We start from the raw sequence: 50,046 nt of genomic DNA, 5'->3' as shown, positions 1-50,046 counted from the left end.
TAATCAAGCGAGTCAGCTACGGATTCGGTTGTTTTAGTAGCTTTAGATTAAGGATTCATCTAGTATTCGGAATTAAAAAGGCTGCCTAATCATAATACGATTAGGCAACCTCAGACAGCCGATTACCAACAACAGTTGACAAAGAGCCATAAATTTACACAGATAATTAGTAATCCCATTAGTAAGGTGAACGACCCAACCGGCGAGAAAAGGTGACAAAATCAAGTTGGATTTCGTTAGTAAGAGTAGCGGGGGGGATGTTAGTTAATGGCTCAAACTAAGAACTTGGGCGACGGGATGAAGATGTGGCTGGCTGAACAATGGTAAATTAGTTGTATAAGGTTGGTCTTGAACGACAGTGTACTGTCCACTAAAATTTGTGAGACCAGGAGCCTGCGTCAGCCAGGGTTCCGCCCACCGCGTTCCAACCCATAGTTGGCGGACGGTAGGCGGCCAGTTCTAACTAGGATGCTGTCAACAACTAATGTTTACGCCATGAGTCGCGTGGTGGCAACGTTTCTAGCCGATTTTCATCTCTCAACCCTGAGTCACTAACAAAAAAGTTGCGACCCATCAGTGATGGCCCGCAACGTCGTTTAAATTTGTTAGTAGAGGTGAAGCCTAGTCGGTTGCCTCACGGTTGTCCATGATAAGGTATAGAATCCAGTAACAGAAGAGCTGAATCAAAGTCATCAGTCCCACGAAGACCCACATGTTAGTGGTCCACATGTCCATCAACGGGCGAATGAATTGCTCGGGGTTGAGGAAGAGGTAGACGGTGTGAATACGTAGGAAGCGACCGATGTACAGCCCCACTGATGTCAGGAAGGTCAGCACCAACACGACGAACAGGCGAGCAATGCCGTTATCTTTGGCCAGTCGGTGGGTGATGGCCTGACTCACGTGATTGAGGCTCCAGAAGCCCAAAAATGAGCAGCTGACGGCGCTGATGATCATGTAAGTAAAGTAGATCCACAAGTGCGGCGTGACCCGCAGCAGGCCGCTCACGGCGTATGGTTGCAAGAGCGACAAATGGAACAGGTCGGTCAACAGGTAGGGCGCATTGGGATAAAAGAGCAACCACAACACGACTAGCGGCCAAAATAGCCAGCCACGCGGGCGTTTATTGCCCAGGTGAAAGCTCAGTTCAATGGGAATGGCGCCCAAGAAGGTATTGAGGACTAAGAAGGAAAAAGGGTCCTTGGCGCGGAAAAAGAGAAAAATAAGCCACGCCACGAAGAAAACGCGGATTTCCCACCGTGCTCGCCGTTTCATTGCCATCACCAATCCTTTCACAAACTACTACCTTTATTCTACAGCGTCATCGCCATAAACGAACGGAATATGACTTCTATCTTAGCAGATTATTAGCAGATAAATAATGCTCAGCGTTGACTTTAAGGAATCCGTAAGTTTTGCAACTGGCAAGGGATGTTTACAGGAATCAAGCGGAATCGGGGCGAAATGTCAGCGGTGCCGTGCTATAATGAAATTTGAATTCAATTTGGAGGGAAAGTCATGAACCTGGATTGGGGAAATCTCCTAACTATCGGCAATCTGGTCAACCTTCTCGACATTCTTGTGGTGTGGTTCGTCATCTACGAATTAATCGTGATGCTACGTGGAACAAAAGCGATTCAGCTGTTCCGGGGCGTCATTTTAATTCTGATTGTCCGCTTTGTCAGTGCCTACATGGGGCTGAACACGGTGTCGTGGCTGGTCGACCAGGTGATCAACTGGGGCGTTATTGCCATCATTATTGTTTTTCAACCAGAAATTCGGCGGGGGTTGGAGCACCTCGGCCGGGGGTCCCTGTTCGTCCGTGTCCGTCATGAAAATGAGGCGGCCAACAAGATGATCGAGGGCCTCGATAAGGCGATTCAGTACATGTCCAAACGGCGAATCGGGGCGTTGATGACGATTCAACGAGATACCGGGCTGGAGGACTACATTGAAACGGGCATTGATTTGGATGCCGAGTTGACCGGTGAATTACTGATCAACATCTTCATCCCCAATACCCCGCTACACGATGGGGCCGTTATCATTCGCAATAACCGCATTGCCGTGGCCGCGGCTTACCTGCCGTTGTCTGAAAGCAATCTGATCCCCAAGGAATTGGGAACGCGGCACCGGGCGGCCGTCGGTATTTCCGAAGTCACCGATGCGTTGACCATCGTCATTTCCGAAGAGACCGGGGAAGTCTCCATCACGAAGAACAACGAGCTGTTGCGCGGGTTGACCCAGACGGATTACCTGAAGTTCTTGCGTAATGAACTGGTCAACGACGAAGCCACGGAGAACAACAACGTGTTCTTAAAGGCGTTGGATTGGTTCGATCAACGGTTTAGAGGGGGGCGGCGTTAATGAAAAATGAACGTTACACCACGTGGTTGTACCGCATCCTCGCCCTCATCTTAGCGATTCTGTTGTTCTTCTACGTCAACAGCACCAAGTCATCGAATAGTGGGTCGTCCACGAGTACCACCAGTAACAACACGTCACTGACGGCGACCAAGACGATGACGGTGTCAGTCCCTTTACAATTAAACGTGAATAGTAATAAATATTTTGTGACCGGCTACCCTTCTAAAGTGAAAGTAAAGCTGAAGGGGCCGCTCGCCCTGGTGACCACGACGGCCAACACCCAAAATTTTAAGGTGTACGCCGCCTTGAGTGACCTGGGGGTGGGGAAGCATACCGTCACGCTACACCAAGAAGGGTTGAACCACGAGATTGCCTCCACGATTTCGCCGGCAAAAATCTCAGTAGACATCGAACCACGACGAACGGTTTCATTCCCGGTCAAGGTTCGGTATAATAGTCAAAACATTGCTGCTGGGTATAGTGCTGGCAAGGCGACCTCGGATACCACCACGGTCAAGGCGACCGGGGCGGCTAACGAGATCGCCAGAGTCAAGCAGGTGGTCGCCCAGTTGACGGTGCCGGCCAACACGAAGAAGACGGTCAAGAGTCAAGCCGTGATTGAAGCGCTGGACAGTAGTGGCAAGACGGTCAACGTCATTTTGACGCCGTCGACCACGACGGTGAACCTGCCCGTGACCTCGGATGGGGAGGGCAAGAAGGTCAGCGTCGATGTTTCCGGCAAGAATGGCAGCAGTGATTCGTCCTATTCGATTACGGCCAACCCCAAGAAGGTCATGGCTTATGGTAGTGAGAGTCAACTGAACAAATTAGGGAGTAGTGTGGCCGCGTCGGTGGATCTGAGCGATATCACCAGCAAGACTACCAAAACGATCACCCTAGATGCAGATGAAAATAATGTGACGGCCATTGACCCCACCACGATTCAAGTGACGGTCAATGTGTCGAGCAAATAAACCAACAAACAGATTGAGAAATGAGGAATTTTGACATGAAGTATTTTGGAACTGATGGTGTGCGGGGCGTTGCGAACCAAGATTTGTCACCCGAATTGGCGTTTAAAGTTGGCCGGTTTGGCGGTTACGTGTTGACCCAACACGCTGATAGCGACAACGCCCATCCCCAAGTATTGGTTGCGCGCGACACCCGAATCTCTGGTCAATTGCTGGAAAACGCCTTGGTCGCTGGTTTATTGTCCGTCGGCATCGAAGTGCTCCGGTTAGGCGTCATCACGACGCCAGCCGTCGCCTACTTGGTCCGGACGCAAGGCGCCGCTGCCGGGGTCATGATCACGGCCTCCCACAACCCAGTGGAATACAACGGTATCAAGTATTTCGGTAATGACGGCTACAAGTTGTCTGACGAAATGGAAGAAGAAATCGAAGCCTTACTGGACGCCAAGAGCGACGACTTACCACGGCCCACCACTGATGGCTTGGGGACCGTCGAAGATTATTCCGAAGGTAGCCAAAAGTACATCCAATTCTTGGAACAAACGATTGCGGACGACTTAGACGGGTTACATATCGCCGTTGACTCCGCTAACGGGGCTACCAGTGGACTGGTCTCACGGCTGTATGCTGACTTGAACCTGGACTTCGATACGATTGCGACGACGCCCAACGGCTTGAACATCAACGATCAAGTGGGGTCAACGCATCCGGAACAATTACAGAAGTTCGTCGTAGAAAAGGGCGCCGAGATTGGTCTGGCCTTTGATGGTGACGGAGACCGGTGCATCGCAGTCGACGAGAACGGCAACATTGTCGATGGTGACAAGATCATGTACATTTGCGGGAAATATATGGCAGAACATGGTCGCTTGAAGAAGGATACCATCGTGACGACTGTTATGAGTAACCTGGGCATGTATAAGGCTATGGCGGCCCACGAATTGAAGTCGGTCAAGACCAAGGTCGGGGACCGTTACGTGGTTGAAGAAATGCGGAAGTCTGGCTATAACCTGGGTGGCGAACAGTCCGGACACATCGTCTTCTTGGACTTCAACACCACGGGGGATGGCCTGTTGACCAGCTTACAATTGCTGCACATTTTGAAAGTGACTGGCAAGAAGCTGTCTGAACTGGCCGCAGATGTTAAGACGTATCCACAAAAGTTGGTCAATGTGAAGGTCGCTGACAAGCAAGCCGCCTTGGAGAATCCCCAAGTCCAAGCCATGATTGCGACCGTCGAAAAGGAAATGAACGGCGATGGCCGCGTGCTGGTTCGGCCTTCCGGGACAGAACCACTGCTGCGGGTCATGGCTGAAGCCCCAACTGAAGAAACGGTGGCGGGCTACGTCGACCGGATCGCCGATGTTGTGCGGGCTGAAGTCGGCGTTGAATAAAGTCTGAAGAAAAAGCGGAACCGGACGCGATCGCCTTTTGGCGCACGTTTCGGCCATTTAAAGTGACGTATAAGGGTCTGGGATATTTTGTCCCAGACCTTTTTGTCGGAAATGAACTGGACTTGAAGCTCCTGGGCGAGACGGTCACTTGCCAGCCAACCCTCAGTTTGAGTGGGCCATTTGCCCTGTTTTCAGGGGAATTTAGCGGTCAGAATTTACGCAAAATTTATTATTAAAAATTTGATAGACCGGTTTTGGCTTTTCTGATTGACAACCTTGGCTAAAGGCTGTAAAGTATAGTCATTCAGAGATGATTTTCATAATATTTCAGTCTATACCAATTTCTGAGAAAAGGGATTCATTTTACTAATCAAACTATCCGACCCGGCCGGTTTACCGGAATTGGTGTCGAGCAAAGGAAGATATGACTATGTGTGGAATTGTTGGTGTTACGGGGAACGACAATGCCGTTAAGATTTTAGTTGACGGTTTACAAAAATTGGAATACCGGGGTTACGATTCAGCCGGTATCTATGTTAATGATCAAAAGGGTCAGGACTACTTGGTTAAGACCAAGGGCCGGATCTCACAATTACGGGCGAAGATTACACCTGACGTTCACGGTTCCACGGGGATTGGGCACACGCGTTGGGCAACCCATGGGGTCGTTAGCGTGGACAATGCGCACCCACATTTCTCAAACGACAACCGGTTCTACTTGGTCCACAACGGTGTGATTGACAACTTCCAAGAACTGAAGGCGCAATACCTGAGTGATGTGCCATTCAGAAGCCAAACGGATACGGAAGTCGTCGTCCAATTGATCGACAAGTTCGCCGTAGAAGACAACTTGGATGCCAAGCAAGCCTTCTTAAAGACGTTGAGCCTGTTGAAGGGGTCTTCATACGCCTTCTTAATGATGGACCGCGAACAACCAGATACGCTGTTCGTTGCCAAGAACAAGAGCCCACTGTTGATTGGGGTCGGCGACGGCTTTAACGTGGTCTGCTCCGATGCCTTAGCCATGTTGCGGCAGACCCATGACTTCTTAGAATTGATGGACGGCGAAGTGGTCACGATTACGCCAGACAAGGTTGCGATTCAAGACGCCAACGGTCAACCCGTTGAACGCAAGACCTTCCACGTCGACATGAACCCGGACGAAGCTGACAAGGGGACTTACCCATTCTACATGCTGAAGGAAGTCGACGAACAACCTAACGTGATGCGGAAATTAGCCCAAACTTACCTGTCAGAACACGGCGAACCAGAAATCGACGATAAGTTGTTGAAGGCGATGCAAGCTGCTGACCGGCTCTACATCGTGGGTGCTGGGACCAGCTACCACGCCGGTTTGATTGGGAAGCGTCTGTTTGAAAACTTGGCGCACATCCCAACGGAAGTCCACGTGTCCTCCGAATTTGCCTACGAACAACCAATGTTGTCAGACAAGCCATTCTTCATTTTCCTGACGCAATCCGGGGAAACGGCTGACAGTCGTGAAGTCTTGGTCAACGTCAACGACGCGGGTTACCCCAGTCTGACCATCACCAACGTGCAAAACTCCACGTTATCACGGGAAGCCACTTACACGCTGTTGTTGCACGCCGGTCCAGAAATCGCCGTGGCCTCAACCAAGGCGTACACTGCCCAAATCGCGTTGGAAGCTATTTTAGCCAAGGCGCTGGGCGAAGTGACCGGACAAATCATTGCCCAAAACTTTAATGTTCGTCAACAATTAGGTTTGGTGGCAACGGGGATGCAAGCCATCGTCGACGAAAAGGATAAGCTGGAAAAGATTTCCAACGACTACCTGATGAAGACTAACCGGGCCTTCTACATTGGCCGGGGAATCGACCATGCCGTTTCCTTGGAAGCCGCTTTGAAGCTGAAGGAAATCTCTTACATTCAATGTGAAGGATTTGCTTCCGGTGAATTGAAGCACGGGACGATTGCCTTGATCGAAAAGGGCACGCCAGTCATCGGCTTCATCACCCAGGCGAAGACGGCCGGTTTGACGCGGAGCAACCTGCAAGAAACCATGGCTCGCGGCGCCAAGACCTTGACCATCGTGCGTGAAGGCTTAGCCGTAGACGGCGACGACTTGATTCTGCCAGACGTTGACGAAATGTTGATGCCATTGCTGAGTGTCGTTCCTGCCCAATTGTTGGCTTACTACACCAGCCTGAACAAGGGCTTGGACGTTGACAAGCCGCGGAACTTGGCGAAGAGTGTAACAGTTGAATAGGATTTAATTTAAAAATAATTTGGTGGTCACCTCGCAGTTCATCCTGCGGCGTGACCACTTTTTTGTTCTGAACATGACAGGGGGTGCTTGCCGCCTACCGTTGCGCGAAAATAGGCTGGAACGCGGTGGGCGGTCCAGACGAGCCAAGGGGCGGTCTCGTCTTCGCTTTGAGCCGAGGACCGCGTTTCAAAGACGCCAGTTGTCTAAGCGCCAAAGCCCGCCGCTAAGCAAACTCCCACGGCTGAGCCTATTTTCGCTCCACTCTTGGCTACGATTGGGGTTGTCCAGAACACTTGTGGTTTCCATTAGAAATGGGTTGGAATCAACATCACCTTTGTTAGCGAACGGCGAGGCGGTCAGCATGAAACCACGGTTGCCAACTAACTTTGTTCGCCACAGATCAAGTGTTTTCCTTGCCTAAACTTAAGTTTAGTTGTATAGTATTCCCAAATCACTCATAAGAGGAACGGAGGTGCAGACCATGAAATATACGAAACGAGTCGATAGTCACAAGAACCAAAAACAGCGGGATGCGACCTTTGAAAAATTCCGCAAGCAACAAAATGAGTTAAGTGCGAACCGCCGCGGTGTTCGGCGGAAGTAGGACGGGAGCCAGTGGCGAACGCCCTTTTTGTTTACAGAAAATTTACCAAACTCCTGAGCAAAAAGCTTGAAAAACTGGTCTAGAGCATTTATAATTGGGCTATACCATTAAGAGAGGGAGACTGAATGATATGAAACAATTAACGAATATGAATGTACAAATTGTCAGTGACAAGCAGGCAGGCGGCAAAGCGGGGTTCCAAGTCTTTGAGAACGCCTTACAAAACGGGGCAAAGGTACTGGGCTTGGCCACTGGGAGCACGCCAGTCACGATTTATGAACAACTCGTGGCCAGTGATTTGGACTTCAGTCAGTTAACATCGGTCAACCTAGACGAATACGTGGGCTTGAGTGCGGATCACCCACAAAGCTACCATTACTTCATGCAACAACATTTATTCAATGCCAAGCCATTTGCCCATTCCTACGTGCCAGACGGTGCTAACTTGGACGCCGCTGCAGCAACCAGTGAATATGACCAAATCATCGCGGACAATCCAATTGATTTACAGCTATTAGGCTTGGGTAAGAACGGGCACATCGGCTTTAACGAACCCGGCACGGACCCTGAATCGACGACCCACAAGGTCACGTTGACGGCATCGACGATCGACGCCAACGCCCGGTTCTTTGACAATGCCGATGAAGTGCCGCGCTACGCTTACTCCATGGGTATCGGATCCATCTTGAAGGCCAAGCAAATCTTAATTGTGGCTTACGGTGAAGCCAAGGCGGCCGCCGTCGCTGCTATGATCCAAGGCCCCGTTACGCCAGACGTTCCGGCCAGTTATTTGCAGACTCATCCGAACGTGACCGTGATTTTGGATGAAGCCGCTGCGAGTCAGTTAGATTAAGTCTTTGTGTCAACCGCGTTTTCTCTTAAATTTCCCTTTCTGCACCCGGTCCAGATATGGTATTCTTGACCTGGAAACGATTTTAAGGGGGAAACCGGTAAAATGAAACGAACAAAAAGATGGCTACTGGCCACGCTGATTGTTGGCGCGGGTCTCGGTGGTCTCACCATTGGTAAGGGAACGGGTCATGCGGCGACTACCGATCCCCAAACTTTCATTTCAACGTTGAAAAGTCCCGTCACCTCGGTGGCGAATAAGTATAAATTGTATCCGTCCGTCATGATGGCGCAGGCGGCTTTGGAAAGTGCTTGGGGGACTAGCACGCTGACCACGACGGCCAATAATTACTTTGGTATCAAGGGTAGTTATAATGGACAGTCCGTGACGATGCAAACGGCAGAATACGATAGTAACGGCCAGCTGTATTACACGGATGCGAATTTCCGTAAATATCCCAGTGCCAAGGCGTCGATGACCGACAACGCGACCTTGTTGCGGGGTGGCACCAGCTACAATCCCGCGTTATACAGTGGCACGTGGCGGGAAAATGCGGCCACGTACAGCGATGCGGCCAACGCCTTGACCAATACTTATGCGACATCACCAACTTATGGCTCCAGCTTAATCTCAATCATTAAGACCTATGGGTTGAACACGTTGCTGGACGGGAGCGCAAGCAGTTCCGCATCCTCTAGCAGCAGTTCGTCATCCGAGTCCTCGACGACGGCGAAGCCAGAACCGACATATGCATCGGCGAAATATTACGGCGGTGCCAGTGGGCAAACGGCGCGGTTGAACAGTAAGTACACCAGTTACCGGCTCTACAACCACGTGAAGGGGACGCGAGCAAATATCACCAAGACGGCTTGGAAGAAGGTACCGGCAGGGCAAAGTGTGCAGGTTTACCTGGACATGCGGGGCGTGAAGACCACGGCCGCCGGTAACAAGACCACTTGGTACCGTATCAGATTTAGCAACAGTGCTTCAGCCAAGAAGTACTGGCTTTACGGTAAGGCATTGACCCTGCCGACGGTGAAGTACAGCAAGGGCACAGCGAAAGTCAAGGTCAACAATGCCTTAAGTGGCTACTACTATAACCACGTTTACAATTCGCCGTACCTAGCCAAGTCGATGGGCAAGTTAAAGGCGCTGACTGCCAAGTCTTACACGGCCGATAACCAGGCCATCCGGACGCAAGATGGCGTTAAGACCACTTGGTATCGCATCAAGGTCGGCGATAAGAAGTACTGGATCGCCGCCAATGAGGCCGCAGCTAGTCCGCAGTACGACTATGTGACTTACGCCAACGCCAGTGGTACCAAGAAGCTGAGTGCCAAGTACAGCAAGTATCATTTGTACAACCACGTGAAGAAGACCCACTTCAACCAACAGACCTTTGATTGGCCGAAGGGTGTGAAGAAGGGCACCAAGGTCACCGTGAACTATAAGGGCGTGAAAACGACCTACGGCACGACTTGGTATCGATTCAAATTTAGTGGCGACAAGACCAATTACTGGGTCGATTCGCGTGCATTAGCTTAAGTAAGTTCACCGAAGAGTTTGGGACAATCCCCAGACTCTTTTTGTTCACCTGAAGGATGAATGAATACGTTGATTCCCGGAGCGACAGCGTTTTGTCTACTAAAATGAGTGAAGCCAGGAGCCTGCGTCAGCCAGGGTTTCGTCTGCTATGGGGAACACCTCCAGCCTGAGAGGCGGGCTTCCGGTTCGCTTTGAAGCCTGGCAAAACCTGCCAGTCTCCAAAGTCGTCCCACGCTGTAGGCTGAGAAAAAACCTCAGCCAACACCGTCGTCACAGCTGGCTTCACCCTGGCTGCCTCCGGCGAAGAGTGACGATCATCAGCAATACTGTGTTAGTCAACGACTAGTTGTTAAATCAACTGCTGATTGGGGCTAAGCCGACTGTTACTAGCGTACACCTTAGTAGCCGAGAGTCCGTCAACTATGGGTTCAGCCGTGGGAGCTGTCTTAGCGGCGCGGTTCATGCCGCTTAGACAACTGGCGTCTTTGAGACGTGGGCTTCGGCTCAAAGCGAGGCCGAGACCGTTTCTCAGGCTCGGTCCGGTCCGCCCACCGCGTTCCAACCCATAGTTGGCGGACGGTAGGCGGCCAGCTCGAACTACGAAGCTACGAACGACTGATTTTTATGACTTGAGTCGTGTGGTGGCAATGCTTCTAGTTGATTTTTGTCTATCAGCTTTTAGCTGATAACCGCCTGCTAGCTGACGCTTTTTACCAGCCGGTCCTTAACAAAGTGCTAAAGCTCACGGAAAATTACCCACAAGTCAGAAATTTTTGGTATAATACAACAGACTGAGCCTGGTACGTTGACGGGCACGTAGGTAACGCAAAAACTGAGTTAGGAAGTTTAATTCATGGATAATTCTTACAAAATTAAAGTACAACACGTGACGAAGGAATACGATCTATACAAGAGTCAAGCCGAAAAACTCCGGTCATTCTTCTCGCTACGCAATTCTACGGTGCCGCACTTCTGGTCACTAATGGGAATTTCCCTGGAAGTGAAGCCGGGTGAAACACTGGGCTTGATTGGGGTCAATGGGTCTGGAAAGTCCACGTTGTCCAACATCATCTCTGGCATCATTCCCCAAACGACGGGGACAGTCGACGTTCGCGGCGATACCTCGATCATTGCGATTGGGGCCGGCTTACGGGGCAACCTGACGGGGTTGGAAAACATTCGGTTGAAGGCCTTGATGCAAGGGCTGACCAATCCCGAGATTGACGCCTTGATGGATGATATCGTGTCGTTCGCGGATATTGGCGATTTCTTATACCAACCCGTTAAGAGCTATTCTTCCGGGATGAAGTCACGGTTGGGCTTCTCCATTGCCGTGCACGTCAACCCAGACATTCTCATCATTGATGAAGCCTTGTCTGTCGGGGATGACACCTTCTATCAAAAGTGTGTGGACAAGATTTCCGAATTCAAGGATGAAGGCAAGACCATCGTCTTTGTCAGTCACTCCTTGAAGCAAGTCGAAATCCTGTGTGACCGAGTTGCTTGGATCCACTACGGTACGCTGAAAGAAATCGGCGCAACCAAGGACGTGGTCAAGCACTACCGCGAATTCACCAAGTGGTTCAAGAGCCAGACCAAGAAGGAAAAGAAGCACTTCCAACGGCAAATGAAGACCAATCAGAAGTCATTCGATATTGACGCTTACCAAAAGCAAGTCACCGAGGAACGTCAGGCGGCAGCACCAACTGACCGTAATGTGGCAGCCGAGGTCAAGAAGGACTTCTACGGTTCCGTCATCAGTGAAAAGATGAGCTGGGGCAACCGGCTATTGACCAGTGTTGTCGCCGTAGTCTTTGTCGTGGCTTGTCTGGTCAACATTTCTGGCCACTCGCTGGGCGAAGTCATCGAACACCCAAGTAACATCGTGCACCCAGAAACCGTTCTGCACGACCAGAACAAGACCACTAACGTCAAATAAATTAAAACTCGATAAGAAAATAGATAGATTTTTATCATTTATCGTGGTATCTTTAAGTTACCATTTATTTACCCCTTTATTTAATTTCCCAATGAATTGAATAAAGGTTTATCTCTCATTTGGTGAAGACTAAATGGCGGGGCTGGAGCAATCCAGCCTCTTTTTGTTTAACGAAACGTTGAGAGTAGCATTAACGCGGTAATTCCCGAAAGGACAGTATCCTGTTCACTGAAATTAGTCAAACCAGGAGCCTGCGTCAGCCAAAGATTCCGCCTGCTATGGCGGACACCTCCAGCCTGAGGAACGGTCTTCCGGTTCGCTTTGAAGCCTGGCAAACCCGCCAGTCTCCAAAGTCGCCCCACGCTGTAGGCTGAGACAAAACCTCAGCCAACACCGTCGACACAGCTGGCTACATCTCTGGCTGCCTCCGGCGTGTTAGCGATGATCAGCAACCTTGTCCTAATTAAGGACTAGTTGTCAAATCAGTTGCTACTTGTGGCTAAACTAACTGTTACTAGCAAGCACACTTGTAGCCGGGAGTTCGCCAAATATGGGTTCAGCCGTGGGAGTTGTCTTAGTGGCGTGGTTCATGCCGCTTAGACAACTGGCGTCTTTGAGACGTGATTTTCGGCTCAAAGCGAGGCCGAGACCGTTTCTCAGGCTCGGTCCGGTCCGCCCACCGCGTTCCAACCCATAGTTGGCGGACGGTAGGCGGTCAGCTCAAACTACGAAGCTGTAAACGACTAATTTTTACGCCGTGAGTCGCGTGGTGACAATTTTTTTGGCTGATTTTCATCTCTTAACCTTTTTTATCTAAAGGAAAAGTGTGTTTGGAAGCAATCGCCAAGTTGTGTTGCCACCTAAAAGTTTTCCAGGAATAGCCAATAGTTGGTAAATTCACTAACGAACAACTAAAGCCGGATCAGCAGGCGATTACAGCCCACAAATCGTCAAGCCCCATGGCCATATCACAAAAAAATAGTGAAAATTACCAACTATTTTCTGAAAAGTATTGACAGCGCTTACAAAAACCGGTATATTATATCTCGTAAGGTATTAATAATTACCTTCTAATCAATTCTCTTTCTCTCTTATGCCGACCACTGCCATTCCCTGGTAGTGGTTTTGTTTTGCCCAAAATCACGGTATAATAGAAATATTGTGTGGAGGTGATTGTAATGAAAAGCCATGAGACATTTACATTGATCGAGGAAATTACGCGCCTTGACGGCAGCAAGTACATGGAAATCAGTGACATGGTACAAAACGGCCGGGCTGAGCTAGCGGTTGAACGGAAGCTAATCAAGCAGGTCCGCATCCTCCAACTTAACATTGCCCACACGCCACACGTGCAGGCCTACGAGGACTATGTCAATGAGAACTACACGATGCCAGCTGAGGACTTCACTGAATTTCAGGAGTGGAAACGCACGCCGGAGATGCAAGAGGAAGTCGCCGCAATTTTGCATGAAAACCATATTGGGTAATTGTTAGTGGTGGGCCGCATTTAATCGGTCACTTAACTTTATCAAAAACGATGACAGCTCCAGCGCAGCTTAGGCCGACGTGGGGGCTTTTTGCGTTGCCATGGCAGGCAGTCATCTATCAGTATATAAACCAATTGTTAGTTGGATTGGCTACAAAATTGTGGTACTCAACTAGTAATCGTGCTACTATGAAAACGGATTCACTAATACACATATTTTTTGTTTTGGAGGGACATTTTATGAAAAAATCTTTAACTGTGATGAGTGCGTTGTTAATGCTGACTAGTGCGGGGGCCGGTATTTCCCTGAACCAAGTCGCTGCCCCAACGCCAACGGCACAAGCGGCTGCTTTGAATGCGGCTAAACTGGCTAATGGTAAGTACAGCATCAAGTTCAACGTCTACAAGACGGGGACCACGACGGCATCCGAAGCGGCACAATACCTGAGCAGCAAGGCCACGGTCAGCGTAAAGAATAAGAAGGCCACGGTCACCATCAAGGGTACCGCTGCCGGCAACAAATTCATCCAAGCATTGACGTTGGGCGGCAAGGACGCACAAGTCAAGAAGGTAGCTAGCGGCAATACATATACCTTCAGCAACGTCAACTTGAAGAAGGACCAAGTCATTGGGTTTAGTTTAGCCGTTCCAATGAACGGGCAAACCGTTAAGATGCAAGAATCTGCGACCCTGAAATTTAACACCAGCAGCTTGAAGGCCACCAGTAAGGCCAAGGCCAAGAAGGTTGCGCTGAGCACCAAGAAGATCAAGGCCAAGGCCAAGAAGTTAAGCGGGACCACGACCAAGGGCGCTAAGGTTACGGTCAAGCACAACAAGAAGACCTTAGGTAAGGTGACGACTAAGAAGAAGGCTTACACGGTCAAGTTGAAGAAGGCTGTGAAGAAGAGCTGGAAGTTAAAGGTCACTGCCACCAAGGCCGGCTACAAGACCGTGACGAAGACTGTTACTGTTAAGTAAGTGAAGTGGTAAAGTCACTACCGGTTTCGGTGGTGATTTTTTGGTTATGCAAGTAAACGTGAGCCAATTTAAAAACAACAACGAAAGAAATGGGGGAGCACTCATGAAACACGTTCAGCAATTATTCCGGCTGCTTGGCTGGCTCATGGTCGGCCTGGCACTCTTGGTCTGGGGTCAACCCGTGAGCGGACACGCAGCCACTTTGACCAACGGCATTTATCAAGTGCCGCTCAAGATTTTGAAAGCCGATAGTTCTGCGACCTCCACGGCGAGTCAGTTTTTTGGCAAGTCAGCGGTCGTGCGCGTGAATGACGACCAGTACACGGTGTTGATCACCTCCAACGGTGCGCAGTACATCAAGTCGATGACCGTGGCCAAGCAACCGGTGACCAAGGTCAAGACGGCGAAGTCACAGACCATTTATCAGTTCAATTTGACCAAACAAACCAGTCCGTTGACGACGACCTTTAGCCTGACCACGCCATTGGGCGCCATGAACGAGACGGCACGGTTGACCCTGAACTGGGGCCATGCCAAGTCGCTGAGCAGCAGCACCGCGACCAGCGACTTGATTGCCCAGGCGGTCAAGTTGATTCCAGCTACCAGCAGTAGTTCCGGCATCAAGGTGCCCAAGACGACGGGGACCACGACCAGCACAAAGACGTCGAAGGCAGCTAAAACCACGACTAAGTCCGAATACTGGCGTTACCAGGTCCTGCAGGGCAGCAAGATGGCCAAGTCAGAGGCCGACCAGTATTACACGGACGTGGCCACGGTCACGCCCCAGGGTAGCGGCTATCAGGTAACCCTCAAGGTCGCCTACGCCAAGTCACTGAAACTGGGGAGCCGGGCGGTCGTGCCCGAATCGATCAACGGCCAGCAGCCGCAAAACGTGACGTATGGTCAGCAAGGTAAGACCTACACCCTGCGCTACGCCTTTACGGTCAAACGGCCAAGTCAGCTGACCCAGAAATTAATTCCGGGCCGCATTCACGTCACGGTACCGGCCATGAACATCAGCCAGACCTTTCCCGTCCGCTTCCGGTTTGCCCGGAGTGGGGCGGCGGATCAAGCGGCTGCGGCCAACGTGAGCGTCTTGCCCCAAAACAAGAACGCAGCGGCGCCCGCGACTAGCAGTGTTACCACCAGTAGCAGCAGTGCTCAGCCCCAGCACAAGGCGGAACTCCCGGCAACCGGTGAGCGTCACGGCCTAGCCCCGCTGGCGGGTATCATGGTCCTGGGCATCTTAGGGTTAGGAGGCAGCATTTATGTTAAAAAGCATTAAAACGGTGATCCTCGTCCTGACGCTGGGGGTGCTTGCCAGTCTGTTGCCCATGACCGCGCACGCTCAGTCGCTGGATTATTCAGCACTGAAGTACGGCACCAATCAGACCTCCATGGCCAGCGGGTATTTCGTCCATCCCGCTAAGGTGACCGTGCAGCATCACGCCTACGTGGTGACCATGGACATTAAGACCGCTAAGAAGCTGACGAGTTGGCCGGTCACGGTGCTATCAGTCGACGGTCATGCGCCGGAAAATGTGCGTAAGACCAAGGACAGCGCGGGCAATTCGCATTTGTACTACGCGTTCACCACGACCAATTTGAAACGCAAGGTCAATGCCAAATTAGCCATCGACGTTCCCGATGTCTACAAGGCCAAGCACCTGATCACCTTTAAATTCAAGACCAATCAACTGCCAGCGTTGACGTCGACCAAACCAGCGACCAGCGCGGCGAAAACGACCAAGACCACGTCGGCGACGACTAGTAGCCATCATCAACCGGCGACCACGCAGAGTAGTCACGCATCGTCTGCGGCCAAACCAGCGACCAAGACGCCCAAGCGCCAGCACAGTCGGCAGACGAGCCAGTCCAGTGCGACTAGCAGTCAGTCCAGTCAGTCGTCGGCAACCAGCAGCCAGTCGCAACAGCAGAGCACGGCGGAAGCTGACCAGGTTCCCCAACAAAAGACGCATTGGGGCGGCCTGATCGGTGGGGCCGTTGCCATCATCGTCTTAGTCGGCGGTGGCAGCTGGTGGTACTTCGGTCGGCATTAGGGGGCAGCAGAAATGAAGAATCCAAGAACCATTGGGTTGACAACCTTAGTAGTCATCCTGGTCGTCGGCCTGATTGGCGGGGGAGTCGCTTGGCACCAGCACCAACGCCGGGCGACTCAGCCGCGCATTGTGGCGACGACCTATGCCATCGTGCAGATCGCCGATAAGCTGAATTTACCGCTAGTCGGAGTACCGACGACGGCCAACACTTTACCGCAACGTTATCAGCACCTCACCAAGGTCGGCAGTCCCATGAATCCCAGCGTGGAGAAGATTACGGCATTGAAGCCCACGGCGGTCTATTCTGTGACCACACTGAATGACCAATTTGGCAAAGCTTTTAAGGCCCAACACGTCACGCCCCATTTTCTAGACCTGACCAGTGTGGCGCATCTACAGACCACGCTAACGCAGCTGGGGAAACGTTACGACCGGCAGTCGGCCGTAGCTAAGCAAAATGCCCACATTAATCAGGCCAAACGCCATGCGCGCCAGCAGGCTAAGGGCCGACCACGGCCACGAGTCTTAGTCTTGATGGGTTTGCCCGGCGCCAGTTATATGGTGGCCACGAACCGCGCTTACGTGGGCGACTTGGTCCGGCTGGCGGGCGGCAACAACGTCTTTACTAGCAGTAATCAAGAGTATCAACAACCCAACGATGAGGCTATTCAAAAGGCCAATCCGCAGGTCATTTTGCGCCTAGAGCACGCCATGCCCAAGATGGTCACGCAACAATTTAAGCAAGAATTCAAACGGAATGCGATGTGGGCCAAGACATCGGCGGTCAAGCACCACCGCGTCTATGATCTGCAAGAGCCCATTTTTGACGCGACCGCCAACATGCGCGTCGTCACGGCCTTAGACCAAGTGAGTCAGTGGCTGTATCCCAAGGGGGCGACCGCATGACGAAAAATAGCGGCTGGTGGTACGGTGGGGTCATCGTGCTCTTACTGGCCACCGGCGTGATCGCCTTGATGGCGGGGACCACTTGGCTCGGGTTGCCGCAGTTGGTTCAAGCCGCGCGGGAGCCGGGGAGCACGGCCTTTGTGACCGTTTTTTCCCTGCGGTTACCGCGGATTTTGAGTAGTCTGATCTGTGGCGGCAGTCTGGCCGTGGCCGGCGCCTTGTTTCAAGCGGTCTTTCGCAATCCCATCGCGGACCCCAGTATCTTGGGAATTAGTTCGGCGGCGGACTTTTTCAAACTGGGTGGGGCTTTGCTTTTGCCATGGTTACCCGGCCGAAATTGGGTGATGGCGGTGGTCGGCGGTTTGGTCGCCTTGGTCATCTTGACCAGTGGCCGCGCATTAGCCGATCCGTATCGGCTGATCATCGTCGGGGTCGCACTGGATGCGACCTTCGTTGGTCTCCAGCAGCTCTTGAGCAGTGGCGCCGCGCAGGTCAGTCATAGCACGTTTAACGGGACGACCTGGGCCGATGCGACGACAGTCCTGATTCTCGGCATTCTCGGGCTCATTGGGGCCTTGTTACTGGCACCCTGGGCCAATTACCTGAAACTGACCGACAGCGCCTTAAAGAACGTCGGTGTGCCGGTTAACGTGATTCGCTGGAGTCTGCTACTGCTGGGGATGTACCTGGCCGTGAGTGTGACGGCCGTGGTCGGTGCGATTCCATTCGTTGGTATCGTAATTCCTAATGTCGCTCGCCGGCTGGTCGGCCACGATTACCAAACGCTAGTGCCGTTTTCAATGCTAGCGGGGGCGTGGCTGATGCTAGCCGCGGATACCTTGGGGCGGACCGTCATCGTGCCCAGCGAGATTTCAGCGGCGACCATGATGGCCATCATTGGCGGACCATTTGTCATCATTTTGCTACAACGGGGGCGAGGATTTCATGGAATGTCAACACGTTAGCTATCAGTATCCCCACCAGCCGCAGGGGCTACACGACCTGACCGGGACCTTTCCACCAGGGCAGGTCACCACGATCATTGGGCCTAATGGTGCGGGCAAATCTACGCTACTCAACCTACTGGCCCAACGACTACCGCTCCAAGCCGGGCAAATTTTACTCGACCAGCAGCCCGTGACGCAGTTAAAACCCAAGGTACTGGCCCAGCAGGTCGCCATGGTCACGCAACGCCATCAGTTGTATGATGAGCTGACGGTGCGCGAGGTTGTGGCCACGGGGCGGTTGCCGTATCACGGCTTATTACAGGCGGTGCCGCCGGCCGAGGTCACGCCTTATTTGGCGGCTAACGGCTTGACGGACCTGGCCGACACGATAATGCAAGACCTCTCGGGGGGCCAGCAGCAGCGTGTTTGGTTGGCCGCAGCGTTGGCGCAAGAACCCAGTGTGTTGTTGCTAGACGAGCCCACGACCTACCTGGACGTCCACTACCAACAGGTCCTAATGACCCAGTTGCGGCAGTTGGCGGCACAGGGCATGACGGTCATCCAGGTACTGCACGACATCAATCAGGCCTTTCGCGAGAGTGATTGGTTGTGGCTGTTGCAGGCGGGCCAATTAGTGGCTAGCGGCACGCCCGCTGATTTGCGCGACGCGACGCTATTGGCGCGGGCCTTTGCGACGCCGATTGAAATCGTCGACGTGCCCCAGCTCGGGCCTTACATTGTCCAGATTCCGCAGTGAGTTTGACGCTTGCTGCCGAGGTTGGCTTGAGCTGGTCGCCTTACCGTCCGCGCGATATGAGCTGGAACCGGCAGGCGACCAGCGCCAACTGGAGTTGCCAAGCTAAACAAAATCAAATCAATTAAAGCAAATCGCAATTAATCACCTGATTGGTGAATAATTGCGATTTTTTAATCGGTAAATTAGTCTGTTAGGAAACTGATGAGACCAACGTTTAGCCGCTTATCAGTCGTTCAATATATAATATTTTATATACAATTGGACATAACTTTATATTTACAAAACGATGGAAGCGCTTTATCCTAACGATGTACGCGGTTTAGGTCAGCTAATTGGGGGATGCGGTCAATAAGCTACGCGCAAATTTTAGTGATGGAGGGAAGGTCAATGAGCACCTATCGACGGCTTAATAAAACACTTTTGTGGGTGTTGGTGATTGCGTTTTCGATTTTGATTGCTGGTGGCTTGCTGATTTTTAAGAATGAAGCCCCACGGCCAACGAAAATTGTCAGCCAAAACGGGACGACGTTAGTGACCAAGCAACAATTAATTTCGGGACAAGCGGTCTACGAAAAATACGGGCTCACCGATTACGGGAGCTACCTGGGAAATGGGACTTATTTCGGTCCAGATTACACGGCCCAGGCATTACACGTTTATATTCAGGGGATGTACCAATACTATGGCAACAAGCAGTATGGCAAGTCCTTTAAAGCCTTGACCGCCGAGCAACAAGCCGGTATCAAGGGCAAGGTCAAAGAGGAGATTCGTCAGAACCGTTACGATGCCAAAACGGATCAGTTAACGTTGACGACGGCCCAGACCGCGGGGTTAAATCATTTAACCAGCTATTATCGGCATCAATTACGTAACAACCCGCGGCAGGCTGGGATGCCAGAAAATATGATTCGCAACAACACGGATGACTTCATGCAGCGGGGCGACAAGATCGACCAGCTGACGTTCTTCTTTTTCTGGGGTGCCTGGTTATCCTCGACCAATCGGCCGGGACAAACCTACTCGTACACCAACAACTGGCCGTATGACCTCGAAGCTGGCAACGTGATGACCAGTGACGCGATGGTCTGGACGGCGCTGTCAGTGGCCTTACTGGTCGCGGGTGTCGGTGTCGTCATCTACTTTTACAAGCGGTATCATTTCGACATGGAATACACGTTGGACTATGACAAGATTGGTGCTATCAAGACGGATGAACCAATCACGCCATCGCAGCGCAAGGCGGCCAAGTACTTCTTGATCGTCATGGGAATGTTCTTCATTCAAGTCCTCTTAGGGGAGCTGCTGGCGCACTACTACGTGGAAAACGGGTTCTTCGGGATTCCGCTACAAAATATTTGGCCATTCAACCTGGCGAAGACCTGGCACTTACAGCTGGTCATCTTCTGGGTCGCAACGGCTTGGCTGGCGACGGGGATTTACATCACGCCGCGAGTCTTGGGCCGCGAACCTAAACGCCAAGGCTTCCTGGTCGACACGTTATTTTACGCGTTACTCATCGTGGTCGCCGGCTCAATGCTGGGCGAATGGGGGTCCACGTTAGGCATCATCAACAGCAAGTGGTGGCTGTTCGGTCACTACGGCTGGGAATACGCAGAAATGGGTAAGTTCTGGCAGATTCTGTTTATCTTAGGCATGGTCCTGTGGGTCATCATTCTTTGCCGCGGGTTCTTACCAGCCATCAAGATCAAGAAGAATCTGGACCGCTCACGCCTGCTCCAGCTGTTGCTGAGTGGGTCGATTGCCATTCCGGCCTTTTACTTGGCGTCACTGTTTATTTTGCCAAATTCTCACGTGACTTTCGCCGATTACTGGCGGTGGTGGATCGTCCATCTGTGGGTTGAAGGGATTTTTGAATCCTTTGCCGTCATTTTAATTGGGTACTTGTTAGTCGATATGAAATTAACGACGATCAAATCCACGATTCGCGCTCTGTACTTCCAGTTGATTCTCTTGCTGGGGACTGGGGTCGTCGGCATGGGACACCATTACTTCTGGGAAGGGGACCATTCCATTTGGTTGGCCCTCGGGTCATGCTTCTCCGCTTTGGAAGTTATTCCACTGTGTCTGCTGGTTTGGGAGGCCTACACGCATTACAAGGTCTACCGCGACAGTCAATTGGACTTCCCATACAAAGGGACCTTCATGTTCCTGGTTTCGACCGGGTTGTGGAACGCGCTGGGTGCCGGGGCCTTAGGCTTCTTGATCAACGCACCGGCCATCAACTTCTTTGAACACGGCACGCAATGGACGTCGGCCCATGCCCACGCTTCCATGGCGGGGGTCTATGGCTTCTTCTCGATTGCCATCATGCTCTTTGCCATGCGGCATCTGACCAAACCAGAATTTTGGACGGCTAAGGTCGAAAAATGGGTCAAATGGGCTTGCTGGTTATTTAACATCGGTTTGGCCGGCATGGTCTTCATTACCTTGATGCCAATGGGCTTCCTGCAATTAAAGGACGCCTTAGACTTCGGTTACTGGCACGCTCGGCAGATGAGTTTCTACAAGGAACCAATCATTCAGGGCTTAACGATTGCCCGGTCGGTTCCAGATATCATCTTCACGGCGGGGGTAGTCATCATTGGAATCATCTTCTTACGGGCCATGTTCCACTTGAAGCCAGCCTCGAAGAAAATCAATCCAGTGGACTACGATATTCAATAGCTTGCATTGGATTGATGAAACCAGGAGTCTACCGTGTGCCAACCCATATTTGGCGGACGGTAGGCAATCATCTGTCAATCTTTAGCAGTTAAATCAAAAAGACATGAACAAAAACAGGCAGAAAATTCTCGTTTCTGGAGAATTTTCTGCCTGTTTTTCGATAGCAACCGAGTGATGACTCAGTCTGTTGTCGATAATTTTAGTCGCATGATGACGAGTGTTGCGATGATTAGCTGTGACAGTATGTTAGTCAATCGCGGCCTTAATCTGTTCGATGCGGTCGTACAGGACCCCGTCACGCAGACCGGCGTTGGAGAAGGTGATCTGTTGCGAATCCAACAGCCGCATCAACAGCGCTACCGGAATCAGACCGCCGATGATGATGTCGGCCCGGTCCTTGGACAATCCCGGCACCTTTTTGCGCTCTGCCAGGTCGAGTCCCAGCAATTGAGTCAGGGTGTTGTAAACGTCGGTGGCGTTGAGCTTGTAGCCGTGGACGTCTTCAAAGTTTAAGAAGTTCTTAGTGCGGCGATTGATCTTTGCCAGCGTTCGGTTGGCGCCACCCAGACCAATCACGGGGAGGTTAGCGGCCTCCCGCAACCACCAGACGTCGTTGAACACGTTATTCACGAACGTCATCGCAGCGAAGAGGGAATCCGCTTGGACCTTGTCGCTTTCCAGATAGGCTTGCGACAAGGTGACGGACCCCAGTGGAATCGAGACCACGTGCTTCATTTGTCGGTTTTGGACCAGGATCAGTTCTGAAGAACCGCCCCCGGTATCGACCAACAAACCGTTGATGATGGGCAGGGTGTGGACCACGCCGACGTAATCGTAACGGGCCTCAGTCGCTCCAGAAATGACGTCGAAGTCGAGGTCGAATTTGTCCTTGACCTGCTTCAAGAAGTATTTCTGGTTGGTGGCCTGGCGAACTGCCGCCGTGGCCACCGCCACGATGTTGGCATCGTCTAATTTATCGTAGATGGTCTTGAAATCAGCCAGGGCGGCTAGCGTCCGTTCAATGGCCGCGGGCTGTAAAGTCTGTTCCGTGCCCATGTTTTCGGATAACCGCACGTAGCGTTTCTCCTCCGTCACGGTCTTATGGTTGCCGGCCTCATCAATTTCGCTGATCGTCATGCGTACTGAGTTTGATCCTAAGTCAATGACAACTAAATTTTCCATTTATTCTAGACTCCGATCGATTGGGGATTTAGGCTGATTCTTCGGACTTAGCATGGGTTTGAACTGCCGCGGCGCATTGCTGTCTTGCGGCTTGTGGGTGGCGTTGGCCTTGATTTTGGCCGTGGCCTGCGCCATGAAGGCCTCTTGGGCGTCCAACGGTTCCAGCCCCCGCCGGTCGACCCGCGCATAGGTGCGGTCAGCCAGCAGAACCCGTGTTTTGACGTTATCATGCCAGAGCGTCGCGAAAATGTCAAAGACCCGTTGCCGCAAGTCGTCTTGCAAAATTGGGAAGAGCAGTTCGACCCGCCGATTGAGGTTCCGCGTCATCAAATCGGCACTGGACAGGTACAGTTGCGGGTCACCGGCGTTGGCAAACGCGTAGATCCGACTGTGTTCCAGAAAGCGGCCGACGATGGAGTGAACCTCGATGTTTTCGCTGAGTTCGGGAATGCCAACGTTTAAGCAGCAGATGCCCCGCACGATTAACTTGATCTTGACGCCAGCGTGGGAGGCTTCGTAAAGCTTGGCAATCATGGCGGAATCGGACAGCGAATTCATCTTCATTTCAATCCAGGCGTCTTGGCCGTTGCGGGCATTGGTGATTTCTTGGTCGATCTTGGCGACGATGAAGTTACGAATGCCGTTGGGCGACATGTGCAGCTGGTGGAAGTAAGGGGGTTCGGAGTAGCCAGACAGCATGTTGAAAATGTTGGAGGCGTCGATCCCCATGTCCGTGTTGGTCGTCATCAGGCCCAAGTCGGTGTAGAAATGAGCGGTGACGTCGTTGTAGTTCCCGGTCCCCATGTGCATGTAGCGGCGGATGCCGTCGGGTTCCCGGCGAACAATCAACGCCAACTTGCAGTGGGTCTTTAAGCCAATCAGGCCATAGATAACGTGACAGCCCATCTTTTCCAGTTGTTGGGCCCAGTGGACGTTATTTTCCTCATCAAAACGCGCCTTGACTTCAACCAGCACGGTGACTTGCTTGCCGTTTTGGGCGGCATTGCCCAAGTACTTGATGATCGGCGAGTTTGAAGAGACCCGGTAGAGCGTCATCTTGATGGCCAAGACGCCGTCGTCACAGGCCGCCTGACGAATCAGTTCCGTGACCCCGGCGAAGGTATCAAAGGGGTGGTGGACCAAAACGTCGTGTTGCCGAATGGTCTGGAAAATGTCATCGTCATGCTGCAAACCGGGCGTCCGGGCAGCCGTGAAGGCAGGATAACTCTCGTCGTCATGACCGCTGATCTGCTTGACCAGTTTGCTCAAGTAGGTCAGGTCGATGGGACCGCCAATTTCATAGACCGCATAGTCCGCAATTTCCACGGAGTTGATCAGCCGCGTCCGCAAAGATTGACTGATGCCCGCTTCGACTTCCATCCGCACGGCGCGCCCGTGTTCTCGTTTCTTGAGTTGTTGTTCGACTTCCTTCAAGAGGTCGGACGTATCTTCTTCGGCCACATCCAAGTCCATGTCCCGAATGACCCGGTAGTTGGCAGCTTCCTTGACCTGGTAGCCAATGAAGAGGTTGCCAATGAAGGTCTTGATGATGTCTTCCAGCATGATAAAGCTGTTATCAGCGCCAGGCAGGCGAACGGTCCGTGGGAAGATGTCAGGCACTTGCACGGTGGCAAAGCGCTTGTCCTTCTTGTCGCCGTTCTTGTAGAGCCGTAGCGCAATGTTCAAGGTGTTGTTCCCGATGAACGGAAATGGCCGCGAGCTATCGACTGCCATGGGGGTCAGGGCTGGTGAAATTTCGTCATTAAAATACTTTTCGATGAACCGCGTCTGTTGCGGCGTTAATTCTGCTGGCGTCAGGACGTGGATGTCCAGGTTGTTCAGCGCAGGAATCAACATGCGATTCAACGTGGAATACTGTTTGATCACTTGGTCGTGGGCCTTGGCGTTGACCGCCAACAGTTGGTCTTCGGCCGTCATGCCCGAGGCGTCTGGCTTCGGATAGTTAACGGCGGCTAATTTAGACAATGAGGCCACCCGAACCATGAAAAATTCATCAACGTTACTCTGCGTGATGCCTAAGAACCGCACCCGTTCCAGCAGGGGGTTGGCCTTGTCGCGGGCTTCTTCCAAGACCCGGTCGTTAAAGTCTAACCAGCTCAGCTCCCGGTTGGTGTAGTACTTCGGTTTCGTAAAATCTACTGTCATTTGTGTAATCTCCTTTGTTTCAATACCGGTTGTAAGCCGAAGACGTCCGCGAAGAAATCAGCCTTGTAGTTGAAGGCCCAGCGGATGAGGGACAGTTCGTCATCACTGAAGACGGTAATAATCACTTTGTTAGTCCGGACGGAAATGGAGATGCGCTGAATCGTCTGCTGGTGGGCGTCGTCCAGGGCGTCCGCAATCCGTAAAATGGCGGATAACTTAGCCACGACCAAGCGCTTTTCACTGTCGAGCTGGCGGAAATGGGCCAGGTCCTCGGCCGGCGTGCGGGTGCTGTGGTACCGTGAGACCGCCGCGATAATCTGGGTTTCCTCAGTCGACAGGCCCAGCATTTCGGATTGCTTCAGCACATAGTCGGAGTGCAAGTAGTGCTGATGGGTATCAATGAACCCGCCAATGTCATGGACGATGGCCGCTACTTGAAGGAGCAGGCGGTCACGCGTTGACAAGTGGTGCAACGGTTTAAGTTGGTCAAAGAGATGCAAGGCAAAGCGCCGTACCAGGTTCATGTGATTGGGTTCCACGCGGTAACGGCGGGCCAGGTCGTCGGCAGCGGCTAAGATTTGATTGTCGAAATGGTATTTGTGATAGCCGGCTTCGATAGCCTGGTTGGTGGTCAACCCGTCGATGACGTTCAAGTTGACCAGGTGGAGTTTTTCAGCGTGGACCACGGTCAGCAATTTCTTGATCAAGAGCACAACCGGGAGCACGATTTCAACATTTTCTTCCGTCAGGTGCAGGCGTTCCATGAGGTATTGGTTGGAAGCGCCGGACACGTCGGCACAAAACTTATTGAACTCCTTAATGGAAAGGGTGTAGCTAGTGTCGCCCTTGGGGATGAAATAAGTATTGAGAGGGGCAGCCCCCACGAGCATGACTTGGTTCGGGACCGTTTGCATTTCATCCGGTAAGAACCGATAAAAGTCGTCAACCTTACTATTGATGTAATCGTCCAGCACATCCACGGGATTGGGTGCCGTGGCCCGCAAATTTTGTAAGACCTCTTTGATGCGGATGGGACCTAACTTCATATTGTGAGAGGCCACCAAGTCACCGTGGGCAAAGAAGGATAGCGTGGTACTGCCGGAATTCAGGCCGATGATGGCCGCGTGATCCTTGACCAGGTGATGATATCGGTCGAGCTTTAAGGCAATGGCTTCGTTGCGGACGAAGGATTCTTCGCCTAAGGACAGCCATTCGATGTGCAATCCGGTGCGAACGTAGAGCTGATCACGCATGAATTCTGCGTTGGGCGCCGATGACAGGGCCTGTGATCCCCATAATTTATAGTGGGTGACGCCGTAATCCTTCAAAATCTGAAGAAATCCACGCAGTGCCTCGACGGCATCGGCCACGGTTTCGAAACTGATTTCTTCATGGTTGTAAATATTTTCCCCGATGGCGACGGTCGACTTGACCCGCTCGGTTTGGGTGCCGGTTTTCAAATTCACGATCGACAGTTCGATACTAGAAACATTGACGAGCATTGCGCCAAAATAGTCATCAGCCATAAACTTCATCTACTTTCTACTAATTTATCTAAAACCTGCAAAACTGGTGTTCACAGTTGCCTGCCGCCTGCCTGCCGCCTCCCGTTCGCCCAATATGAGCCGTCCTCCCCCAGCGTTCCAGCCTAGGTTTCGCGCAACGGCAGGCGGCAGGTAGTTGACCAATATCACACCAAGCTGTTAGCTAACTCATAATGATACCAGAATTGGTCTGGACCATGGGTGAAAAGTCAAAATTCGTAGCGTAGCAGATGAATTTTGACTTGCCGCGATTATTCCGTGAAGACCTGATTATCCATGATGACCCGCTCCAAGTGCTTTTCCGTGCGCTGACTCTCTGGTGGCAAGGCTTGATAATCCCCATAGAGCCGTTGTAAAATTTTATCATAGTTACGGGGGACGCGAACAGTTAACTGCTCGAATGGTACGGAGATAAGGTCAGTTAACTCCTCAACGTCATAAATTTCCTTGTCATAGGCGTATTGTGAAGCCAGATTCTTGACTTGAGGTAATTGCGTATCCGCTTGGTACTGGGTCATGAGCGCCTCGCGTTGGACCTTCAGCTCGGTGGCCGCCGCCAGTTGTTCACCGTTCAGTGGGCTCTGTAGCTTTCGCAGGGGATTGTCCACCAAATGATAGCGCAGTTGCAGGAGCAAGCGCGTGTTGAGCAGTTGGAATTTGGCGAGTTGTTCGCGTTGCGCCGCGGTATCCGTGGGGATGCGATCCAATGGGAAAATATCAATGAAAATACCTTTGCGGGCGTTGTTGACGTTGTTTTTCTCTTCGATATAGGTGTTGCGGTCCAGGAGCTTGGCGTAACTCAGCGCGTAGTTCTTGTCGCTGGCGGGCGTTTGTAAGAAATAATGGGTACCCGCTAAGGCGGCGGGGGCTTGGTCAATGAAGCGGTCGTAGTCGGCTCGCAGCAGGCCCACGTCGACGTCATCGTCCCAGGGGATGAAGCCCTGATGGCGAATGGCCCCCAGTAGGGAACCGCCCATCAAGAAGTAGGGCAGGTTCAAATCGTGGCAGAGCTGAGTGAACTGGGTCAAGTTGCCCAGCTCCACCTGGTGGATACGGTCAATTAAGCGCGGCATAAGCAGGTCCTTTCTAAAACGTATTTTAGTCGAGTGGGTAACGACTCTGGTGAATCACTTTACTAGTGGTATCCTTGAAGGTCACGGTCACGGGCTGCGATGACTTGGGTTCGAAGGTGGCCAGCCCACTGATTGATTGGCCCGCCTTGACCGGCATCACGGTCCGGTTCAGCTTATTGTTGTCACTGGTCTGACTGGTGGTGAAGGCGAGGTTGCCGGTCGTCAGATTCTTGCCGCTTTGCGTGGCACTGACGGCAGTTTGCCAAAGGTCAATCGGCACCACGGCCTTGTTTTGGTGATTTGTGAAGGTGTAATACAAGACGAATAAATTGCGGTTGGCCGTCGCGCTGGCGGTCACCTTGGACCCCGTTAGCTTAAAGGTCGTGTGGTCAATCGTGAGCGTCTGATTACGAAAAGTCGTGGCCGATGCTTGCTTTTGACTGCTGGATGCGGCCTTTTGCTTCGACTGACTGCTGCTAACGACGGTCGATGAGGACTGGCGCCGCGGTTCCTGTTGGCTACTTGGCTGTTTGGTCGTCGCACAGCCGCCCAGGATCAATAGGCTACTGAGGACGGCCAGTAATTTAAGATGTGACATGAAAAACTCCCCCTAAAACAAGTCGTAACGTCGCCAGAAGTAAAGAAATGCTAAAACTCGGTCGCCCCACAGGCATTTTTGCCGCAATGACCGGGAATAGACGGTACAATAGAGCTACACCGTCATGGCAAAATAACGACTGCAAATTTCCCAATGGCTTCCTGAGGTGCCAGTCGAAAAACGACTGAACAGACCGGCAACTGGCTACGCCTCTATTCTAGCATAGGACGGGGCAACTAGCGCCGAATGACCCAGGAAAAAGACTGGTATTTGCTGGTCGTAAATGCTAAGATAAAAATCGTATTTTGAGAAATGTAGGTGGGTAATCATGGCTGAAGCAGAAGAGCCGCTGTTGGACGCGTTTATTGATGTTTATATGAGTTCATTAAAATATTTGGATGAGTTTGTTTCCGAACCAGCCAAAGCGTTTCACTTGTCTTTTGAACAGTATTTGATTCTCCGCGAAATCACCCGAAATGACCACGTGACCCTCATGGATATTGCCAGCAAACGGCAAGTCACGCGTAGTGCGATTTCACGGCAGATCAAGGTGCTGTTGAAGCAAGGGTATTTGCAGCAGCAGCCCGATGAAAATGACCGCCGGCGGTTGTATTTGTTGGCCACGCCAGCGGGTACGAAGGCGGAACGGGCGATTCGTGACCGCATCAACCGCCGTTTCCAAGGGTGGGTCGATGTGTACGGCAATGACCGGGCGCACGAAATCTTGAATTTCATTCGCGACTTCAGCCAGGTGACTCGCATGAAAAAGTAACAAATTTCGGTGTAACCCCAAGCATGTCTTGGGGGAGAAGGGGATTGAAGTCAATGAGCAAAAAGCGCATGAGTGATGAAGAGGCAAAGCGCTGGCGCAAGATTGTCTTCATGGATGATGGCCACGATGACAAGCGGTCGCCACGCCAATCACGGTCGTACGTGTACGGGGAACCGGCGAAACGATCATGGTGGGAACGGTTGACCCGGCATTTTGGCCGGCGCTAAATGAAAAACGGACTACCCGACTGGATAAGCGTGGGTGGTCCGTTTTTTTATAACATGAATTGTCCGCCTTGCCGTTGGCTGTCGACCAACACTGCCTCATCATTTGGCGAACGGTGAGGGGAGAATCGTTAGTCTGTGACGGGTTCGACGGGGGTGAATTCCTTGACCAGTTCGACGCGCACGTTGTCGCTGCCACTTAGCAGTTTAGCAACTGGGCAGCGGCGTTCGGCTAGGTCGACCATGGCTTCAGCCGTGGCTTGATCGACGCCAGGGATCCGAACCTGGGCGGTGACGTAGAACTGTAAGCCCCGGGTGTCGCGGGCCATTTCCACGATAGTGTGGACCTGCGAGGTGTGCGGGAGGTCCCGCCGTTGCTCGATGGCTTCTAGCGTGGCGTTCAGGCAAGTGCTCAGTGCCAGTCCGACGAATTGCTCGGGATTGGCCCCCGGACGGTCATTTTCGGGACTGCTGGTCAGAGCGTCCAACCCACCGGGAACGTAGGAGTGGCTCTCTAAACCGTCATCATTGATGGCAACGGTCCGGTAACGTGGTGGAAATTTACTGCGGTCAATAGCCAAAAAACATCAACTTCTTTCGTTCAATTTACTTTTAGGTTACCCTGTTTGTCGAGAAAAAACAATCAAAAAGCCGTAAAAATGTAAGGGCTTCCGCAGAGACTAAACCAATGACTGTTAACTAGTTGAACAATTGTGCTCAGCATAGGCCAGCCGTGATGACAATCGGTTGCACATTCGACCTATACCAATCATAGATTAAATTGTCAGATAAGCGGAACATTCGAACCTTGTGAGATTGGCTAAACGCTGTTACCGCAGTTAATCAACGTAAACGGTTTTATCCAAAAAGTTTGTATTATTTATGTATTGGGGGTAGACCACATGCTGTTTTATGTTTATAATATAGGCAATTGGTAACGGACACTGGCGAACAAGTTTGGGGGGAGCCAAATGTTGAACGAAGAAGTTTTAGATGAACGCAGACGGTTTCAGATGATCACTTGGCGCGCCAAACAACATGGCGCCCAGGTAGTTGAGAAACAAATGATGCAACGCTTTACGGATACCGTGGCGGAACAACAAGCCATTTTAGCGGCTGCACGCCGGCAAGAGGCGCCAGCGGTTAGTTAGGCAACTGGGGCTACCGAAGGCTATTTGGGTAACCGGACCGTCATTCGTGGTACGCTATGATGGGTTAGGGGGTAAGCAGATGAAACATCCAATGATGTATTACGTCTATTACTTAGCAGGTTGCTTATTTGTTGGGGCAATGGCGGTCGTTGTTTTCCACATGATTCAGCTGTGGATTACCGCCAGCAGTATGTAAGGATAAATGAAATGCAAGGCAAGGCAAAACCACTAGGTAGCTGAGAAAAAATCCCGGCACCTAGTGGTTTTATTTTTAGACAATAAAAAAGCTAGTTACGTTTGGACGCAACCAGCAGAATAGAAGTATGTGTACGGCTTCAACGGTGTTAATAATGGCTAAATGTCAATTAACTCCTCCAACGATTGAAGTCCCGTGGCAGGTTCTCACCTGAATATGTAACTTCATTATAACGTTGCCACCCGCCGCTGTAAACCACAAATTTAAAGATTCACTTAAACTAATTGTGTTAGTAAAACGATAAATGTCACTAGTGCCGGCATTCCTTGTAGCCAGAAAATTGATTTTTTTACCGTCAGACTACCATAAATGGCAACAATCACAATGTAAACCAATAGTAGCGCCGTGGTGATCAGCCGGGCGCGGCCGGTCAAGACCCATTGGCTGACGAGCATCGTGACGGCCAGCATGCCATTGTAAATCCCCATATTACCCAATGCGGCTTTGGCCGGTGTTTGGTGAACGAAGCTCAGTGGCATGCCAAACGCCTTGGCCTGTTGTTCAGGTTTACCAAAGATTTCCAAAGCCATGATACCCAAGTGTTCAATGGCGACAAAATAAATTAAGAATGTTAAAATTATAATCATTATAATTGCCTTCTTTATAAGTGGTTAGTATAGTAGAACTAGTGGTGACAATGTGGACAATTATCCATTGCGGCTAAAAACATTTAAAACTTTAAGCTAATTTTTAGTTTGGCGTGTAGAATAATTAGTAAGGATCAAATTCACCAAAGAAACTTGAGTCATTCACGGGGAGAATGGCAGTATAGCGAGCTTTCGAAAATAATGAATGGAGGAATTACCCATGAGACTCCTAGACTTGAGCGGACAACAATTCGGCAGACTGACGGTTATTCGTCGGGACGGTACAGCAAAGAACGGGAATGCCACGTGGCTGTGCAAATGTAGCTGTGGTAACCTGGTTACCGTTGACAGTTACCGGCTACGGCATGGCATTACGGTGAGCTGCGGTTGCTACCGGCGTGACGTCAGCAAGGCCCGGTTGACCAAAGATCCCCGGACGAAGAAGCAAATCGGCAACGCAATGAACTTACCATTAGTAAATGGGAGCAACGTTGCGGCCCTGACAAAGATCAGTTCCCGGAATATTTCCGGCGTTATCGGCGTTAGCTTCGACAAGCGTTCCGGTAAGTGGGCGGCACGTTTATTTTACCACGGCCGCTACATCTTAAACCAGACTTTTACCGACTTTTATGATGCCGTTGCGGCACGGAAAGAAGCGGAACTTAAGCTGGCCAAGAAAAACAATTTGCAATTAGATGCCTCAGCTGAAGGCTAATTCAGCAGGCTTAACCAGCAAAGCAATAGAAGCCAAAACCGGTCGTTCCCGTCATTGGGGAACGACTTTTTTGGTGGATAAAATACCAAAAAGAGTGTGCCAATAGGCGGTTAACTGCCTAGCAGTGTTAAGCGGAACCGGTTGCCTGTTGGCACACGGTTCGGCTATGAAGCCATAAACGCAGACCACCGGTTCTCAGGCTCGGTCCGCCCACAGTGTGCCAACCCGTAGTCGGCGGACGGCAGGTGCCATTTCAACCTACGAAGCTGTAAACACCTCACTTTCCCATAAAAAGTATTGACGGGCAGCAGGTAGACTCGGTATGCTGACTGGGGAATCATTGTCAGAAAAATTTGCATGTGAGAGGAAGCGTGTCATGGATTATCGAGAGGAAGCAGATGCACTGGGGACCGTGAAAGTTCCCGCTGACGCTCTGTGGGGAGCGCAAACGGAGCGGAGTCGGCACAATTTTACCACTGGACCATTGATGCCGTTGGTCTTGATTCGCGCCTTGATTCAGCTCAAACGCGCCGCAGCGGTGGCTAACCGGGACTTGGGCGAGGTGCAAGAAGCCAAGGCGACTTTGATCATTCGGGCGGCCGATGCCTTGTTGGCGTTACCAGATGACCAGTTGCAGCGCGATTTTCCCTTGCACGTGTACCAGACGGGGTCGGGGACTCAGACCAATATGAATGTCAACGAGGTCATTGCCCACCAGACGGTCAAATTTGACCCGACCAGCGGGGTGTTACCCAACGATGACGTCAATCACGGGCAGAGCTCCAACGATACCTTCCCAACAGCGATGGCCATCACGGCGACCTTGGCCCTGCAGCCGCTCTTGACCGCCACGCAACGCTTGATCGACGAATTGACGGCGAAGCAACAGGAATTTTGGCGGGTGGTCAAGATTGGTCGGACGCATCTGCAAGACGCGACGCCCTTGACGTTTGGTCAAGAAATCAGTGGCTGGGTCAGCACGTTGCAGCATGATCAAGACTATTTGAAACAGTTGGCACCGACCTTGCTGGAGCTGCCTATCGGTGGTACCGCAGTCGGGACGGGGCTCAACGCCGCTCCCGGGTTCGCGGTAGCGGTGGCGACCCAACTGGCGCAGACCTATGATCAGCCGTTTACCGCCAAGACCAACAAGTTCTTCGGCTTAGCGGCCCATTCTGGTCTCAACGTGGTTCACGGCGCCCTGAAAACGCTGGCCAGTGACCTGTTGAAGATTGCCAATGACATTCGGTTCTTGGCCAGTGGGCCGCGAGCGGGATATGGCGAGCTCAATATTCCCGCCAACGAGCCCGGGTCTTCCATCATGCCAGGGAAGGTCAATCCGACCCAAGCCGAGGCGCTGACTATGGCGGCGACGCGGGTGATGGGTAACGACGTGACACTGACCGTGGCGGCCTCCCAGGGGAATTTTGAAATGAACGTGTACAAACCAGTCTTGATTGCCACGTTCCTGGAATCGGCCGACCTGTTGACCGGGACGATGCGGGCCTTCACGACCAAATTGGTCCACGGCCTGACCGTCAATGCCGACCGGATGGCCACGCTGGTCGACCAGTCCTTGATGACCGTGACGGCGCTGTCGCCACACATCGGCTATCACGACAGTGCGTTGATTGCGCAAGCAGCGGATCGCAACGGGTGGACCCTGCGCGAAGCGGCGTTAAAGTCGGGCAAGGTGACGGCTGACCAGTTTGCGGCCTGGGTCGATCCCCTGGCGATGACGAACATCGACCGGCCAGATTAATTTTAAGAAAATGATGAAATTAGCTTGACTTTTCTCTAATCAAAGTCTAATCTTATGGACAAGTTAGCAAGCAAAAGAATAGTGTGCGTTGATGAAGACGACTAGACCAGGACCGGCCTGACTAGCGACTCCCGTTTGGTGTGAGGGGAGACAGGCCGCTGATCGAAAATCACTTCGGAGCAAAACGGTGAAGAAACCAGTAACCGCGTTGGTGGCACCCATTATCGTGCAAACGGATTGCTGCGGCAGTCCGCGAAGCGACGACAGTTTTTTTTGTCGTAAATTAAGGTGGTACCGCGTGATTAGCGCCCTTAGCAGAAGCAAAATTCTGCTGAGGGCGTCTTTTTTTACCCAAATTCGATGACTGGCTGGCCATTTTGAGGTTTGGAGGGATTCGATGAAGCAGCGAATGGGATTAGGATTATTAGGATTGTTATTGGTGGGGACCTTGGCGGGGTGTCAATCTAGCCAGGCGACGACCAATAAGGCATTGAACGTGACCATGCCGGCAGAATTACAGACAGCCGACCCTAACAAGGCCACGGATGCGTACTCCTTTTACATGATGAAGCAGACGACGGAAGGGTTGTACCGGCAGAACAATGACGGCAAGGTCGTTCCGGCCATGGCGACCAAGGTCGTGACCCCGACGAATCACGGGAAGACCTACACCTTCACGCTGCGTCACGACGCGCACTGGAGCAATGGCGACCAGGTCACGGCGCAGGATTTCGTGGACTCTTTCCGTCGGCAGGTCGATCCGACTACGAAGGCGCAATATGCCAATCGGTTCGCGACCTTCACGAATTATACGGCCATTCAAAAAGGCACCAAACAACCGAGTGCCTTAGGCGTTAAAGCGCTGGGAAAATACCGACTGCAGATCACCTTAAGTCGACCCAACGCGGCCTTCAACTACGATGCCGCCACGGAATACTTGCCGGTCAATCGCCATTTGGTGAAGAAATACGGTGCTAAGTACGGGACCAATTCCAGCCGGGTCGCCGCCAACGGGCCTTACGTTTTAAAGAAATGGAACGGGACTAAGGATAATTGGGTCTACGTCAAGAACCAGCGCTACTACGGGAAAAAACAGGTAAAAATCAACCGGGTCAACGTGCAGGTCGTCAAGACGGATTCGACAGCCGAAAAATTATTTGCGGCGGGAAAGGTGCAAGAAACGAAGATTGGGGGCACCACGGTCACCGGGACCGCCAACAACGCCCAGCTCAAACGGCAAATGCGTAAGACGCTGACGACGGCCGTGTCCATCCAGTACTTCAATACCCACACGAAGTTAGGGGCCAACCAAAAATTCCGGACGGCTGCCAGTTTGGCCATCAATCGCCAGGAACTAACGAAAAAGGTCAATCAAGACGGTTCGGTACCGCTGAAAAATATGGTTGCCCAGGGGGTCGCAACGGATCCGAACAACGGCAAGGACTTTGCGGTCAGCACCGGCAATTACACCGCGTATGACGCCGCTAAGGCTCGCCGGTTGTGGCGTCAGGCGCGCGCAGAATTGGGTGGCGGGAATTTCAAACTCACCCTGTTGACCAATGATTCCGACGGGTCCAAGAACGTGGCTGAATACATCCAAAGCCAGTGGCAAAAGACCATGCCAGGACTGACCGTCACGATTTCTTCGATGCCGCTGACCCAGCAGATCAACAAGATGTTCAAGGGGGACTTTGACGTTTCGACCTTCGGCTGGACCGGGGATGAACCGGACCCCACGACCGACTTGGATCTGTTTATGAAGGGCAACTCCATCAATTTCTCCAATTACGTCGATCAGAAATTCAACCGGTTAATGCTGGCAGCTCAAACGGAAACGAACGCGAAGAAACGCTTCACCTTGCTGAAGTCGGCTAGTCGCCGGATGTCACAGCTGGGCGTCTTCAACCCGCTGTACCAGCAAGCGCAAGTCAACCTGGTCAGCAAGCAGGTGGGCGGTATCAAGTACAGCACCTTCAGCACCGCCGCGCAATACCGCTACGCCTACTGGAAGTAGCCGGTTGGTGGGGATGACCGCATTATCGTCCGCTAAGTTAGGGAAAACAGTGCCTGCGTCAGCCAGGGTTCCGCCTGCTCTGGGGAACACCTCCAGCCTGAGGAGCGGTCTTCCGGTTCGCTTGAAAGCCTGGCAAAGTTCGCCAGGCTCCCAAGTCGTCCCACGCTGTAGGCTGAGACAAAATCTCAGCCAACACCGTCGCCACAGCTGGCTCCACCCTGGTTGCCTCCGGCGAAGAGTGACGATCATCAGCAATACTGTGTTAGTCAAAAACTAGTTGCCAAAACAGCCGCTACCTGGGACTAAGTCAACCGTTACTAACACACACACTTGTAGCCGAGAGTCCGCCAACTATGGATTCAGCCGTGGGAGTTGTCTTAGCGGCGCGGTTCATGCCGCTTAGACAACTGGCGACTTTGAGACGCGGGTTTTCGGCTCAAAGCGAGGCCGAGACCGCTTTTCAGGCTCGGTCCGGTCCGCCCACCGCGTTCCAACCCATAGTTGGCGGACGGTAGGCGGTCAGTACGAGCTGTGAAGCTGTCAACGAACAATTTTTGAAAGTAAGAAAAAAGCGCAGTAGCCACTGGTCTCGCCAGCAGCTACTGCGCTTTTTGCCGAAAGTGAGTACACCTTCAGTCGTTTTATTTTTTAGGAAGGGTGATTTAAGGAATCACGTAGAAACTAGGCGTGAAGTAAGTTTGGCTGAACACGCCGATACCGTCAGTTGGGTTTTGCGCAGCCACGTAAGAGCCGTTTCCTAAGGACAGGCCGTCGTGGTACGGGTTACTTTCTGAACCCCAGAACAGGATGGCGCCAGCCGGGGCGTTGGCCACATCGTAGTGGTGCGTGCCCAAGGTCGCTTGCTGGGTCGTCGTCCGGGCACTCAGGCCCAAAGCATATTGCACCAAGCCAGAGCAGTCAAACCCAGCCGTGGTGTTGCCACCGTAAACGTACGGTGTGCCACTGTTGGCGATTGCCAGGGCCGTTGCGACGCCATTACCACCGGCAACTTGACTGCCGGTATTAGTCGTTGACGTTGACGTCGACGTGCTCGTCGTTGGCGTCGTGGTAGTATGTTGGTAACTGGTGTTGGTTGCCGGCGTAGTCGTAGCGGCCGTGTTGGTCGTCGCCGTGGTTTGCGTTTGGGCGGGTTGTTGGCTCGTAGCCATGTGGGCGGAAGCCGTGGTGCTCGTGCCAGCTAGGAATAAAGCGCCAGCGGCTAAGGTACTGATTAAAAACCGAGTTTGCGTTTTGATAAATGTCACTCCATCGTCATAAGTATTTATTGCCAGGCAAATTGGGGAAGGCTGACAACACCATTGAGTATAACGGTAAAAAGTTGCGGGGAAGTCACAACCTTTTAACAGATTAAGACAGTTTGGTAACGTTAGATGTCAGGGCAAACCAACAGTTACTAGCCAAAATGGCTTAGCCCCTCGGTCACTAAGGGGCTAAAATAATGGCTCAAGGAAAGGGCCAGGCGTTTGAAATGCGAGTGGTCCTCAAGCAAATTTCAATTAATTTTCCTTACGCTGACGGAGATCCAGGTAGCCTAAACCAAGACTGAAGCTCAAGAGGCTTAATCCCAGAATGACTAACCCGTCATGAGATTGTTCATTGGTTTGTGGTAACTTCTTGGCTGACTGTGCAGCGCTTGCTGGCGATGTCTTCGTCTGATCAGCAGCCGAACGCGTGGTTGCGCTAGCGGATTGTCCAGCAGGTTGGCCAGTCGTGACGTAACCAGACCCGCCAGCTAATTCAGGTTGACTGGATTGGCTAGTGGATGTTGCAGGTTGACCCGTGTGGTGCATCGTGGTCGTGACACTCGGCTTTTGCGTCGTGTAAGTTGGCCGGTAAGCACTCGTGTTAGAACCCGTGTAGGTGTGGTTGCCAGTGGTGTGACTACCAGTGATGTGGTTGCCAGAGCCACCGGGGATAACCGGCACATCAGTTCCAGGCGTTACGTGGCCAGGATGACCTGGATAGGTGACACCAGGCACTTGTTCTTCGCCAGGCATTTCGCTAGGATTTTCTGGTTCAGTGGTGCCAGGGTGTTCAGTCCCAGGCGTTTCGGTCCCAGGATGTTCAGTGCCAGGTTGTTCAACACCAGGTGCTTCTGGATACTCAGTGCCAGGATGTTCGGTCCCAGGTTCTTCAGTCCCAGGTTCTTCGGTTCCGGGTTCCTCAGTGCCAGGCTCTTCGGTTCCAGGTTCCTCAGTGCCAGGTTGTTCAGTGCCAGGCTCTTCAGGATAAGGTTCTTCGCCCGGTTGTTCAGTGCCAGGTTCTTCGGTCCCAGGTTGTTCAGTTCCAGGTTCCTCAGTGCCAGGCTCTTCAGGATAAGGTTCTTCGCCAGGTTCTTCAGTGCCGGGTTCCTCAGGATAAGGTTCTTCGCCCGGTTCCTCAGTCCCAGGCTCTTCAATCCCAGGGGCTTCGGGTTCAGGTTCTTCAGTGCCAGGAACTTCAGGGTTTTCAACATTACCAGCACCATAGACGTCCAAACGAATGAAACCTTTACGCATGATGGACGTGTTGGAGAAGGCGCTGTTGAAGACGATGGTCCCAACGTGTGAGTCCTTCAAAATGGTCGCTTGCCCGAAGGAAAGTCCAAGTCCAGCAGACATTGGGAATGTGTCATCTGCAGGGATCCGAACGTTAGCGGGAACGTAGAAGTACATTACGTCTCCGGGATCGATCTTCAGCCAATTATCAATCGACAACTTGTATTTGACGTAGTAACGCAGGTTTTCGGGTAAAACTTCACTGTGGCTGTGAACCTTTCCTTTCGTATCTACAATTACCGCGTCATCGACATTAGCCCCGTGGCCTTCAATGACCTTTGCTTCACCGACGATTGGGTGGGTAAATAAGCAAAGACCAAACAAGCTGGCGGCGGCTATTAAACTAAGACGCCAAAATCTTTGCATAAATGAATACCTCCTATCGAGATTCCCTCTCTCTCAGCACCTATAAACTAACATGTTTATAGGCTAGACGTTCAGTCAGACGGTTCGTTCGTTAACTGGTCGAATACTGCCTAATCCTTGATTTTTCGGCATTCGCTCACGGGATGGTCGTGGGGGTGAATGATTTGTTGGAGAAAAAGGTGACATTTAGGGAGAAATATGCTTCGGTCAAATGACGATTCAGCGCTCAAATTGATGGCAAAACGAATCGCCTCACCGACCGACTAGTAGGCCATTAAGCAGCTAAGTGGGTCGGTACGAATAGGGTAGGCAGGGGGTGCGGTTCATGCTAAAATTAAGCTCTAAACTTCAGGATCTGGGGGCAATTGGGGATGAAAACTTTTGTATTCGATGTGGACGGGACACTGAGTTTTGATGGACGGGTGATTGCCCGGGAGATTCGTACGGCGTTACGCCAGTTGATGGACCGTGGCCACCGGGTGATCTTTGCATCGGCCCGGCCGATTCGTGACCTGTTGCCAATTATCCCCGGCTTTCACGAGGTGCAGATGATTGGGGCCAATGGCGCCCTAGTTGCACAAAATGGGGCAGTACGGGTCGTGGCGGCGATTCAACCGGCCGACTTACGCCGATTACGGGGCGTGATTACTCAGGCCAACCTCGATTACGTGGTCGATGGTCGCTGGGATTACGCCGCTCAGGTGGCGAGGGACCATCCACTGGCTCAGCGCGTCGATCCAGCCCAGCTAGCCCACCGTGTTCCGTTGTCAGCCATCACGGCAGCCGTGAAAGTCATTTTGATTGGCTTGCCCGTACAACAAGCCCGCGAACTCAAAGACACCCTGCAAGCTCGGCAAACGCTGACTGTCGTGGCCGATACTGATGAGGGCAATCTGGACATTACGGCGCAACACGTCGATAAGGCCCGGGCCTTACAATATTTGGGTGTGGCGGACTACGTGGCGTTTGGTAATGACCGGAATGATCTGACCCTGTTGGCGGGGGCACAACACAGCGTTTGGGTCAACAGTAAGCCACACCTGCAGCATTTGCGAATGCCAGCGGCGGTGACGTGTGCGCCCACGAGTGCGGCAGTGGCGGCCCAAATTTCGCAACTCGGTCAGCTGGCCTAGCGAGATTTGACCGCGTTACGGCGGAAATAGCGGTTGTATCTGACCGCAACTTGTGATAATCTGTCAACAGTTGCATAACTTTAAAAACAATAAGAACGGTCAACGCCTGATCTGCCCCGTGGGGTAGCGAGCTAAGGATAGTGAGAGCTTAGTGCCACGTCAGTTTGAGGATAACCCCGTTTTCGTTGCCGACTGAAATTACGAGAGTAGGTTGCGCCGTGCCCCGCCACGTTATCCAGCGGAACGTATGTTAGTACGTTATTTAAAGTTGGTTTTGCACATTTAAAAACAATTTGGGTGGTACCGCGGAAAGATCTTTCGTCCCTTGTGATAGGGAAGTTGGGTCTTTTTTTAGTGCTCAGAGAAGGAGAATAAATATGACAGAAGTTTTAGTGAAAGATTTATTCGGTAAAACGCATTTTGCCGAAAACGAAGAAGTTGTCTTGCACGGCTGGGTCAAAACGGTCCGGGGCTCCAAGCGAGTCGGCTTTATCGAATTGAGCGACGGCTCGACCATCAAGAACGCACAAATCGTGATGAAGAGTGACATCGACAACTACGCCGAATGGACGAAGTTGCCCCTGAGCTCAACTATCAAGGTCGTGGGGACGGTCGTTTACACGCCAGAAGCCAAGCAACCACTGGAAGTTCACGCCAAGGAAATCGTCTTAGAAGGGGCTTCTGACAACGATTACCCGTTGCAAAAGAAGAAGCACTCCTATGAATATTTGCGGACCATGGCCCACTTGCGGCCACGGACCAACACGTTCTATGCGGTCTTCCGGATTCGGTCATTGGCAGCCTTTGCCATTCACCAATACCTGCAAGAACACGGCTTCACCTACGTTAACACGCCAATCATCACCAGTAGTGATAGCGAAGGGGCCGGGGAAATGTTCCGGGTCACAACGTTAGATATGAACAACTTACCCAAGACGGATGATGGCAAGGTCGATGACCACGCGGACTTCTTCAAGAAGGAGACCAACTTGACGGTTAGTGGCCAACTGCCTGTCGAAGCCTTTGCACTGGCTTTACGTGACGTTTACACGTTTGGTCCCGCTTTCCGGGCTGAAAACTCACATACGGCCCGCCATGCGTCCGAATTCTGGATGATTGAACCAGAAATGGCGTTCGCTGATTTACAAGACACCATCAACGAAGCGGAAGCCCTCTTGAAGTACGTCGTGGCTTACCTGCTGGAACACGCCAAGGACGAATTGGACTTCTTGAACGGGGCCGTGGATGACGACTTGTTGAACCGGCTCCACCAAACCTGCGACGAGAAATTCGCCCAGATTACCTACACGCAAGCAATTGAAGAGTTAAAGAAGGCACCGGTCGACTTCGATGTACCCGTTTACTGGGGATTGGATCTGCAGGCGGAACACGAACGTTACCTCTGCGAACAGATCTACAAGCGGCCAACCTTCCTGACGGACTACCCGAAGGAAATCAAGGCCTTCTACATGCGCGATAACGCGGATGGCAAGACGGTCGCCGCCGCTGACTTGTTGGTCCCACGGATCGGGGAACTGATCGGTGGAAGCCAACGGGAAGAACGGCAAGCCGAATTGGCTCAAAAGATCAAGGATTACAACCTGCCACCAGAAGAATACCAGTGGTACCTTGACCTGCGGAAGTACGGCGAAACGCCACACTCCGGCTACGGTATCGGGTTCGAACGGTTATTGATGTACGTCACGGGGATGGAAAACATCCGCGACGTAATCCCTTACCCACGGACACCAGGTAACGCTGAATTCTAATGACCAGATAAAAGGGCGCTCACCCGCATCGGATTAGCTGATGCGGGTGGGCGCTTTTTTGCTTGGCAATTCCTAACTGAAGGTTGAAAGATAAATATCAGCTAGAGACATTGTCACCACGCGACTAATGGCGTAAAAATTAGGTGTTTATAGCTTCACAGTGCGGACTGGTTGCCTACCGTCCGCCAACTATGGGTTGGAACGCGGTGGGCGGACCGGACCGAGCCTGAAAAGCGGTCTCGGCCTCGCTTTGAGCCGATGGCCCGCGTCTCAAAGACGCCAGTTGTCTAAGCGGAATGAATCGTGCCGCTTAGACAACTTCCACGGCTGAACCCATATTTGGCGGAATCTCTGGCTGACGCAGGCACCTGGCTTCACTAATTTTAGTGGACAGAACTCTGTCGTTCCGGGAATTACCACGTTAATGCTACTTTCAACCTTTGGTCCCAAATAAAATAGAGCCAGGGCAAGCCCGGCTCTAAGGTAAGCAGTCATTTTCAAGTGGTGTAGTCTAGCTAACGTTGCCAGTGTTTTAATTACTCAGTTGCCATCGCCAGCCAGTCCTCGTTTGAGATAAAGTCCTGGGGCTTGAGTGGTGAAACTTCTTTGTCAGTCAAATGGTTCAACTCGTCAGCGAATTTAGTGGCCACGGTCTTGGTGAACTCGGGTTGGGTCACGTTGAAATAAACCTTGTATTTCCGTGGATTACTCAGTGGGTGCCAGTGACCTTGCCAGAAGCTTAGAAAGGCAATCAGCTGGTGATCGATGTTCGGCGTGAAAAAGATTATCGTCTTTGGCCGACATTGCCGATAGGGTGATTCGTTAAAGGCAGCAATGAGGTCAACGGAAAACAGCTCAAAACCATACTTTTCAGCAATCTTTTTCATTGCGTGGGCTAAATATTTGGTGTTCTGGAATTCAGTTTTCATTTTACACGAAAGGACCGGTGCGCCCGGGCCTCTCTCTCCCCCTTTTGATGACAACGTTAACGATATCTACGTGTTTAGCCTATCGTAAATGCTAGGAGGGGTGTTAGTGTTATTACTGGGTTTGTACTAGTAATTAACGATTTGAACAATGATTGTAAAGAACCAAATCACTGAGGATAGGTATTGGCTGTAATTCTTTTCGGTGAAATAATATCATGGTGTAATACTAAACCAGTGAAGTTAGTTAAGGAGTTAACAAAGGAGGTTAGTGAACGGTCGCTGTAGGCGGCATAGGTAGCTTTGGCGGACGCGATCTCTCCGAGCCTGGAACTAGGGCAGTGGCCAACGCTTAGCATTGGAAAATGGCCAAAAGTGGGGGTGGTCTGCCGTAAATTTAAGCAAAATAAAAATGCCGGCAAGCCGACATTTTCTTTGGGGTTATTAAACTCGTTGCTGTTGCGCAATGGAGCTGGCGGGGATCGAACCCGCGTCCTAGCATATTGCCAACTCAACGTCTACACGCATAGGCAGACTATTTAAAGTTTCACTGAATAACTTGCCGCCTGTCAGGGCCCACATACTCAGCTAACCTGATTCATCTCTTCTAACGTACTTCAGGTGGGAGTCGTTAGCGTAAGCCCGTTAAAGTTAGGACCCAGATCTAGACCGCGGGCAAGCCTAGGAGGATCTACGTTAAGCGCCTATTAAGCAGCTAAAGCGTAAGAAGTTTTATTATTGTTTGCAGTTATTAATAAACTGGACCTTTTTACGTAGATGCCGCTACGACGCGCAGTCAAGCTTCAACCCATACCAGTCGAATCCAGAACAGCCCCATATTTGTTACTGATACAGTGTAACATATCTCAGGCTTTCTGCAAAACATTTGCTTAACCGCCAAGAATTTAAGCCCGGCTGCAGGTAGTCAGTATAGTATAATAGAAAGTAGAACCTGACTATGGGGCAGCGCTGAGTGAACGCACCCGTGGCAAGTTTGTTAGGTTAGTGGTAAATTAAGGTTGACGTTCCGTCGAATGGCCGTTGGGGGGGAACTAGGTAGCCACAACGGCACTGATTGAAAAGAACCGATTGTCACGACTTCTGGACACCAGCGAAAAGTTACAGAAACTTCATAGTTCTGTCACCGCCAGTTCCGTTTCCCTTGGTAGGTTTAAGACAACTATGACCCACAAACTTTTTGCCGGCTCCGAAAATAACGAAACGTGAATCTGTGGAGGTAGCAATGAAGTTATTAATGATTGAAGACAACCATTCTGTATCGCAAATGATGTCAATGTTTTTTAAAAAAGAAAAATGGGACGCGCACTTTGCCTATGATGGCAATGAAGCCATGGAAATGTTCTCCGCGACCCCCAATGATTGGGATATGATCACGCTGGACTTGAACCTACCCGGGATGGACGGTATGCAAGTCAGTGCCGAGATTCGTAAGCTGTCGCCGACCGTGCCCATCATCATGTTAACGGCCAGAGATTCTGAAAGCGACCAAGTGTTGGGATTGGAAATGGGGGCTGACGATTACGTCACCAAGCCATTTAGTCCCATCACCTTGATTGCCCGGATCAAGGCCTTACACCGGCGCGCCGAACTCGGGCCGATTTCCAAGTCTAACGAGCAAGATGCCTTGAACGACACTGAGGCGTTTGACGTGGTCACGGAGAACTTCAAGCTGAACACCAAGACCCGGGAGGCCTACCTGAACGACCGGCAGATTCAAGACCTGACGCCTAAAGAGTTCGATTTGCTCAAGACGCTGGCCCAAAAGCCGCGGCAGGTCTTCTCCCGTGAGCAGTTACTCCAACTGGTCTGGGACTACGAGTACTACGGTGACGAGCGAACAGTGGACGCCCACATCAAGAAGTTGCGGCAGAAGATTGAAAAGGTTGGCCCTCAGATCATCCAAACCGTTTGGGGGGTGGGTTATAAATTTGATGATAGTGGAGCAGATCAGCAATGAAACTAATGTATCAACAGATGTTAGGATTCTTTGCGGCGATTATGATTATTCTGGTGATTATGGGGGTATCCTATTCACAGATGACCCGCCACATGGTGTACAGTAACACCTGGAATTCCCTGGAAAAGTATTCAAACAGTCTCATCGAACAGTCGCTGCGCATTAGTTCACAGAAGCCTAATACGGTTCAGTTTGATACAAATTCGCTGGAGAGTAGTGAGCAGCTGCTGCAAAACCAAGCCATTAGCACCACCATTTACAGTGCGACCAACAAAATCGTGTTTCCGGCCAACGTGTACCAACAGGCAATCGACCAGTCAGATTGGCAAAAATTAAAGAAAAACCAAATCATTCACAAGGTCGTTGACCGGCGGGTGCGGAACAAAAATGGCCGGGTCAGTCCCGCCATGACCGAAGTGATGAAGCCTTACTTTTATAATCACAAACTAGTCGCGGTCGTGGTGATGGGGGCCTTCGTTTCCGATATCAATACCAATGTTAATCAGATCAATCACAATCTAATGAAGGCGTTGCTGGTGTCCTTCCTAGTGGCGGTCGTGGCCAGTTACATCTTGGCGCGGTACTACACGTCGCGGATCAACCGGCTGCGGAAGGCGACGAATCAAGTGGCCAAGGGTAATTACGATATCCAAATGGCCAGTCGGGACCGCGATGAAATCGATGACCTGATCAATGATTTCAACGGCATGGCCCATTCGTTAAAGGAATCACAAGAAGAGATTCAGCGTCAAGAAGAGCGGCGGCGTGAATTCATGGCCAACGCGTCTCACGAAATGCGGACCCCGCTGACGACCATCAATGGCTTGTTAGAGGGCTTAGCGTACGATGCCATCCCCGAGGAGAGCAAGGAAGAAAGTATCGACTTGATGCGTAGCGAGACCAGTCGGCTGATTCGGTTGGTCAATGAGAACCTGGATTACGAAAAGATTCGCTCCAACCAAATCGCCTTGAACCTGCATGAATTCAATGCGGTCGATGCGCTGCATAACATCGTTGAACAGCTGAAACAAAAGGCCGACGACTCTGGCGACACACTGGAGTTACAGGCCCCTAAAGAAATCGACGTGTACGCCGATTACGACCGCTTTGTCCAAATCATGTTCAACATTACGCAAAACGCCATCCAATTTACCCAGCAAGGCCAAATTACCTTGTCCGCGCAACGGGGGTATGAGGAAACCATCGTTAAGGTCGCCGATACCGGGATGGGGATGAGTGATGAGCAGCTGCAAAACATTTGGGAACGGTATTACAAGGCGGACCCCTCCCGGAAGAACACCAAATACGGCGAATCCGGCTTAGGCCTATCCATTGTCCACCAATTGGTTCAGCTCCATCACGGTAAGATCAGCGTCACCAGTAAGGAAGGCGTCGGTACAACGTTTACGGTCATCTTCCCCGACCAGCACCAAACCAATTCTCAACGGGCTAAACCAGTGGAATAGGCCGCGTATTTGCCGCCGCAGATTGGCCAAACAGTAAGGCGGCCAACCACAAGCCAATCGTCAGCAATTAAAGTGTCACTTTTACAGCAAAGTTGGTCCTTAAACATGGTACAATGGGAGGACCACTTAAGGAGGAAACTTTTGAAACGAGTACAAATTATCGGGAAGTCCGTTCGTAAATTTGAGGATGGCTATCCTATCGTGTCTTTAACTGACTTAGAGAACCGCAATGATTTTGAAAATGGGGCCTGGGTCCAATTGGAAAACCACGGCCACTTTGCGGCGACGGCTTACTTTGCTAAGCAACACCGCGGCATTGGGTACATCCTGAGCTTGCGGGAAAATGAACCCATCGACGAGCGCTTCTTTGCGGCCAAATTCCGGTCCGCAGTGGGGCGGCGGATGGCGTTTGCTGACCAGTCAGCCTACCGCCTGTTCAACGGGACCGCGGATGGCCTAGGTGGCTTAACCGTGGACGTTTTCAACGGCATCTACGTTTTCCGGTGGGAGAACACGGCGTTGAAGCAACAAGCGCGCCTGATCTACGCTGGGTTTGAACGGGCCGTGGGCAAGGGCAAGACGGTCGTAGCCGTGACACCGGGCCAAGAAAAGGCGCAGCTGATCACGGGCACCTTGCCCGATCAACCAATGCCAGTCTTGGAAAATGGGGTCACTTACCCGGTTGACTTGACCGTGGGCCGCGCCCAATTGGCCTTGGAATTCCGACAGATTCGAGACTGGGTCAAGCAGACCAGTAAGCAAAAGAAAGTCTTGAACCTGTTCAGTGCGGAAACGGGGATCGTCACGGCAGCCATGGTCGGCGGCGCAACGGAAGCCGTTACCGTAGACCCGACTAACCGGGCCACGACGGCCTTGCAAGCGCAATTGGCCGCCAACAACTTGGAACAAGCGCCCGTAGAAATGCGGACCATGGACGTTGCCAATTACTTGGACTACGCACAAAAGCACGGCTTGACCTTCGATACGATTGCCATCAATCCGCCAGCCTTCATCCGGGGCAAGAAGCACGCCTTCACCCTGGAACAGGACTTGCCAGCATTGCTGGAACAAGCCTTCGCGGTCGCCAAGACGGGGACCAAGATTCTGGTCACGACGACGGCGCCCAGCTATTCACTGAAGCATTTGCAACAAACAGTTAACACTGCGGTCGAAAATTATACCGGTCATGTAACAGCTTTCAATAACTTCTTATCACCAGATGATTTTCTCACCAACGTTGCAGACCGCCAGAGTGAAGCATTAAAGGGTTTACTGTTGTCGGTTGATTAATGAAAACGATTGAAAACACAAGCAAGAAAGACCACTCGGTAGGATAGACCACTGACCGAATGGCCTTTTTTTGTGCAATAATGGTTTACTTTTAGAAAAGAAACATTTAAACTTACTATTGCAATTTAAAAAGCGCTTACAGAGAGATTGTCAGAAATGAAACGAGAGTTGAGGTTTGCATTATGGGTATATTATTAGCTTTAATCCCAGCGGTATGTTGGGGTAGTATTGGGTTGATCAGTGGCCGTTTGGGCGGGACGTCTTACCAGCAAACGCTGGGGATGACCGCGGGGGCCGTTTTGTTCGGGCTCTTCTCATTGGTCTACTTCCACAGTGCCTTAACGGGCATGTCAATGTTGGTCGGGGTTGCTTCCGGACTCTGCTGGGCAGTGGGTCAGTTTGAACAGTTCCAATCCATGAAGTTCATCGGGATTTCACGGACAGTGCCGATTTCGACCGGGTTACAACTGGTTGGGACGGCGTTGGCCGGCGTTCTGCTGTTCCACGAATGGAAGACCAGCAAGATGGTCACGATGGGGACCATCGCCGTGATCGTTTTGATTATCGGGGCAGCCTTGACTTCCTTACGAGACAAGCGCGCCGCAGCCGGTACTAGTCAACCGGTCGAAGCCGGCAAGGGGACCGTGGCCATCGTGATTTCCACGATTGGGTACGTCCTCTACACCGTCATCGTGACGGCATCTGGTCTGGATTCCAAGACCATTATCTTCCCGCAATCCTTGGGGATGGTCTTAGGGGCCTTGATCTTCGTGATGTTCTCCCGGCAAAAGGTGTGGCACAAGGCCACGGCCAAGAACATCATGACTGGTTTGGTCTGGGGCATTGGGAACTTCTTTATGTTCATGTCCATTCCAACGGTCGGCCTGGCGATCAGCTACTCCCTGGCACAATGTGGGATTGTCATTTCCACCTTCGGGAGCATCTGGTTACTGGGTGAAAAGAAGACCAGTCGCGAAATGGTCTACATCACCATCGGTTCACTTTTAGTGGTCGTTGGTGGGGTGACCCTTGGTTTAATGAAATAGTTATAATGGACGGCTAACGTGGGTTGGCCGCCCTTTTTATTTTCTAAAAAATCGTGGACTAGACCATTTACATTTGGGGGGAATGCGTTATAATGGACTAGTCAATAACAATAAAAGTGAGGTTATCTGAATATGGCACATATCGCCTTTGATCGTTCCAAACTTGATCCGTTTATTCATGACAATGAATTGGGAGAAATGCAAGCACTCGTGACCGCTGCGGATGCAGAATTACGTCAGGGTACCGGGGCCGGTAGCGACTTCCGTGACTGGTTGGCGTTGCCCCACGATTATGATCAAGCTGAATTTGCCCGCATTAAAGCGGCAGCTAAGAAGATTCGGTCTGATTCCGAAGTCTTGATCGTGATTGGTATCGGGGGGTCTTACCTCGGTGCCAAGATGGCCGTGGACTTCTTACACGACACCTTCTTCAACTACCTGCCAGCTGAAAAGCGTCAGGGACCTCAAGTCTTCTTCGCCGGGAACTCTATCAGCCCGGATTACGTGCATGACCTGATCAACTTGATTGGCGACCGGGACTTCTCCGTCAACGTCATCTCAAAGTCTGGGACCACGACGGAACCTTCCATCGCCTTCCGGATCTTCAAGGACATGTTGATCAAGAAGTACGGAGCAGACGGTGCTAAGAGCCGAATCTACGCCACGACCGACAAGCAACGTGGGGCTTTGAAGACCGAAGCCGACGCTGCTGGCTACGAAACGTTCGTCATTCCTGACGGCGTCGGCGGGCGTTACTCCGTCTTGACGGCCGTTGGGCTGTTGCCAATCGCCGCTTCTGGTGCGGATATTAACGAATTGATGAAGGGGGCTGCCGACGCCCAAGACGCCTACACCAACCCGGATTTGACCAAGAACGAAGCTTACCAATACGCCGCTTTGCGGAACATCTTATACCGCAAGGGTTACACGACGGAATTGCTGGAAAACTACGAACCACGCCTGCAGTACTTCGCTGAATGGTGGAAGCAATTGATGGGTGAGTCCGAAGGGAAAGACCAAAAGGGAATCTACCCATCTTCCGCGAACTTCAGTACCGACTTGCACTCCTTGGGCCAATACATCCAAGAAGGCCGCCGGAACTTGATGGAAACGGTCATCACAGTCGACAAGCCACAAAATGACGTTGACGTGCCAAGCGAAGACGATGACTTGGACGGCTTGAAGTACTTGGAAGGCAAGCAAATGAGCTTTGTCAACACCAAGGCATACCAAGGGGTCGTTTTGGCCCACACCGATGGGGGCGTACCAAACATGAGCGTCCACATCCCTGACCAAACGCCTTACACGTTGGGTTACCTGATTTACTTCTTTGAAGTGGCTGTGGCCATCTCTGGTTACCTGAACGGGATCAACCCATTCAACCAACCTGGGGTCGAAGCCTACAAGACCAACATGTTTGCCCTGTTAGGCAAGCCTGGTTTTGAAAAGTTAGGTAAGGAATTAAACGCCCGGCTTTAAAACTTAAATGAAACGACTGAACGCCCAACTGGGGGACCCCTGGTTGGGCGTTTTATATTGCGTCTAAGCAACGATTATAACCAGAAATGGTTAGTCTAACAACATCTGTGCAACAACAATATATTGCAAGTGTTAATGTTTTGCTACAGTCACGTTACAGTCTGTAAAGTCAGGTTACAAATGGTCGTCATCCCTTGTCGGTGCTTACTGGTCTCGGTATAGTGAGGAAGTAAGCGGTCGGTTCCTTGGGGTAA

General features: G+C 51.7%; 40 protein-coding genes, 1 other RNA gene and 1 other annotated feature. Of the genes, 29 read left to right on the top strand and 12 right to left on the bottom strand.

The window, feature by feature from the left end; translation table 11 throughout:
• Window positions 1–621: 621 nt before the first annotated feature.
• The gene (locus tag EKM83_RS04520; RefSeq protein ID WP_125575438.1) at window positions 622–1,281 is read right to left on the bottom strand and encodes a DUF1361 domain-containing protein; all 660 of its coding nucleotides are present in this window, start codon (window positions 1,279–1,281) and stop codon (window positions 622–624) included.
• A gap of 237 nt (window positions 1,282–1,518) precedes the next feature.
• On the opposite strand from EKM83_RS04520, the gene cdaA reads away from it, so the two are divergent.
• From cdaA to EKM83_RS04440, 16 genes are all read left to right on the top strand, one after another.
• A complete protein-coding gene (gene cdaA / locus EKM83_RS04515; protein WP_125575437.1) occupies window positions 1,519–2,367 on the top strand; it encodes a diadenylate cyclase CdaA in 849 nt (282 codons plus the stop codon).
• Complete coding sequence (locus EKM83_RS04510) at window positions 2,367–3,341, top strand: CdaR family protein (RefSeq protein ID WP_125575436.1); 975 nt, start codon at window positions 2,367–2,369, stop codon at window positions 3,339–3,341. The genes cdaA and EKM83_RS04510 overlap by 1 nt, the downstream gene beginning before the upstream one ends.
• A 35-nt stretch (window positions 3,342–3,376) precedes the next feature.
• Window positions 3,377–4,732, top strand: a complete 1,356-nt coding sequence (glmM, locus tag EKM83_RS04505; protein WP_125575435.1) for a phosphoglucosamine mutase — start codon at window positions 3,377–3,379, stop codon at window positions 4,730–4,732.
• Between the two features lie 430 nt (window positions 4,733–5,162).
• Window positions 5,163–6,980, top strand: coding sequence for a glutamine--fructose-6-phosphate transaminase (isomerizing) (gene glmS / locus EKM83_RS04500; protein ID WP_125575434.1), 1,818 nt, complete (start codon window positions 5,163–5,165; stop codon window positions 6,978–6,980).
• 481 nt (window positions 6,981–7,461) lie between these two features.
• The gene (locus tag EKM83_RS13520; protein WP_125575433.1) at window positions 7,462–7,584 is read left to right on the top strand and encodes a hypothetical protein; all 123 of its coding nucleotides are present in this window, start codon (window positions 7,462–7,464) and stop codon (window positions 7,582–7,584) included.
• A 148-nt stretch (window positions 7,585–7,732) separates the two neighbouring features.
• Entirely contained in the window at window positions 7,733–8,437 is a 705-nt protein-coding gene (locus EKM83_RS04490) for a glucosamine-6-phosphate deaminase (RefSeq protein WP_164505591.1), read from the top strand.
• A gap of 102 nt (window positions 8,438–8,539) precedes the next feature.
• Window positions 8,540–9,979 carry a glycoside hydrolase family 73 protein gene (locus tag EKM83_RS04485; RefSeq protein WP_125575431.1) on the top strand — a complete coding sequence of 480 codons (1,440 nt, stop codon included), beginning with the start codon at window positions 8,540–8,542 and terminating at the stop codon, window positions 9,977–9,979.
• Window positions 9,980–10,832: 853 nt separating this feature from the next.
• Window positions 10,833–11,918, top strand: coding sequence for an ABC transporter ATP-binding protein (locus EKM83_RS04480; protein ID WP_125575430.1), 1,086 nt, complete (start codon window positions 10,833–10,835; stop codon window positions 11,916–11,918).
• A gap of 1,178 nt (window positions 11,919–13,096) precedes the next feature.
• Window positions 13,097–13,405 carry a hypothetical protein gene (locus tag EKM83_RS04475; protein ID WP_125575429.1) on the top strand — a complete coding sequence of 103 codons (309 nt, stop codon included), beginning with the start codon at window positions 13,097–13,099 and terminating at the stop codon, window positions 13,403–13,405.
• 239 nt (window positions 13,406–13,644) lie between these two features.
• Window positions 13,645–14,382: an NEAT domain-containing protein gene (locus EKM83_RS04470; RefSeq protein WP_125575428.1), complete on the top strand. Its 738-nt coding sequence runs from the start codon at window positions 13,645–13,647 to the stop codon at window positions 14,380–14,382.
• A gap of 103 nt (window positions 14,383–14,485) precedes the next feature.
• Window positions 14,486–15,667, top strand: a complete 1,182-nt coding sequence (locus tag EKM83_RS04465; protein ID WP_125575427.1) for an NEAT domain-containing protein — start codon at window positions 14,486–14,488, stop codon at window positions 15,665–15,667.
• Entirely contained in the window at window positions 15,651–16,442 is a 792-nt protein-coding gene (locus tag EKM83_RS04460) for an NEAT domain-containing protein (protein ID WP_125575426.1), read from the top strand. The genes EKM83_RS04465 and EKM83_RS04460 overlap by 17 nt, the downstream gene beginning before the upstream one ends.
• Window positions 16,443–16,454: 12 nt before the next feature.
• Window positions 16,455–17,348, top strand: coding sequence for a heme ABC transporter substrate-binding protein IsdE (gene isdE, locus EKM83_RS04455; protein ID WP_125575425.1), 894 nt, complete (start codon window positions 16,455–16,457; stop codon window positions 17,346–17,348).
• Complete coding sequence (locus tag EKM83_RS04450) at window positions 17,345–18,313, top strand: iron ABC transporter permease (RefSeq protein ID WP_125575424.1); 969 nt, start codon at window positions 17,345–17,347, stop codon at window positions 18,311–18,313. Before isdE ends, EKM83_RS04450 begins: the two co-directional genes overlap by 4 nt.
• Entirely contained in the window at window positions 18,294–19,052 is a 759-nt protein-coding gene (locus EKM83_RS04445) for an ABC transporter ATP-binding protein (RefSeq protein ID WP_125575423.1), read from the top strand. Before EKM83_RS04450 ends, EKM83_RS04445 begins: the two co-directional genes overlap by 20 nt.
• Before the next feature lie 387 nt (window positions 19,053–19,439).
• Window positions 19,440–21,737, top strand: a complete 2,298-nt coding sequence (locus tag EKM83_RS04440) for a nitric-oxide reductase large subunit (RefSeq protein ID WP_125575422.1) — start codon at window positions 19,440–19,442, stop codon at window positions 21,735–21,737.
• Between the two features lie 246 nt (window positions 21,738–21,983).
• On the opposite strand, the gene ppx is transcribed toward EKM83_RS04440, so the two are convergent.
• The 5 genes from ppx to EKM83_RS04415 form a co-directional block, all read right to left on the bottom strand.
• Window positions 21,984–22,919, bottom strand: coding sequence for an exopolyphosphatase (gene ppx, locus EKM83_RS04435; RefSeq protein ID WP_125575421.1), 936 nt, complete (start codon window positions 22,917–22,919; stop codon window positions 21,984–21,986).
• On the bottom strand, window positions 22,920–25,085 hold the full coding sequence (locus tag EKM83_RS04430) for an RNA degradosome polyphosphate kinase (protein ID WP_125575420.1): 2,166 nt from the start codon (window positions 25,083–25,085) through the stop codon (window positions 22,920–22,922).
• A complete protein-coding gene (locus tag EKM83_RS04425) occupies window positions 25,082–26,611 on the bottom strand; it encodes a Ppx/GppA phosphatase family protein (protein WP_164505589.1) in 1,530 nt (509 codons plus the stop codon). The genes EKM83_RS04430 and EKM83_RS04425 overlap by 4 nt, the downstream gene beginning before the upstream one ends.
• A 269-nt stretch (window positions 26,612–26,880) precedes the next feature.
• Window positions 26,881–27,702 carry a LicD family protein gene (locus EKM83_RS04420; protein ID WP_125575418.1) on the bottom strand — a complete coding sequence of 274 codons (822 nt, stop codon included), beginning with the start codon at window positions 27,700–27,702 and terminating at the stop codon, window positions 26,881–26,883.
• Window positions 27,703–27,727: 25 nt separating this feature from the next.
• Window positions 27,728–28,300 (bottom strand): DUF5067 domain-containing protein, encoded by a 573-nt coding sequence (locus EKM83_RS04415; protein ID WP_125575417.1) that lies wholly within the window; start codon window positions 28,298–28,300, stop codon window positions 27,728–27,730.
• 328 nt (window positions 28,301–28,628) lie between these two features.
• Between EKM83_RS04415 and EKM83_RS04410 the strand changes: the two genes are divergently transcribed.
• Complete coding sequence (locus EKM83_RS04410) at window positions 28,629–29,072, top strand: MarR family winged helix-turn-helix transcriptional regulator (protein WP_125575416.1); 444 nt, start codon at window positions 28,629–28,631, stop codon at window positions 29,070–29,072.
• Between the two features lie 53 nt (window positions 29,073–29,125).
• On the top strand, window positions 29,126–29,299 hold the full coding sequence (locus EKM83_RS13270) for a hypothetical protein (RefSeq protein ID WP_164505588.1): 174 nt from the start codon (window positions 29,126–29,128) through the stop codon (window positions 29,297–29,299).
• 128 nt (window positions 29,300–29,427) lie between these two features.
• Here the strand turns inward: EKM83_RS13270 and EKM83_RS04405 are convergent, their stop codons facing one another.
• On the bottom strand, window positions 29,428–29,877 hold the full coding sequence (locus EKM83_RS04405; RefSeq protein ID WP_125575415.1) for an OsmC family protein: 450 nt from the start codon (window positions 29,875–29,877) through the stop codon (window positions 29,428–29,430).
• 390 nt (window positions 29,878–30,267) lie between these two features.
• Here EKM83_RS04405 and EKM83_RS04400 point away from each other — a divergent pair, with 390 nt between their 5' ends.
• Window positions 30,268–30,447 (top strand): hypothetical protein, encoded by a 180-nt coding sequence (locus EKM83_RS04400; protein WP_125575414.1) that lies wholly within the window; start codon window positions 30,268–30,270, stop codon window positions 30,445–30,447.
• Window positions 30,448–30,918: 471 nt separating this feature from the next.
• Here EKM83_RS04400 and EKM83_RS04395 read toward each other — a convergent pair whose 3' ends face one another.
• The gene (locus EKM83_RS04395) at window positions 30,919–31,290 is read right to left on the bottom strand and encodes a DUF1304 domain-containing protein (RefSeq protein WP_125575413.1); all 372 of its coding nucleotides are present in this window, start codon (window positions 31,288–31,290) and stop codon (window positions 30,919–30,921) included.
• 220 nt (window positions 31,291–31,510) lie between these two features.
• Between EKM83_RS04395 and EKM83_RS04390 the strand changes: the two genes are divergently transcribed.
• From EKM83_RS04390 to EKM83_RS04380, 3 genes are all read left to right on the top strand, one after another.
• Window positions 31,511–32,005: an alcohol dehydrogenase gene (locus EKM83_RS04390; protein WP_125575412.1), complete on the top strand. Its 495-nt coding sequence runs from the start codon at window positions 31,511–31,513 to the stop codon at window positions 32,003–32,005.
• A 376-nt stretch (window positions 32,006–32,381) separates the two neighbouring features.
• The gene (locus tag EKM83_RS04385; protein ID WP_125575411.1) at window positions 32,382–33,767 is read left to right on the top strand and encodes a class II fumarate hydratase; all 1,386 of its coding nucleotides are present in this window, start codon (window positions 32,382–32,384) and stop codon (window positions 33,765–33,767) included.
• 79 nt (window positions 33,768–33,846) lie between these two features.
• Window positions 33,847–34,083: a binding site (T-box leader), on the top strand.
• Window positions 34,084–34,164: 81 nt separating this feature from the next.
• Entirely contained in the window at window positions 34,165–35,781 is a 1,617-nt protein-coding gene (locus EKM83_RS04380; protein WP_125575410.1) for a peptide ABC transporter substrate-binding protein, read from the top strand.
• A gap of 662 nt (window positions 35,782–36,443) precedes the next feature.
• Here EKM83_RS04380 and EKM83_RS13515 read toward each other — a convergent pair.
• A complete protein-coding gene (locus EKM83_RS13515) occupies window positions 36,444–37,046 on the bottom strand; it encodes a C40 family peptidase (RefSeq protein WP_263853774.1) in 603 nt (200 codons plus the stop codon).
• Between the two features lie 252 nt (window positions 37,047–37,298).
• Window positions 37,299–38,705, bottom strand: a complete 1,407-nt coding sequence (locus EKM83_RS04370; protein ID WP_125575409.1) for an LPXTG cell wall anchor domain-containing protein — start codon at window positions 38,703–38,705, stop codon at window positions 37,299–37,301.
• 371 nt (window positions 38,706–39,076) lie between these two features.
• Here EKM83_RS04370 and EKM83_RS04365 point away from each other — a divergent pair, with 371 nt between their 5' ends.
• A complete protein-coding gene (locus EKM83_RS04365) occupies window positions 39,077–39,838 on the top strand; it encodes an HAD-IIB family hydrolase (RefSeq protein WP_125575408.1) in 762 nt (253 codons plus the stop codon).
• A gap of 377 nt (window positions 39,839–40,215) precedes the next feature.
• Window positions 40,216–41,607: an asparagine--tRNA ligase gene (asnS, locus tag EKM83_RS04360; protein ID WP_125575407.1), complete on the top strand. Its 1,392-nt coding sequence runs from the start codon at window positions 40,216–40,218 to the stop codon at window positions 41,605–41,607.
• Window positions 41,608–42,143: 536 nt separating this feature from the next.
• Here asnS and EKM83_RS04355 read toward each other — a convergent pair.
• Together EKM83_RS04355 and ssrA are read right to left on the bottom strand one after the other, a co-directional pair.
• Window positions 42,144–42,494: a hypothetical protein gene (locus tag EKM83_RS04355; RefSeq protein ID WP_125575406.1), complete on the bottom strand. Its 351-nt coding sequence runs from the start codon at window positions 42,492–42,494 to the stop codon at window positions 42,144–42,146.
• Window positions 42,495–42,997: 503 nt separating this feature from the next.
• Window positions 42,998–43,369: a transfer-messenger RNA gene (gene ssrA / locus EKM83_RS04350) on the bottom strand.
• Window positions 43,370–43,776: 407 nt separating this feature from the next.
• Between ssrA and EKM83_RS04345 the strand changes: the two genes are divergently transcribed.
• The 5 genes from EKM83_RS04345 to EKM83_RS04325 all read left to right on the top strand — a co-directional run bounded on the left by EKM83_RS04345 (window position 43,777) and on the right by EKM83_RS04325 (window position 49,792).
• On the top strand, window positions 43,777–44,511 hold the full coding sequence (locus tag EKM83_RS04345; protein ID WP_125575405.1) for a response regulator transcription factor: 735 nt from the start codon (window positions 43,777–43,779) through the stop codon (window positions 44,509–44,511).
• On the top strand, window positions 44,508–45,977 hold the full coding sequence (locus EKM83_RS04340; RefSeq protein ID WP_125575404.1) for a sensor histidine kinase: 1,470 nt from the start codon (window positions 44,508–44,510) through the stop codon (window positions 45,975–45,977). Before EKM83_RS04345 ends, EKM83_RS04340 begins: the two co-directional genes overlap by 4 nt.
• 141 nt (window positions 45,978–46,118) lie before the next feature.
• The gene (locus EKM83_RS04335; protein WP_125575403.1) at window positions 46,119–47,267 is read left to right on the top strand and encodes a class I SAM-dependent methyltransferase; all 1,149 of its coding nucleotides are present in this window, start codon (window positions 46,119–46,121) and stop codon (window positions 47,265–47,267) included.
• A 182-nt stretch (window positions 47,268–47,449) separates the two neighbouring features.
• A complete protein-coding gene (locus EKM83_RS04330; RefSeq protein WP_125575402.1) occupies window positions 47,450–48,313 on the top strand; it encodes a GRP family sugar transporter in 864 nt (287 codons plus the stop codon).
• A gap of 132 nt (window positions 48,314–48,445) precedes the next feature.
• A complete protein-coding gene (locus EKM83_RS04325; protein WP_125575401.1) occupies window positions 48,446–49,792 on the top strand; it encodes a glucose-6-phosphate isomerase in 1,347 nt (448 codons plus the stop codon).
• Window positions 49,793–50,046: the final 254 nt, after the last annotated feature.

Origin of the sequence: Levilactobacillus angrenensis (assembly GCF_003946085.1) — a bacterium.
Taxonomy (GTDB): domain Bacteria; phylum Bacillota; class Bacilli; order Lactobacillales; family Lactobacillaceae; genus Levilactobacillus; species Levilactobacillus angrenensis.
The sequence above is the reverse complement of the archived record's forward strand: the minus strand, read 5'-3'. Positions and strand labels throughout refer to the sequence as shown.

Bases quoted from the DNA above. Each gene is read 5' to 3' on its own strand.
- EKM83_RS04520 (WP_125575438.1), bottom strand. From the start codon at position 1,281: ATGGCAATGAAACGGCGAGCACGGTGGGAAATCCGCGTTTTCTTCGTG.
- cdaA (WP_125575437.1), top strand. From the start codon at position 1,519: ATGAACCTGGATTGGGGAAATCTCCTAACTATCGGCAATCTGGTCAAC.
- EKM83_RS04510 (WP_125575436.1), top strand. From the start codon at position 2,367: ATGAAAAATGAACGTTACACCACGTGGTTGTACCGCATCCTCGCCCTC.
- glmM (WP_125575435.1), top strand. From the start codon at position 3,377: ATGAAGTATTTTGGAACTGATGGTGTGCGGGGCGTTGCGAACCAAGAT.
- glmS (WP_125575434.1), top strand. From the start codon at position 5,163: ATGTGTGGAATTGTTGGTGTTACGGGGAACGACAATGCCGTTAAGATT.
- EKM83_RS13520 (WP_125575433.1), top strand. From the start codon at position 7,462: ATGAAATATACGAAACGAGTCGATAGTCACAAGAACCAAAAACAGCGG.
- EKM83_RS04490 (WP_164505591.1), top strand. From the start codon at position 7,733: ATGAATGTACAAATTGTCAGTGACAAGCAGGCAGGCGGCAAAGCGGGG.
- EKM83_RS04485 (WP_125575431.1), top strand. From the start codon at position 8,540: ATGAAACGAACAAAAAGATGGCTACTGGCCACGCTGATTGTTGGCGCG.
- EKM83_RS04480 (WP_125575430.1), top strand. From the start codon at position 10,833: ATGGATAATTCTTACAAAATTAAAGTACAACACGTGACGAAGGAATAC.
- EKM83_RS04475 (WP_125575429.1), top strand. From the start codon at position 13,097: ATGAAAAGCCATGAGACATTTACATTGATCGAGGAAATTACGCGCCTT.
- EKM83_RS04470 (WP_125575428.1), top strand. From the start codon at position 13,645: ATGAAAAAATCTTTAACTGTGATGAGTGCGTTGTTAATGCTGACTAGT.
- EKM83_RS04465 (WP_125575427.1), top strand. From the start codon at position 14,486: ATGAAACACGTTCAGCAATTATTCCGGCTGCTTGGCTGGCTCATGGTC.
- EKM83_RS04460 (WP_125575426.1), top strand. From the start codon at position 15,651: ATGTTAAAAAGCATTAAAACGGTGATCCTCGTCCTGACGCTGGGGGTG.
- isdE (WP_125575425.1), top strand. From the start codon at position 16,455: ATGAAGAATCCAAGAACCATTGGGTTGACAACCTTAGTAGTCATCCTG.
- EKM83_RS04450 (WP_125575424.1), top strand. From the start codon at position 17,345: ATGACGAAAAATAGCGGCTGGTGGTACGGTGGGGTCATCGTGCTCTTA.
- EKM83_RS04445 (WP_125575423.1), top strand. From the start codon at position 18,294: ATGGAATGTCAACACGTTAGCTATCAGTATCCCCACCAGCCGCAGGGG.
- EKM83_RS04440 (WP_125575422.1), top strand. From the start codon at position 19,440: ATGAGCACCTATCGACGGCTTAATAAAACACTTTTGTGGGTGTTGGTG.
- ppx (WP_125575421.1), bottom strand. From the start codon at position 22,919: ATGGAAAATTTAGTTGTCATTGACTTAGGATCAAACTCAGTACGCATG.
- EKM83_RS04430 (WP_125575420.1), bottom strand. From the start codon at position 25,085: ATGACAGTAGATTTTACGAAACCGAAGTACTACACCAACCGGGAGCTG.
- EKM83_RS04425 (WP_164505589.1), bottom strand. From the start codon at position 26,611: ATGGCTGATGACTATTTTGGCGCAATGCTCGTCAATGTTTCTAGTATC.
- EKM83_RS04420 (WP_125575418.1), bottom strand. From the start codon at position 27,702: ATGCCGCGCTTAATTGACCGTATCCACCAGGTGGAGCTGGGCAACTTG.
- EKM83_RS04415 (WP_125575417.1), bottom strand. From the start codon at position 28,300: ATGTCACATCTTAAATTACTGGCCGTCCTCAGTAGCCTATTGATCCTG.
- EKM83_RS04410 (WP_125575416.1), top strand. From the start codon at position 28,629: ATGGCTGAAGCAGAAGAGCCGCTGTTGGACGCGTTTATTGATGTTTAT.
- EKM83_RS13270 (WP_164505588.1), top strand. From the start codon at position 29,126: ATGAGCAAAAAGCGCATGAGTGATGAAGAGGCAAAGCGCTGGCGCAAG.
- EKM83_RS04400 (WP_125575414.1), top strand. From the start codon at position 30,268: ATGTTGAACGAAGAAGTTTTAGATGAACGCAGACGGTTTCAGATGATC.
- EKM83_RS04395 (WP_125575413.1), bottom strand. From the start codon at position 31,290: ATGATTATAATTTTAACATTCTTAATTTATTTTGTCGCCATTGAACAC.
- EKM83_RS04390 (WP_125575412.1), top strand. From the start codon at position 31,511: ATGAGACTCCTAGACTTGAGCGGACAACAATTCGGCAGACTGACGGTT.
- EKM83_RS04385 (WP_125575411.1), top strand. From the start codon at position 32,382: ATGGATTATCGAGAGGAAGCAGATGCACTGGGGACCGTGAAAGTTCCC.
- EKM83_RS04380 (WP_125575410.1), top strand. From the start codon at position 34,165: ATGAAGCAGCGAATGGGATTAGGATTATTAGGATTGTTATTGGTGGGG.
- EKM83_RS04370 (WP_125575409.1), bottom strand. From the start codon at position 38,705: ATGCAAAGATTTTGGCGTCTTAGTTTAATAGCCGCCGCCAGCTTGTTT.
- EKM83_RS04365 (WP_125575408.1), top strand. From the start codon at position 39,077: ATGAAAACTTTTGTATTCGATGTGGACGGGACACTGAGTTTTGATGGA.
- asnS (WP_125575407.1), top strand. From the start codon at position 40,216: ATGACAGAAGTTTTAGTGAAAGATTTATTCGGTAAAACGCATTTTGCC.
- EKM83_RS04355 (WP_125575406.1), bottom strand. From the start codon at position 42,494: ATGAAAAAGATTGCTGAAAAGTATGGTTTTGAGCTGTTTTCCGTTGAC.
- EKM83_RS04345 (WP_125575405.1), top strand. From the start codon at position 43,777: ATGAAGTTATTAATGATTGAAGACAACCATTCTGTATCGCAAATGATG.
- EKM83_RS04340 (WP_125575404.1), top strand. From the start codon at position 44,508: ATGAAACTAATGTATCAACAGATGTTAGGATTCTTTGCGGCGATTATG.
- EKM83_RS04330 (WP_125575402.1), top strand. From the start codon at position 47,450: ATGGGTATATTATTAGCTTTAATCCCAGCGGTATGTTGGGGTAGTATT.
- EKM83_RS04325 (WP_125575401.1), top strand. From the start codon at position 48,446: ATGGCACATATCGCCTTTGATCGTTCCAAACTTGATCCGTTTATTCAT.